Source organism: Kitasatospora sp. NPDC094019 (assembly GCF_044764505.1).
In the GTDB taxonomy this organism is placed as follows: Bacteria; Actinomycetota; Actinomycetes; order Streptomycetales; family Streptomycetaceae; genus Kitasatospora.
This window is the reverse complement of sequence record NZ_JBIWIF010000005.1, coordinates 380750-428682: the sequence shown is the minus strand read 5'-3', so window position 1 is coordinate 428682 and position 47933 is coordinate 380750. Positions and strand designations below refer to the sequence as shown.

The 47933-nt window shown below is 72.4% G+C and carries 44 protein-coding genes, 1 tRNA gene and 1 pseudogene (1 of these 46 cut by a window edge); 9 read left to right on the top strand and 37 right to left on the bottom strand.

Annotated elements, in window-relative coordinates; genetic code table 11:
- Positions 1 to 2309, top strand: a pseudogene (locus ACIQ9P_RS14330) (hypothetical protein); the annotation flags it as partial.
- A 107-nt stretch (positions 2310 to 2416) separates the two neighbouring features.
- A complete protein-coding gene (locus ACIQ9P_RS14325; RefSeq protein ID WP_030302799.1) occupies positions 2417 to 3346 on the top strand; it encodes a cellulose-binding protein in 930 nt (309 codons plus the stop codon).
- 76 nt (positions 3347 to 3422) lie between these two features.
- Here the strand turns inward: ACIQ9P_RS14325 and ACIQ9P_RS14320 are convergent, their stop codons facing one another.
- Together ACIQ9P_RS14320 and ACIQ9P_RS14315 are read right to left on the bottom strand one after the other, a co-directional pair.
- Entirely contained in the window at positions 3423 to 3743 is a 321-nt protein-coding gene (locus ACIQ9P_RS14320) for a hypothetical protein (RefSeq protein ID WP_402354780.1), read from the bottom strand.
- Positions 3740 to 4540, bottom strand: coding sequence for an alpha/beta fold hydrolase (locus ACIQ9P_RS14315; protein WP_402354778.1), 801 nt, complete (start codon positions 4538 to 4540; stop codon positions 3740 to 3742). The genes ACIQ9P_RS14320 and ACIQ9P_RS14315 overlap by 4 nt, the downstream gene beginning before the upstream one ends.
- Positions 4541 to 4632: 92 nt before the next feature.
- Between ACIQ9P_RS14315 and ACIQ9P_RS14310 the strand changes: the two genes are divergently transcribed.
- A complete protein-coding gene (locus tag ACIQ9P_RS14310; protein WP_402354776.1) occupies positions 4633 to 5637 on the top strand; it encodes an ABC transporter ATP-binding protein in 1005 nt (334 codons plus the stop codon).
- Position 5638: 1 nt separating this feature from the next.
- A complete protein-coding gene (locus ACIQ9P_RS14305) occupies positions 5639 to 6403 on the top strand; it encodes an ABC transporter permease subunit (protein WP_402354774.1) in 765 nt (254 codons plus the stop codon).
- A 66-nt stretch (positions 6404 to 6469) separates the two neighbouring features.
- Here the strand turns inward: ACIQ9P_RS14305 and ACIQ9P_RS14300 are convergent, their stop codons facing one another.
- A complete protein-coding gene (locus ACIQ9P_RS14300) occupies positions 6470 to 6793 on the bottom strand; it encodes an ATP/GTP-binding protein (RefSeq protein WP_402354772.1) in 324 nt (107 codons plus the stop codon).
- A 228-nt stretch (positions 6794 to 7021) separates the two neighbouring features.
- Between ACIQ9P_RS14300 and ACIQ9P_RS14295 the strand changes: the two genes are divergently transcribed.
- Positions 7022 to 8329: an LLM class flavin-dependent oxidoreductase gene (locus ACIQ9P_RS14295; RefSeq protein ID WP_402354770.1), complete on the top strand. Its 1308-nt coding sequence runs from the start codon at positions 7022 to 7024 to the stop codon at positions 8327 to 8329.
- A gap of 302 nt (positions 8330 to 8631) precedes the next feature.
- On the opposite strand, the gene ACIQ9P_RS14290 is transcribed toward ACIQ9P_RS14295, so the two are convergent.
- On the bottom strand, positions 8632 to 9024 hold the full coding sequence (locus ACIQ9P_RS14290; RefSeq protein ID WP_030392770.1) for an SCO5389 family protein: 393 nt from the start codon (positions 9022 to 9024) through the stop codon (positions 8632 to 8634).
- 510 nt (positions 9025 to 9534) lie between these two features.
- Between ACIQ9P_RS14290 and nucS the strand changes: the two genes are divergently transcribed.
- Positions 9535 to 10194 (top strand): endonuclease NucS, encoded by a 660-nt coding sequence (gene nucS / locus ACIQ9P_RS14285; RefSeq protein ID WP_402354768.1) that lies wholly within the window; start codon positions 9535 to 9537, stop codon positions 10192 to 10194.
- 16 nt (positions 10195 to 10210) lie between these two features.
- Here nucS and ACIQ9P_RS14280 read toward each other — a convergent pair whose 3' ends face one another.
- The 5 genes from ACIQ9P_RS14280 to ACIQ9P_RS14260 all read right to left on the bottom strand — a co-directional run bounded on the left by ACIQ9P_RS14280 (position 10211) and on the right by ACIQ9P_RS14260 (position 16539).
- Positions 10211 to 12634: an ATP-binding protein gene (locus ACIQ9P_RS14280; protein WP_402354766.1), complete on the bottom strand. Its 2424-nt coding sequence runs from the start codon at positions 12632 to 12634 to the stop codon at positions 10211 to 10213.
- Between the two features lie 199 nt (positions 12635 to 12833).
- Positions 12834 to 13166, bottom strand: a complete 333-nt coding sequence (locus ACIQ9P_RS14275) for an STAS domain-containing protein (RefSeq protein WP_402354764.1) — start codon at positions 13164 to 13166, stop codon at positions 12834 to 12836.
- A 447-nt stretch (positions 13167 to 13613) separates the two neighbouring features.
- The gene (locus tag ACIQ9P_RS14270) at positions 13614 to 14483 is read right to left on the bottom strand and encodes a 3-hydroxyacyl-CoA dehydrogenase family protein (protein WP_402354762.1); all 870 of its coding nucleotides are present in this window, start codon (positions 14481 to 14483) and stop codon (positions 13614 to 13616) included.
- Positions 14484 to 14680: 197 nt separating this feature from the next.
- Positions 14681 to 15331 (bottom strand): response regulator, encoded by a 651-nt coding sequence (locus ACIQ9P_RS14265; RefSeq protein WP_402354760.1) that lies wholly within the window; start codon positions 15329 to 15331, stop codon positions 14681 to 14683.
- Complete coding sequence (locus ACIQ9P_RS14260) at positions 15328 to 16539, bottom strand: sensor histidine kinase (RefSeq protein ID WP_402354758.1); 1212 nt, start codon at positions 16537 to 16539, stop codon at positions 15328 to 15330. Before ACIQ9P_RS14260 ends, ACIQ9P_RS14265 begins: the two co-directional genes overlap by 4 nt.
- A gap of 156 nt (positions 16540 to 16695) precedes the next feature.
- On the opposite strand from ACIQ9P_RS14260, the gene ACIQ9P_RS14255 reads away from it, so the two are divergent.
- Positions 16696 to 17283 carry a hypothetical protein gene (locus tag ACIQ9P_RS14255; RefSeq protein WP_402354756.1) on the top strand — a complete coding sequence of 196 codons (588 nt, stop codon included), beginning with the start codon at positions 16696 to 16698 and terminating at the stop codon, positions 17281 to 17283.
- An 8-nt stretch (positions 17284 to 17291) separates the two neighbouring features.
- On the opposite strand, the gene ACIQ9P_RS14250 is transcribed toward ACIQ9P_RS14255, so the two are convergent.
- The 26 genes from ACIQ9P_RS14250 to ACIQ9P_RS14125 all read right to left on the bottom strand — a co-directional run bounded on the left by ACIQ9P_RS14250 (position 17292) and on the right by ACIQ9P_RS14125 (position 45466).
- Positions 17292 to 17864, bottom strand: coding sequence for a cob(I)yrinic acid a,c-diamide adenosyltransferase (locus tag ACIQ9P_RS14250; protein WP_402354754.1), 573 nt, complete (start codon positions 17862 to 17864; stop codon positions 17292 to 17294).
- Positions 17865 to 18132: 268 nt separating this feature from the next.
- Positions 18133 to 18633, bottom strand: a complete 501-nt coding sequence (locus tag ACIQ9P_RS14245) for a DUF2550 domain-containing protein (RefSeq protein ID WP_030392779.1) — start codon at positions 18631 to 18633, stop codon at positions 18133 to 18135.
- A gap of 147 nt (positions 18634 to 18780) precedes the next feature.
- Positions 18781 to 19164 (bottom strand): F0F1 ATP synthase subunit epsilon, encoded by a 384-nt coding sequence (locus tag ACIQ9P_RS14240; protein WP_030392780.1) that lies wholly within the window; start codon positions 19162 to 19164, stop codon positions 18781 to 18783.
- A 186-nt stretch (positions 19165 to 19350) separates the two neighbouring features.
- On the bottom strand, positions 19351 to 20796 hold the full coding sequence (gene atpD, locus ACIQ9P_RS14235; protein ID WP_402354751.1) for a F0F1 ATP synthase subunit beta: 1446 nt from the start codon (positions 20794 to 20796) through the stop codon (positions 19351 to 19353).
- 2 nt (positions 20797 to 20798) lie between these two features.
- Entirely contained in the window at positions 20799 to 21713 is a 915-nt protein-coding gene (locus ACIQ9P_RS14230; RefSeq protein WP_402354749.1) for a F0F1 ATP synthase subunit gamma, read from the bottom strand.
- Positions 21714 to 21745: 32 nt separating this feature from the next.
- On the bottom strand, positions 21746 to 23320 hold the full coding sequence (gene atpA / locus ACIQ9P_RS14225) for a F0F1 ATP synthase subunit alpha (protein ID WP_402354747.1): 1575 nt from the start codon (positions 23318 to 23320) through the stop codon (positions 21746 to 21748).
- A 170-nt stretch (positions 23321 to 23490) separates the two neighbouring features.
- Complete coding sequence (locus ACIQ9P_RS14220; protein WP_402354745.1) at positions 23491 to 24306, bottom strand: F0F1 ATP synthase subunit delta; 816 nt, start codon at positions 24304 to 24306, stop codon at positions 23491 to 23493.
- Positions 24303 to 24860 carry a F0F1 ATP synthase subunit B gene (locus tag ACIQ9P_RS14215; protein WP_093860510.1) on the bottom strand — a complete coding sequence of 186 codons (558 nt, stop codon included), beginning with the start codon at positions 24858 to 24860 and terminating at the stop codon, positions 24303 to 24305. The genes ACIQ9P_RS14220 and ACIQ9P_RS14215 overlap by 4 nt, the downstream gene beginning before the upstream one ends.
- 34 nt (positions 24861 to 24894) lie before the next feature.
- The gene (gene atpE / locus ACIQ9P_RS14210) at positions 24895 to 25131 is read right to left on the bottom strand and encodes an ATP synthase F0 subunit C (RefSeq protein WP_030392786.1); all 237 of its coding nucleotides are present in this window, start codon (positions 25129 to 25131) and stop codon (positions 24895 to 24897) included.
- A 94-nt stretch (positions 25132 to 25225) separates the two neighbouring features.
- Positions 25226 to 26038 (bottom strand): F0F1 ATP synthase subunit A, encoded by an 813-nt coding sequence (gene atpB / locus ACIQ9P_RS14205; protein ID WP_402354742.1) that lies wholly within the window; start codon positions 26036 to 26038, stop codon positions 25226 to 25228.
- Between the two features lie 285 nt (positions 26039 to 26323).
- Positions 26324 to 26767 (bottom strand): hypothetical protein, encoded by a 444-nt coding sequence (locus ACIQ9P_RS14200; RefSeq protein ID WP_402354740.1) that lies wholly within the window; start codon positions 26765 to 26767, stop codon positions 26324 to 26326.
- 315 nt (positions 26768 to 27082) lie between these two features.
- Positions 27083 to 28432: an MraY family glycosyltransferase gene (locus tag ACIQ9P_RS14195; protein WP_402354738.1), complete on the bottom strand. Its 1350-nt coding sequence runs from the start codon at positions 28430 to 28432 to the stop codon at positions 27083 to 27085.
- A gap of 160 nt (positions 28433 to 28592) precedes the next feature.
- The gene (gene glyA, locus ACIQ9P_RS14190) at positions 28593 to 29867 is read right to left on the bottom strand and encodes a serine hydroxymethyltransferase (protein ID WP_402354736.1); all 1275 of its coding nucleotides are present in this window, start codon (positions 29865 to 29867) and stop codon (positions 28593 to 28595) included.
- A gap of 153 nt (positions 29868 to 30020) precedes the next feature.
- A complete protein-coding gene (locus tag ACIQ9P_RS14185; protein ID WP_402354969.1) occupies positions 30021 to 30662 on the bottom strand; it encodes a protein-tyrosine-phosphatase in 642 nt (213 codons plus the stop codon).
- Positions 30663 to 30691: 29 nt separating this feature from the next.
- Positions 30692 to 31339, bottom strand: coding sequence for an L-threonylcarbamoyladenylate synthase (locus tag ACIQ9P_RS14180; protein WP_402354735.1), 648 nt, complete (start codon positions 31337 to 31339; stop codon positions 30692 to 30694).
- Between the two features lie 91 nt (positions 31340 to 31430).
- Positions 31431 to 32297 (bottom strand): peptide chain release factor N(5)-glutamine methyltransferase, encoded by an 867-nt coding sequence (prmC, locus tag ACIQ9P_RS14175; RefSeq protein WP_402354733.1) that lies wholly within the window; start codon positions 32295 to 32297, stop codon positions 31431 to 31433.
- 58 nt (positions 32298 to 32355) lie between these two features.
- Positions 32356 to 33432: a peptide chain release factor 1 gene (prfA, locus tag ACIQ9P_RS14170; RefSeq protein ID WP_402354731.1), complete on the bottom strand. Its 1077-nt coding sequence runs from the start codon at positions 33430 to 33432 to the stop codon at positions 32356 to 32358.
- A 142-nt stretch (positions 33433 to 33574) separates the two neighbouring features.
- Positions 33575 to 33796: a 50S ribosomal protein L31 gene (rpmE, locus tag ACIQ9P_RS14165; protein WP_402354729.1), complete on the bottom strand. Its 222-nt coding sequence runs from the start codon at positions 33794 to 33796 to the stop codon at positions 33575 to 33577.
- A 197-nt stretch (positions 33797 to 33993) separates the two neighbouring features.
- Entirely contained in the window at positions 33994 to 35109 is a 1116-nt protein-coding gene (locus ACIQ9P_RS14160) for an LCP family protein (RefSeq protein ID WP_402354727.1), read from the bottom strand.
- A gap of 134 nt (positions 35110 to 35243) precedes the next feature.
- Positions 35244 to 37346 (bottom strand): transcription termination factor Rho, encoded by a 2103-nt coding sequence (rho, locus tag ACIQ9P_RS14155; protein ID WP_402354725.1) that lies wholly within the window; start codon positions 37344 to 37346, stop codon positions 35244 to 35246.
- Between the two features lie 602 nt (positions 37347 to 37948).
- Positions 37949 to 38884 carry a homoserine kinase gene (gene thrB, locus ACIQ9P_RS14150; protein WP_402354723.1) on the bottom strand — a complete coding sequence of 312 codons (936 nt, stop codon included), beginning with the start codon at positions 38882 to 38884 and terminating at the stop codon, positions 37949 to 37951.
- A 380-nt stretch (positions 38885 to 39264) separates the two neighbouring features.
- Positions 39265 to 40362, bottom strand: a complete 1098-nt coding sequence (gene thrC, locus ACIQ9P_RS14145; RefSeq protein ID WP_402354721.1) for a threonine synthase — start codon at positions 40360 to 40362, stop codon at positions 39265 to 39267.
- Positions 40363 to 40371: 9 nt separating this feature from the next.
- Positions 40372 to 41664 (bottom strand): homoserine dehydrogenase, encoded by a 1293-nt coding sequence (locus ACIQ9P_RS14140; protein WP_266271486.1) that lies wholly within the window; start codon positions 41662 to 41664, stop codon positions 40372 to 40374.
- A gap of 139 nt (positions 41665 to 41803) precedes the next feature.
- The gene (gene lysA, locus ACIQ9P_RS14135; protein ID WP_402354719.1) at positions 41804 to 43198 is read right to left on the bottom strand and encodes a diaminopimelate decarboxylase; all 1395 of its coding nucleotides are present in this window, start codon (positions 43196 to 43198) and stop codon (positions 41804 to 41806) included.
- An 87-nt stretch (positions 43199 to 43285) separates the two neighbouring features.
- Complete coding sequence (gene argS / locus ACIQ9P_RS14130) at positions 43286 to 44941, bottom strand: arginine--tRNA ligase (RefSeq protein ID WP_402354717.1); 1656 nt, start codon at positions 44939 to 44941, stop codon at positions 43286 to 43288.
- Between the two features lie 87 nt (positions 44942 to 45028).
- A complete protein-coding gene (locus tag ACIQ9P_RS14125) occupies positions 45029 to 45466 on the bottom strand; it encodes a response regulator (RefSeq protein ID WP_402354715.1) in 438 nt (145 codons plus the stop codon).
- A 229-nt stretch (positions 45467 to 45695) separates the two neighbouring features.
- Here ACIQ9P_RS14125 and ACIQ9P_RS14120 point away from each other — a divergent pair.
- Positions 45696 to 45767, top strand: a tRNA-Arg gene (locus ACIQ9P_RS14120).
- Positions 45768 to 45926: 159 nt separating this feature from the next.
- Here ACIQ9P_RS14120 and ACIQ9P_RS14115 read toward each other — a convergent pair.
- On the bottom strand, positions 45927 to 46778 hold the full coding sequence (locus ACIQ9P_RS14115; RefSeq protein WP_402354713.1) for an LppX_LprAFG lipoprotein: 852 nt from the start codon (positions 46776 to 46778) through the stop codon (positions 45927 to 45929).
- Positions 46779 to 46904: 126 nt separating this feature from the next.
- Positions 46905 to 47348, bottom strand: coding sequence for a MarR family winged helix-turn-helix transcriptional regulator (locus ACIQ9P_RS14110; RefSeq protein WP_402354711.1), 444 nt, complete (start codon positions 47346 to 47348; stop codon positions 46905 to 46907).
- An 88-nt stretch (positions 47349 to 47436) separates the two neighbouring features.
- On the opposite strand from ACIQ9P_RS14110, the gene ACIQ9P_RS14105 reads away from it, so the two are divergent.
- Positions 47437 to 47933, top strand: partial view of an FUSC family protein gene (locus ACIQ9P_RS14105; RefSeq protein ID WP_402354709.1) — the start only. The gene runs 1165 nt beyond the window's last position; 497 of the gene's 1662 nt are visible here — the first part of the coding sequence; it begins with the start codon at positions 47437 to 47439; its stop codon lies beyond the right edge, outside the window.

Sequence of the window (47933 nt, the reverse complement as noted above, 5' to 3'; positions counted from 1 at the left end):
AAGCCGCCGACACCCACGCCGAACACGTCCGCACCGAGGCCGAAACCGCCGCCGCCGACCTCACCGAACGCACCACCACCGAAACCACCCGCCTCCAGGCCGAGGCCGAACGGGCCCTGGAGGCCGCCGGGGACGCCGCCGAGCGGCTCCGGGCCGAGGCCGAGGCCGCCGCCGAGCGGCTGCGCACCGGGGCCGAGGCTTCCGCCGAGGAACTCACCGAACGCACCGCCGCCGAAGCCGCCGCCGTCCGCGAAGCCGCCGACACCCACGCCGAACACGTCCGCACCGAGGCCGAAACCGCCGCCGCCGACCTCACCGAACGCACCACCACCGAAACCACCCGCCTCCGGGCCGAGGCCCAGGCGGCCGCGGCGGAGCTGCGCGAGCGGGCCGAGGCCGAGCGGGCGCTCGCCGACGAGCAGGCCGCGACGGTCCGCGCCGAGGCCGGCCGCGAGCTGTCAGAGGCCCGGGCCACCGCCGCGACGATCCGGGCCGAGGCCGGCGAGGAGCTGGAGCAGGCCCGGCGTGACGGCGAGGAACTGGTCGCCGAGGGCCGCGCCGAGGCCGCCGGGCTGGTCGAGGCCGCCGAGGAGGAGGCCGCCGAGGTCCGCCAGTCGGTGGCCGGGCTGCACGAGACCGCCTCCCAGCAGATCGCCGAGCTCCGGGCCACCGCCGAGCGGGAGACCACGGACCTGCGCGAGCGGGCCGAGCGGGCCGCCGCCGAACTGCGCGACACCGCCGACCGGGAGACCACCGAACTCCGGGCGCTGGCCGACCGGGAGACCGCCCGACTGCGCGACACGGTCGAGCACGAGGTGGCGGAGCTGCGCGCGACCGCCGAGCGGGACACCGCCGACCTGCGGGCCCGCACCGACGCCGAGACCACCGCGCTGCGCGAGCAGACCGAGCTGGAGCTGGCCGCCGAGCGCGAGTCCGCCGAGGCCGAACTGGCCCGGCACCGGGCCGAGGCCCTGGCCTGGGACGAGCAGCTGCGCGCCGAGGCGGACGACACCCTGCGCACCGCCCAGGAGGCGGCCGAGCGCCGGCGGGCCGAGGCCGAGGAACTGGCCGCCCGGACGGTCGCCGCCGGTCAGGAGCGGGCCGCCGGCGACATCGCGGAGGCGGAGGAGTTCGCCGCCGCGCTGCGCGCCGAGGCCGAGGAGTACGCGCTCGCCACCCGCACCCTCGCCGACGACTACGACGCGGACACCCACGCCCGCGCCGACGCCTTCGACGCGGACACCCGCGAGGCCGCCGAGCAGTTCGACAGGTCCACCCGCGAGCACGCCAAGTCCGTCCTGGAGAAGGCTTTCGCGGACGCCGAGTCGCTCGGCGAGGACGCCCGCACCACCGCCCTGGCCACCACCGCCGCCGCCGAGGAGCAGGCCGACGCGATGGTCGCCGCCGCCCGCAAGGAGGCCGACCGGCTGGTCGCGGCCGGCGAGGCCACCGGGCAGGAGGCCGTCGAGAAGGGCCGCTCGGACGCCGACACGCTGCTCGCCGAGGCCCGCCGGGACGCGACCGCGATCCGCGAGCGCGCCGAGGAGCTGCGCGAGCGCACCGACGCCGAGGTCGAGGCCCTGCACGAGCGCGCCCGCAAGGAGAACGCGCAGGCCATGAAGTCGGCCGGCGAGCGGGTGGACGCCCTGGTGACGGCGGCCCAGGACCAGCTGACCGAGGCCGAGGAGCAGGCGGTCGCCACCGTCGCCGAGGCCGAGGACCGGGCGGCGGCGCTGGTCGCGGCCGCCGAGGACCGCGCCAACGAGCTGACCTCGGAGGCGTCGGGCGAGGCCAGCAAGGTCCGGCTGTCCGCCGTCCGCAAGGCCGAGGGCCTGCTGAAGGAGGCCGAGACCAAGCTCGCCAGCTCCACCGACCGCGCCGAGGCCCTGATCGTCAAGGCCGAGGCCAAGCTGAAGTCCGCCCAGGACGAGGCGGAGGAGCGGCTGGAGTCGGCCGCCGCCGAGGCCGAGAAGCGGCTGCGGACCGCCGACCGGACCGCGGACGAGCAGATCGAACTCGCCCGGGCGGAGGCCGAGCGGCTGCTCGACGAGGCCAGGGCCGAGGCGCAGCGGGTCACCGACGAGGGCCGGCGCGAGCTGGACGAACTGGTGCGCCGGCGCAAGGACATCAACACCGAGATCTCCAGGGTCCAGGACGTGCTGTCCGCGCTGGAGGCATTCGAGGCACCGTCACCGGTCGCCCAGGCCAACGGGGGAAGTACCAAGAAGGACGGGGGTGCCAAGGCCGGTGCCGGAATTGGTTCTCCCCGATCGGGTGGCAATCGCTCCAAGAGCGCACCACCCGATTGAGCGGACATTGTCCGCAGGACAACGGCGTTTCGCCGCCGACACTCCGGTACCGTGTCAGGATTCCCTCAACCACCTCAGCGGTTTGACGACAGGAAGCCCAGAACCCCATGAGCGACAGTCACTCCCCTCACGGCTTCGACCTGGTGCGCCGTGGGTACGAACGCGCCCAGGTCGACGAGCGGATCACCAAGCTGGTGGCCGACCGTGACAGTGCCCTGACCCGGATCAGCGCCCTCGAGAAGCGCATCGAGGAGCTCCACCTGGAGACCCAGACCGCCCAGGCGGCGGTCGCCGAGGCGGAGCCGTCGTACGCCGGTCTCGGTGCCCGGGTCGAGAAGATCCTGCGCCTCGCCGAGGAGGAGGCCAAGGACCTGCGCGAGGAGGCGCACCGCGCCGCCGAGCAGCACCGCGAGCTCGCCGAGGCCGCCGCCCAGCAGGTCCGCACCGAGGCCGAGAACTACGCCAAGGACCGCAAGGCCAAGGCGGAGGACGAGGGTCTGCGGATCGTCGACAAGGCCAAGAGCGACTCCGCCCAGCTGCGCGCCGAGGCCAACAAGGACGCGCAGAACAAGCGCGAGGAGGCGGACGCCCTCTTCGAGGAGACCCGCACCAAGGCCGCCCAGGCCGCGCTGGAGTTCGAGACCAACCTGGCGAAGCGCCGCGAGCAGTCCGAGCGCGACCTGGCCGCCCGTCAGGCCAAGGCCGAGAAGCGGCTGGCCGAGATCGAGCACCGGGCCGAGCAGCTGCGCCTGGAGGCCGAGAAGCTGCGCACCGACGCCGAGCGCCGCGCCCGCCAGACCGTCGAGACGGCCCAGCGCCAGTCCGAGGACATCGTGGCCGACGCCAACGCCAAGGCCGACCGCATCCGCAGCGAGTCCGAGCGCGAGCTGGCGGCGCTCACCAACCGCCGCGACAGCATCAACGCCCAGCTGACCAACGTCCGCGAGATGCTGGCGACGCTGACCGGCGCGGCCGTGGCCGCCGCCTCGCTGCCGAACGACGACACCATGGGCGTGCCCGCCCAGCAGTCGCGCTGACGCGTCCCGCGAGCCCCGACGGCCCCCGCCCCTCCCGGGCGGGGGCCGTCCGGTTTCCTCGGCACCGGTGGGCGCCTCAGCGCGGGTAGGCGCCGTCCGGCCGCTGGTGGCCGTGGCTGAGCTGGTTGCCCTCGTCGTCCGAGACGGTGCCGAACCACGAGGTGCACCAGACCGAGACCGAGTCCGGCCAGTACTGCACCTCGAACGGGTGCCCCGACCCGAAGTCGCCGTACGAGGTGACGATGAACGTCTCCCCCGGGCGCATCCAGTAGTCCTCCCCCAGCGGCTCCAGGGTCAGTTCGAGCAGCCCCTCGCCCCGGTTCGTCAACGGGATCCGGCCGGTCACCTCCAACGCGGAGAAGTCCCAGCCGTCGGCCTCCGCACGTTCCTCCCTCATCCCGCCGCCACCACCCGCTCCAGCAGCCGGCGCGCGACCGCGTCGAACGCCTCCGGCGCCTCGATCGCGCTCAGGTGCCCCACCCGGGGCAGCACGGTCAGCTCGGCGTCCGGCAGGGCCCGCGCCATCAGCTCGGCCTCGGTGACGGGCATCAGCGCGTCCTCCGCGCCCGCCAGCACGGCGGCCGGCACCCGGACCCCGGCCAGGACGTCCAGCCGCGCCGGACGGGCCGCCATCGCCCGCTGCGCCCACGCGACGGTGGCCGGCGGGGCGGCGGCGATCATCCCCTCCACCCGGTCCACCAGGTGCTGGGAGTCCGGCCCGAGCTGGCCGGCCGCCGTCCGCTCGTCGAGCAGCAGCCGGACGCTGTCCCGGGCCAGCACCGCGGCGGCGATCCGCTCCCGGTTGGTCCTGGCCGGCCCGGGGTCGGCGGTGGCCTTGGTATTGGCCAGCAGCAGGCCCGCCAGCCGGTCGGGGTGGCGCTCGGCGAAGGCCAGTGCCACGTAGCCGCCCATGGAGAGCCCGCCGAGCACCGTCCGGTCGATCCCGGCGGTGTCGAGCAACCGGGCGACGTCGTCGGCGACGGTGTCCAGCGAGGGCTCCTCGGAGCCCAGCCCGGCACCGCCGAAGCCGCGCTGGTCCGGGGTGATCACCCTGGCCCGGTCCCCGGTCGGACCGGGCAGCGTCTCCAGTTGGGCGGACCACATGGCGGCACTGAGCGGAAAGGCGTGCAGCAGCACGAGGGGTGTTCCGGTACCGCTCTCGCGGACCGACACTGCGGAGGGGAGCTGGGTCATGGGGCCACCGTATTCGGGTGCGCCCGGCGGGCCCACTCAGCGGGCCGCCTTGTCCGCTTTGTCATAGCCTGACGGAGAGTAAGGGAGCAGCGATGATCGAGTTGCACGACCTGACCAAACGTTACGGCAGGACCCTGGCCGTCGACCGGCTGAGCTTCAAGGTCCCGCAGGGTGTGGTCACCGGGTTCCTGGGGCCCAACGGTGCCGGGAAGTCCACCACGATGCGCATGATCCTCGACCTCGACCGCCCCACCGGCGGCCGGGTCACGATCGACGGCAGGAGATACGGACAGCTGAGCGAACCGCTCAAGTACATCGGCGCGCTGCTGGAGGCCAAGGCCGTCCACCCCGGCCGCACCGCCCGCGACCACCTGCTCTGGCTCGCCCAGAGCAACCGGATCCCCGAGCGCCGGGTGGACGAGGCGCTCGCGCTGGTCGGTCTCACCCCGGTCGCCCGCAAACGGGCCCGCGGCTTCTCGCTCGGCATGGGCCAGCGTCTCGGCATCGCCTGCGCCCTGCTCGGGGACCCGGAGATCGTGATGTTCGACGAGCCGGTGAACGGGCTCGACCCCGAGGGCATCCTCTGGATCCGCAACCTGATGAAGCGCCTCGCCGCCGAGGGCCGGACCGTCTTCGTCTCCTCCCACCTGATGAGCGAGATGGCCGTCACCGCCGACCACCTGGTGGTCATCGGCCGCGGCCGACTGCTGGCCGACCTGCCGATGGCCGAATTCATCCGGCGCAACTCCCGCTCCGCCGTCCGGCTGCGCAGCCCGCAGCCCGAGCGGTTGCTCGACGCGCTGACCGGCGCCGGGGTGCGGCACGAGGCGGGCCCGACGGGCTCGGTCGAGGTGGTCGACGGCGACCTCGCCGCGCTCGGCGAACTCGCCGCCGCGCACGGCGTGGTGCTGCACGAGCTCAGCCCGCAGCAGGCTTCGCTGGAGGAGGCGTTCATGCAGATGACGGCGGACGCGGTCGAGTACCACGCCGGCGACGGGCCGGGCCGGGACGCGGCCGGCGCGCCCGGCGTCTGGGGCGCCGACTGGAAGGGCGGTGCCGCGGAGCAGCCGGCCGCCCACGGCACGGAGGAGAACTGAGATGGCGTCCTTCCCCGCGGTCCTGCGCTCCGAGTGGACCAAGATCCGCAGCGTCCGCTCGACGATCTGGACCCTCGCGCTGACCTTCGTGGTCACCCTCGGCGTCGGCGCCCTGCTGTCACTGCTGACCAACAACAACTTCGAGGAGTTCCGCAGCGACAACACCCCGTTCGACGCCACCGGCACCGCCTTCTCCGGCATCCTGCTCGGCGAACTGGCCATCATCGTCTTCGGCGTGCTGGCGATCGGGAACGAGTACAGCAGCGGGATGATCCGGGTCACCCTGGCGGCCGTCCCGCAGCGCGGCACCCTGCTCACCGGCAAGGCCGCGGTGCTCGGGGGGCTCGCCCTGGCCGTCTCGCTGGTGACGGCCCTCCTGACCTTCTTCACCGGCCAGGCGCTGCTCGGCGACCACTCCACCTCGCTGGGAGAGCCGAACGTGCTGCGCGCGGTGTTCGGCGCCGCGCTCTACCTCACGATGCTCTGCCTCTTCTCGGCCGGGGTCACCACGATGCTGCACAACCAGACCCTGGCGCTGGGCGTGCTGGTGCCGTTCTTCTTCCTGCTCTCGCCGATCCTCTCGGCGGTACCGGGCGCCAAGACCGTCGCCCACTACTTCCCCGACTACGCGGGGTCCCGGATGCTGCTGGTCTACGAGCAGCACGGCCAGCCGTACGGGCCGTGGGCGGGCTTCCTGATCTGTCTGGCCTGGACGGTCGCCGCCCTGGCCGGCGGCGCGCTGGTGCTGAAGAACCGCGACGCCTGAGCCCGGCGCCGCCCGGTACCCGCCGGCGCCGGGCAGCGGTCGGCGACCGGCAGCCGTCGGCGCCGGTCAGTACCGGGGAGCGCCGCGGCCTCGGAGCAGGTTCGAGGCCCGGCGCTCCCGCGCGCCCCAGCAGGCCCGGTGCCAGTGCCGGCGGTCCTCCACGCCCGCGCCGTGCAGCGGCCACGCCACCACGTGCCCCGTCCCGGACGGGATCTCCTGGTCGCACCCCGGGCAGCGGTAGTGCCGCCCGGCCGTCCCGGCGACCGTCTGCACCACCCAGTCCTCGCCCCGGTAGTTCTCGGTCCGGCGCATCGAGCCGCCCGTCGGGGCGGACGGTTCCGCCCGGTCCGGGTCGGCGCCGCTCTTGATCCGGTTGCGTCGGGGCGACACGGCGAACTACCTCTCTACGGGGTGTCGGGAACCGTTCCAGCGTACGGCCGCGTGCCGCCCGGACGGGCCACTATCACGGCATCGGAGGATGATCGGCTGTTTCCCGTGAGATCCACCCGATTCTCTGGGAAATTGGTGGTTCGGCGTGCCATTGGCACATGACATGGGCTACTCACGAGGGGACAGGCGGGGCCCGCAGACCCTGCGCGCACCCGAGGAGGCCCCAGGATGACCCGAACCAGTGCCCGCGCCGAGACCCGCCGACCCGTCGGGGTCCGCCCCCCGGCCCCCGGCCCGACGCTGACCCCCACCACCGTGACGGCCGCCGCCGGCACCCCGCTGCCGGCCGACCGGCGCTCCGGTACCGCCACCGCGGACACCGCCCCCGTCCAGGTCGGCGCGTTCCTGCTCTCGGCGCAGTTCCCCGGTCAGACCCACGGGGAGGCGCTGGACCGCACCGTCCGCGCCGCCGTCGCGGCCGAGCAGGCGGGGCTCGACAGCGTCTGGCTGGCCGAGCACCACTTCGTCCCGTACGGGGTCTGTCCCAACGCCGCCACCCTGGCCGCGCTGCTGCTCGGCCGGACCAGGCGGATCGGCATCGGCACGGCGGTCAGCGTGCTCTCCACCGCCCACCCGGTGGCCCTCGGCGAACAGGCGGCACTGCTCCACCTCACCTCCGACGGGCGCTTCACGCTCGGAGTGGGGCGCGGCGGCCCATGGATCGACCTGGAGGTGTTCGGCGGCGGTGTCGACGCCTTCGAACGGGGCTTCCCGGAGCGGCTCGACCTGCTGCTGCGCTGGTTGCGCGGCACCCGGGTGGGCGCGGCCGGACCGCAGTTCACCTTCCCCGAGGTCGCGGTGGTGCCCCGGGCCACCGAACCGCCCCGGCCGCCGGACCTCGGCGCCTGGCTGGGCCTCGACGAGCGGACCGGCACGCTGCGCTTCCCGCGGCAGCGCCAGGACGTCGACGGCGCCCTCGACGAGCTGACGGCCGACGGCCGACCGGTGGCCGGTCCGCCGATGGTGGTCGCCTGCACCTCGCCCGGCGGGGTCCGCACAGCCGCCGAGCGGGGCCTGCCGATGCTGCTGGGCATGCACTCCGGCGACGAGGACAAGCTGCACATGCTGGAGCTGTATCGTTCCGCCTGGCTGGCGGCCGGGCGCGGTGAGGAGCAGCTGCGGCGGATCACCCTCCGGCACGTCGCGGCCGGGGTCGTCCAGGTCGACGACCGGGCCTCGGCGGCCCGGGCCACGCTGCTGCGCGCCATGCCCGGCTGGTTCGAGTTCGGGCTCGGCGCCCACCGCACGGTGGACGGCCGGGAGCGGAAGATGCGCGATCCGCACCAGTACACCGAACTGCTCTGCGACCTGCACGCGGTCGGGACCCCCAGGCAGTGCGCGGACCGGCTGCTGGCCACCGCCGAACGGACCGGCATCCGCCGGTTCGCGCTGCTCGCCGAGGGCAGCGGCGACCGGGACGCCACCCTGCACAACATCGCCCGGATCGGCTCCGAGGTCCTGCCGCAGCTGGGATGACACCCCGGCCGCCGGGCACCCCTCGGGGCCCGCCGGCCGGCATCCGCCCCGGCGCCGGCCCCCGAGCCCGGGGGTGCCGGGCAGGATCCGACAGAGGGGACCCAGGGCGCGGGTTCGAAGAGGCGCCCTGGGGCGCGTCTTCAAACCCCCGCCGTCCGCCCGATGGGCGGGCGGAGCGGCGTTGGGGTGCGTGCATCGGCGGTGCCGAGGAGGGAGTCCATGCGGAGCATCGGCGACCGACGAGAAGCCGGCGAGGTGCGCACCCCAACGCCGCTCCGCAGGCGCGGGTTCGAAGACGCGTCCTAGCAGTCCCGGAGTTCGTCGGACTGGTTGAGGAGTTGCTCGCGGACCGAGGTGAAGCGCTCGTACCGCTTCTTGTTGGCGGAGGACGGCCGGAAGACCGCCACCCGGTGACAGTTCTGGAAGGCCAGCCGGACGCCGAAGTGCCGTTCCAGGGCCCCCCGGATGGCGTCGCTGGCCAGGGCCCGCAGGAGCTGGCCGCGGGCCTGCTCGCTGGGCGGCGGTACATGGTTGTCGGCGAAGTCGGTGCCGTCGACCTCGGCCCGGGCGACCAGCGAGCTGATCAGCTCCCAGGCGTACGGCAGGGAGACGCGGACGCAGTCGACGAACTCCCGCTCGTCGACCTCGTCCCGCGCGGCCTTCTCCAGCAGGGCCGGTGAGACGTCGAGCGACATGGATTCTCCTCTCGCGGTCCGCCCGCGCGGCGCGCGGGCGGTGATGCGTAGTCCAAGTCAGAGCTGAGGGTGAGGGTGGCGGCGCGCCCGTGTCCGGAACACCGTCGGACGGGTGTGACGCCGTCGGACGACCGTGTTTCCGGCAACGCGCCGGGGCAGGGGCGCCACTGGTCCGTCGAGGGACGCGGCCCGGGGCGCCGCCCGCTCAGAACAGCGTGGCAGCCAACGAGGGGCCGGACCGGTGGTTCCGGCGGATTGCTCCGGGAATACGCCCCGGTGCACCGGAATGGCCGGAACCTGTCGGATCGTTCATCTGAAGTCTCCATCCCCGTTGACAGCGCTCCCGCAAGCAAGCCGTCACACACCGTAGCTGTCTCCGGTGATGGCCGCCAGGGTGCCGACAGGCTTTGACGGGATCGCAGGGCATCCATCGTGGCGGGGTTCGCGGATTCTTCACCCTGTCGTCGTGGAATCGCATCAACTGGCCCCAGTGGGCTAGCGTGGTCGACCGTGCGTCTCGTAATTGCCCGCTGCTCAGTCGACTATGCCGGTCGGCTCTCCGCCCATCTGCCCTCCGCCACCAGGCTCATCCTGGTCAAGGCCGACGGCAGCGTCAGCATCCACGCCGACGACCGCGCCTACAAGCCCCTCAACTGGATGTCCCCGCCGTGCGTCCTCAAGGAGGCCGACGGGGTCTGGACGGTGGTGAACAAGGCCGGCGAGAAGCTCATCATCACGCTGGAGGAGGTGCTGCACGATTCCTCCCACGAACTCGGGGTGGACCCCGGGCTCATCAAGGACGGCGTCGAGGCGCACCTCCAGGAGCTGCTCGCGGACCGGATGGAGGTGCTCGGCGCCGGCTGGTCGCTGATCCGCCGCGAGTACCCGACCGCGATCGGCCCGGTCGACATCCTGTGCCGGGACTCCGACGGCGTGACGGTCGCCGTGGAGATCAAGCGGCGCGGCGAGATCGACGGCGTCGAACAGCTCACCCGGTACCTCGAACTGCTCAACCGGGACCCGCTGCTGGCCCCGGTGAAGGGCGTCTTCGCCGCGCAGGAGATCAAGCCCCAGGCCCGTGTGCTGGCCACCGATCGCGGCATCGGCTGCGTGGTGCTGGACTACGACGGGCTGCGCGGCATCGACGACGACAAGCTGAAGCTGTTCTGACCCCCTCGCCGGCCGGTCAACCGGCCGGCGGAGGCGCTGGAGTGGGCGTCGTCGGGCTCGGCGAGCCCGGCGACGTCGCCGTCCCGGAAGGGGTCGGGCTCGGGGGCTGGGTCGCCGTCGGAGAGGTCGCGGACGGGGACGGACTGGGGTCCCCGGTCGGCTGGGTGGTGCCGCCACCTGTCGACCCGCCCGTGGACCCACCGGTCGTCCCACCACCACTCGTACCGCCTGCGGCACCGCCCGTGCCGCCCGCGGTGCCGCCCCCGGGGGGCTGCGGCGGGTTGGGGGCCTGGGTCTGCGGCGGCGTGGTGCCGGTGCTCGCCCCCGGGCTCGGCGAACCGCTCGGCTTCTTCGAGGCCGAGGCCGAACCCGAGGCCGACGGCGAGCCGGAGGGCGTCCGGGAGGCCGTGGTGCCCGTGCTCGGCACCGTACCCGCCGACGACTGCTCCACGACCGGCCCGCCCGTCGCTCCGGTGGCCGGCAACGTCACCGGCGAGGAGGCCCCGGAGGCCGACGGCCGGGGCGGGGAGGGACGCGGCGAGGCGTCGGCCTCGGGCAGCGTGGAGCCGTCGTCGCTGCTGCTGTGCGGGTCGTTGCCCCGGTCCTCCCCGGCCACCGTCAGCCCCACCGCCGTCCCGAGCACGCCCAGCGCCAGCACCGCCGCCGAAGCGGCGATGACCGTCCGCCGGCTCCGGCCCGGGCCCGCCGCCGCGGCGCCGATCCGCAGCGGCACCCGCGCGATGGCCCGGATCACGGGCCTGCGGGCCGAGGCCGGGCCCGCGGACGCCGCGGCCGGGAGCTGACGGCCGTCGGCCCGCAGCAGGTCGAGCATCCGGCCCGCCGCGGCCACCCCGCGCACCTCGCCGAGCTCGGACCGCAGCACCAGCACGGCCTCCAACTCGACGACGGCCCGCCCGGGTTCACGGACGCAGAGGGCGTACACACCCAGCTCGTGCCGGAACCACGCCTCGTCGGCCCCGGCGCCGGTCCGCCGGGCCGCCTCCAGGCCGAGCTCCAGCGCCCGTTCCCAGGCCCCCCAGCGCAGCGCCAGGGCCAGTGCGGGGGCCGCCGCCCGGGCCAGCCGCCGCACCGAGTCGTGCCGCCCGGCGGCCCGGTCGGCGAGCAGCACGCCGATCACCACCTCGGCCTCGGCCGCGATCTGCGGCAGCGAGACCGAGGAGTGCCCGACCCACCAGGAGAAGTGCTGGGCGGCGCCGTCCACGGTGTCCCGGGCCGGCCAGTGCGGGGCGAGCAGTTCCAGCGCCCCGGCGGTCAGCCGGTGATGGCCGCCGATCGAGACCACGAGCCCGGCGTCGGCGAGTTCGGCGAGCGCGCTCTCGCCCTGGCCGACGTCGATCAGGGCGGGCAGGTGCGGGGCGGTCGGGCACTCGCCGCCGAGGGCCACCGCGAGCCTCAGGACGGCCTGCGCGGTCTCGCTCAGGCCCTCGGCCAGCCGGACGGCGGGGAGAGTGGACTCGGCGACCGAGGGCAGCGGCACGGTGCCCCGCAGCGCCGCCTCGCGGACCGCCGGGTCGGGGTCGTGGACGGGCTCCCGGACGGCGCCGAAGACGTCCATCCGGTCCTCCTCGGCGGCCACCAGCGCGTCCACCGCGACGTCCCGCTGCCGCAGCAGCGCGGCGGCCTGGACGAAGCGCAGCGGCAGGCCCTCGGACTCGAACCAGAGGTCCACCGCCCACGCCTTCTCGGCCGCGTCCAGGGGCCGTCCGGCCAGCCGGGCGGCGAGGGCCAGGCAGGCGGACCGCGAGAGGCCGGCCACCAGGTGGTCCTGGAGCCGGGAGTCGGCCGGGAGCAGCGGGCCGTCGGCGGCGGAGGAGATCAGGAAGGCGCAGTCGGGGGCGGTGGCGAGCAGTGCCTCCAGCTCGGCGCCGTCGGGTTCGACCTCGTCGATGACGACGATCGCGCCGACCCCGGCGAGATGCTCGGCGAGCTGGCCCGGGTCGGGGCGGAAGCCGGGGGCGTGGTGGGTCGCGGCGAAGAGCTCCTGGAGCAGGTCGGCGGCGGTGCGCCGGTGGCCGCGGAGCTGGACCACGCCGCCGGGGGCGAGGTCTCCGGCGGCCGCGGCGACGGCCGACAGCAGGGCGCTGCGGCCGGAGCCGGCCTGGCCGACCAGGCGTATCGAGCGCCCCTCGGCGAGCAGGCCGAGCAGCTGGGCGATGTCGGCCTCGCGGTCGAGCAGCGGAAGGTCGGCGGGGCCGGCGCCGAGCGCGAGCGGGCCGACCTGGCGGCCGGGGTCGCCGGCCGGGCCGCGGGCGGGTGTTCCCGGCCCGGTCCGGCGGGGGCGGGGGCGCCACTCCTCGGGGCAGGGCCGGACCTCGGACCCCTCGGGGCCGCCGACGCCCACCAGCAGTCCGCCGGAGACGAGTTCACCGCTCCGGGTGCGCACGGACTCCTGCCGGAAGTCCCCGGTTGGCTGTGCCACGTTCTGCTCCGCCCCACGCTCGCGCCGTCGCCCCGGGCCGGCCGGGTCGTCCGCGACCGAGGGCCGGGCCCCGGCGGCCGTTTCCTGACGCCAGACTCTCGCACATCCGCGGCCGCCCGCGCAGCGTCGCGCCGTCACCGGCCGCCCGGCGCAAGGGATCGCGGGGCCCGGGGGCCGGTGGCGGGGACCGCCGGGGAGGTCAGAGGGCGGGCAGGGTGGCGCCGAGGGGTTCGACGGTGACGCCCTCGACGGCGAGGATGCGGTGCAGCCGGGTGGCCACCAGGAGGCGCTGGAGCTGGGCCGGGACGGAGCGGAGCACCAGCCGGCGGCCGATCCGGCCGGCCCGGCGGTGGGTGCCCATGATGACGCCCAGTCCGGTGGCGTCCCAGAACTCCAGCCGGCCGAGGTCGAGCACGAGGTCGCCGAAGCCGCCGTCGACGGCCTGGTGCAGCCGCGCCCGCACGTCGGCGGCGGTACGCACGTCGAGGCGGCCTTCGAGGGCCAGCGCGGCGTGGTTGCCGGTGATGCGCATGCTCTCCTCCTCCGCGGGGCGGGCCCGGCGTGCCGGGGCGGACCGGGTTCGGCGCCGGTCCTGGCGGTCGGTGCCGCCGGGTGTCGGTGGCTGGGTGGGTGTCGGTGGGTACGGGTGCCGCCGGCGGTGCCGGGTCGGGGGCGGTGACGCTCCGGGCGCCGACCGGGCCCTGCGGCCCCCGCGCGCCGGCCCCGGACGGAATGCCGGGTTCCCCGTCATCCATCTGACGGCGAGCCGGGCCCTCGGGTTGCTGGTTCCGGCCGGATCTGAAGCAACTTCACTCGTCCGAGGGAATATACGCAGGAACTCTCCATACTTACGCTCGATTACCGCCCAAATCACCCGTCTGCGGCACCGGCGTGAGGAAACTCACCAGGCCCGGTGGGGCGGGCCGCGCGGTGGTGGGACCGCGCGGCCCGTCCCCTCCCTCGGCTCAGCCGGCGGCGGTCACTTGCCCGGGTACGGGTAGAACCCGCGGCCGCTCTTGCGGCCCAGGTCACCGGCGGTGACCATGCGCGCCATGATCTCCGGGGCGGCGAACTTCTCGTCCTGGGTCTCGCTGTAGATGTTGTGCGCGGCGTGCAGCAGGATGTCCACGCCGGTCAGGTCGGCGGTCTCCAGCGGGCCCATCGGGTGGCCGAAGCCGAGCCGGCAGGCGGTGTCGATGTCCTCGGCGCTGGCGACGCCCGACTCGTAGAGCTTGGCGGCCTCGACGACCAGGGCGGTGATCAGGCGGGTGGTGACGAAACCGGCCACGTCGCGGTTGACCACCACGACGTCCTTGCCGACGCCCTCGGCGAAGGCCCGGACGGTGGCGAGCGTCTCGTCGCTGGTCTTGTAACCGCGGACCAGCTCGACCAGCTTCATCAGCGGCACCGGCGAGAAGAAGTGCACGCCGACGACGGACTCGGGGCGCGAGGTGGCGGCGGCGATCCGGGTGATCGGGATGGCGGAGGTGTTGGAGGCGAGCACCGCGCCCTCCTTGGCGATCTTGTCGAGCTCCTTGAAGACGCCTTCCTTGACCTCCAGCTGCTCGAACACCGCCTCGACCACGATGTCCGCCCCGGCGACGGCGCCGAGGTCGGTGGTGGTGGTGATCCGGCCGAGCGCCGCCTCGGCGTCCTCGGCGGTGAGCCGGCCCTTGGCGACGAACTTGTCGTACGAGGCGCGGATGCCGTCGAGACCGCGGCGCAGCGCCTCCTCGGTCACGTCGCGCAGGACCACCGGGTGCCCGGCCTGCGCGGAGACCTGGGCGATGCCGGCGCCCATCAGGCCGGCCCCGATCACGGCGATCTGCTTGCTGGACGCACTGCTCATGGCTTGGTCTCCCGATGCCGTCGTCGCCCTGGTGGGCGGGCCCTGAAGGCGGCTCAAGGCAGGGGTCACCCACCGAGCCGCATCACTCATGGGCCGGACTTTAATGCCGATCCGGCGCCCGTGGTGGTATCCGGGGGTGTGATCTGCGACAGACCTGAGCAAGCGAGAAGGTCGGTTGATCAGATCGATCCGACCGGTCAGATCATCAGCCCCAGATCCTGGGCCAGGATCGCCGCCTGCACCCGGCTGCGCAGCCGCAGCTTGGCCAGGATCCGGCTGACATGGGTCTTGGTGGTCGCCTCCGCCATCTCCAGCCGCCCGGCGATCTCACCGTTCGACAGCCCGGCGCCGATACAGGCCAGCACCTCGCGCTCGCGCGGCGTCAGGCCGTCCACCGCCGCCCGCACCTCCGGTCCCACCCGCCGCTCCGGACGGGCGAAGGTCCCGATCAGCCGGCGGGTCACCGAGGGCGCCAGCATGCCGTCCCCGCGCGCCACCGTGCGGATGCCGTCGACCAGGGCGTCCGCCTCCAGGTCCTTCAGCAGGAACCCGGCCGCCCCGGCCCGCAGCGCCCCGTAGACGTACTCGTCCAGGTCGAAGGTCGTCAGCACCAGGACCTGCGCCGCGCCGGCCGCCACCACCTGGCGGGTCGCCGAGACCCCGTCCAGCCGCGGCATCTGCACATCCATCAGGACCACGTCGGGCCGCAGCTCCAGCGCCAGCCGGACCGCCTCCTCGCCGTCCGCCGCCTGCCCGACCACCTCCAGGTCCGGCTCGGCCCGCAGGATCATCACCAGCGCCGCCCTGACCGCCGCCTGGTCCTCCGCGACCAGCACCCGGATCGTCATGCCCGTCCCACCCCTTCCTCGGTCGTCTGATCCCTCGGCAGCACCGCGCGCACGCTCCAGCTCCCGTCGGCCGGCCCGGCCTCGAAACTGCCGCCCAGCAGCGAGGCCCGCTCCGCCATGCCGACCAGCCCGGCCCGAGCGCCCGGCAGCGCCTGCCCGGCCCCGCTCCGGAACGGGCTGTCGACCCGGATCCGCAGCTCCTCGGCCCGGAAGTCCAGCAGCACCCGGACCTCTCCGGGGCCGGCGTGCTTGAGCGCGTTGGTCAGCGACTCCTGCACGATCCGGTACGCCGCCAGCCCGACCGGCACCGGCAGCGCCCCGCGCTCGCCCTGCTCGGCCAGCTCGAAGTCCAGCCCGACGTCCCGCCCGGCCGCCCGGGCCTTGGCGAGCAGCGCGTCCACCGCCGACAGGTCCGGCGCGGCGTAGGACTCGTCGGCCTCGCCGCCGCCGCTGTCCCGCAGCAGTCCGACGATGCGGCGCATTTCGGCCAGCCCCTGAACGCTGTTCTCGCGGATGACGCCCAGCACCTCCAGCACCGGATCGTCGACCGCCCGGCCCTGACGGCGCGCCAGCGACTGCGCCCCGGTCGCGTGGATCGCGATCGCGGACAGGTGGTTGGCCACCACGTCGTGCAACTCGCGGGCCATCCTGGACCGTTCGGCGACCACCGCCTCGCGCCGGTCCATCTCCGAGAGCAGCGCGGTCTGCTCCGCCCGCAGCCGTTGGGACTCCGCCTCCTGCCGGTGCTTGCGCACAATGTCGGCGCTCCACAGCGGGCCCAGGAAGACCAGGGTGGTGATCACGACCACCGCGACCGCCGTCCCGGTGTCGCTGTACACGAAGGTCAGGGTGGTCAGCACCAGCACCGAGGCGGTGCCGGTGACGTGCAGGACCGGCGACATCCGCCGGGGCCCGTACACCACCGCCGCGTAGAGCAGGTCGGTGTACATCATGGTGGTCGCCAGCAGGGCGCCGGAGAAGATGCTGCCGGCGAAGACCAGTCCGCCGAGGACGGCGATGGTGATCGGCCTGGTCCGCCGGACCAGCTCCAGGGCCGCCATCGCCAGCAGCGCCGGCAGCACCTGCCAGCGCGGGATGGACGAGGACTGGTCGTACACCTGGAAGGCGATCAGCAGCAGTCCGCCGAGCAGCCCGGCCAGCGCGATCGAGGCATCGACCTGCCGCGGGGTGGGTGTGGGTCTGCGCACGACCCCATCAGATCATCCCCGGCCCCGCGGCCGACTCCGGAGCCGGGAGGAGTCCGGCTACATCGAAAGGTGCAGCCCGGGACCGTCCCCGCCGACGACGCGCGCGCGGAGGTCGCCCGGGGAGGCTGGAAGCGTCGTCGAGAGCTGGAGCACACCATGATCGTCACCCTTGTCCTCGCCGCCGAGGTCGCCTTCTGGGTGGTTCTCGCACTGGGCCTGGCCGCCCGCTACCTGCTGCGGTGGCGGAAGGTGAGCACCGTCCTGCTGGTCGGGCTGCCCGTGATCGACCTGGCGCTGTTCCTGCTCACCTTCCTCGACCTGCGCGGCGGCGCCACCGCCTCCTGGACGCACGCGCTCGCCGCGAGCTACCTGGGCTTCTCGGTCGGCTACGGACCGTCCGTGGTCCGCTGGGCCGACGACCGGTTCCAGCACCGCTTCGGCGGCGGGCCGAAGCCACTGCCCGCGCCCAAGTACGGCACCGAGCGCGCCCGGCACGAGTGGGCGATCTGCCGGCGCACCCTGGTCTCGGTGGCGATCACGATCACCCTGATCACCGCGCTGAAGCTGTTCACCGACGCCACCGGGACCGGCGTGTTCGACCAGTGGTACTGGCGGCTGGGCATCGCCGCGGTGGTGAACACCGTAATCGCCACGAGCTACACCCTCTGGCCGAAGCAGCCGCCGGCCGACGCGATCGTCGAGGACGGCCGGATCGTCGGCCGGCACTACCCGGGGCAGCCCTGAGGCGTGCCTCAGCGGTTCTCGCCCGGCACCCAGAGCACGTCCCCGCGCTCCTTGTTGGCGGCCCGGGCCAGGATGAACAGCAGGTCGGACAGCCGGTTGAGGTACTTGGCGGTCAGCGGGTTGACAGTGTCCCCGTGGGTCTCGATCGCCGCCCAGGTGGCCCGCTCGGCCCGCCGCACCACGGTGCAGGCCAGGTGCAGGTACGCGGCGCCGGGGGTGCCGCCGGGGAGGATGAAGCTGCGCAGCTTCTCCAGCTCCGCCAGGTAGTGGTCGCAGTCAGTCTCCAGCTTGTCGATGTAGGACTGCTCGACCCGGAGCGGCGGGTACTTGGGATCCTCCACCACCGGGGTGGCCAGATCGGCGCCGACGTCGAAGAGGTCGTTCTGCACCCGGGTGAGCACGGCGGCCACGTCGTCCGGCAGCGCCCCGGCGGCGATCGCCACGCCGATCGCGGCATTGGCCTCGTTGGTGTCCGCGTAGGCGACCAGCCGGGGATCGGTCTTGGTCGTGCGGCTCATGTCGCCGAGCGCCGTGGTGCCGTCGTCGCCGGTACGGGTGTAGATGCGCGTCAGATTGACCATGCGGCCACCCTAGCCGGGCCGGTTAGGCGGCGTTAACCCCTGCCCGTCGCCACGCGACGTCGACCTCCCCCACCCCGAGGGTCCGTCGCCACGACGTCGACCTCCCCCAGCCTCCGGCCGGGGGGACCCCCACCCCGAGGGTCCGTCGCCGCGACGTCGACCTCCCCCAGCCTCCGGCCGGGGGGACCCCCACCCCGAGGGTCCGTCGCCGCGACGTTGACCTCCCCCAGCCTTTGGCCGGGGGGACCCCCACCCCGGGGGTCCGTCGCTACGCGACGTTGACCCTCTGCCCGGGCGGGGCGGCTTCGAGCCAGGCGAGGAAGCCGGTGAGCGCGTCCTCGCTCATGGCGAGCTCCAGCGGGGCGCCTTCGTGCAGGCAGCGCAGGACGACCGAGCCGGAGAGCAGGGCGAGCTCCTCCTGCCCCTCCGGGTAGCGCCGGCCCAGCACCTCGATCTCCCGGCGCGGCAGCACCTTGCGGGGGCGCGGGGCGTAGGAGAAGACCCGGAACCACTCGATGGAATCACCGCTGTACCGGCCGATACCAAAAACCCACCCCTTGCCATCGGTCTGGGGGACCGGGGCCGAGGTGGGTTTGCCGTTCTCGTCGAGGTCGGGCTGCGTGGAGGCGTCGACCGGCATTTTGAGCCGGTAACTGCAGTCGAAGGTGCCGCCCACCCGCTGGATCACACGGCGGCGTACCGCGAACGCGACCAACCCGATCACTCCGAGCGCCACGACCGCCGCACACACCACAAGGGCGAGGACCATGCTCACCTACCTCCTCGCTACCCGCGTTCCCCGTTCGGCCGTACCAGGCGACCGCGTTGACCTACCAACTGAGACGACAGTCCCGGGGTCACGCTCACGCGTCCCCGGGACCGTCGGTCGACCCCGCTCAGGCGGGGTCCGGCACGATCAGGCGCGGGCCTTGAGGCCGCGCGCCGCGAAGAGCCGGACCTCGGCACGCCGCTCGGCGTGCTCGTCCAGGTCGGACTTGGCCTTGTCCAGTGCGCGCTCGGCGCGCGCGACGTCGATCTCGTCCGCCAGCTCGGCGATCTCCGCGAGCAGAGACAGCTTGTTGTCGGCGAAGGAGATGAAGCCGCCGTGGACAGCGGCGATCACGGTGCCGCCGTCCGTGGTGCGGATGGTGACCGGACCGGTCTCCAGCACGCTCAGCACCGGGGTGTGACCCGGCATGATGCCGGTGTCACCGGAGGCCGTACGGGCGACGACGATGGTGGCCGCACCGGACCACACCTTGCGGTCGGCTGCGACCAGCTCGACGTGCAGCTCAGCCAACGTGGGCTCCTAGGCTCATGCAACGCCCGATTACTCGGGAGTTTCGGTAAGAATAACGGGCCCGCGCCCCCGGCATGAAACCGGCGGCACGGATTTGACCGGAATCACAGCCGATGCGACGCGAGGGGTGGGTCCCAGGGCTGGGGCCCACCCCTCGCGATCACGCTCGGCTGCTACCGGCCGCGACTACTTCTTCGCGAGCTCGGCGGCGTTGCGCTGGAGGTCCTCGATGCCACCGCACATGAAGAACGCCTGCTCCGGGACGGAGTCGTACTTGCCGTCCGCGATCGAGTTGAACGCCTCGATGGTCTCGGACAGCGGCACGGTCGAACCCTCGACACCGGTGAACTGCTTCGCCACGTAGGTGTTCTGCGAGAGGAAGCGCTCGATGCGACGGGCACGGTGGACCGTGATCTTGTCCTCCTCCGACAGCTCGTCCATACCGAGGATGGCGATGATGTCCTGGAGGTCCTTGTACTTCTGCAGGATCCCCTTGATACGGATGGCCGTCTCGTAGTGGGTCTGCGCGATGTACCGCGGGTCGAGGATGCGGGACGTGGAGTCCAGCGGGTCGACGGCCGGGTAGATGCCCTTCTCCGAGATCGGGCGCGACAGAACGGTCGTCGCGTCCAGGTGGGCGAAGGTGGTGGCCGGGGCCGGGTCGGTCAGGTCGTCCGCGGGGACGTAGATCGCCTGCATCGAGGTGATCGAGTGACCGCGGGTCGAGGTGATGCGCTCCTGGAGGAGGCCCATCTCGTCGGCCAGGTTCGGCTGGTAGCCCACCGCGGAGGGCATACGGCCGAGCAGGGTCGACACCTCGGAACCGGCCTGGGTGAACCGGAAGATGTTGTCGATGAAGAGGAGCACGTCCTGCTTCTCGACGTCACGGAAGTACTCCGCCATGGTCAGCGCGGAGAGCGCGACCCGCAGACGGGTGCCCGGCGGCTCGTCCATCTGGCCGAAGACCAGCGCGGTCTTGTCCAGAACGCCCGAGTCGACCATCTCGTCGATGAGGTCGTTGCCCTCACGGGTACGCTCGCCGACGCCGGCGAAGACCGACACACCACCGAAGTTCTCGGCGACGCGGTAGATCATCTCCTGGATCAGAACGGTCTTACCGACACCGGCACCACCGAACAGACCGATCTTGCCACCGGTCACGTACGGGGTGAGGAGGTCGATGACCTTGATGCCGGTCTCGAACATCTCGGTCTTGGACTCGAGGTCCTTGAAGTCGGGGGCCTTGCGGTGGATCGGCCACCGGACCTTGACCTGCGACTCGAACTCGTCCTTGTCGACGTTCAGCACCTCACCGAGGGCGTTGAACACCTTGCCCTTGGTGATCTGGCCGACCGGCACCGAGATGGCCGCACCGGTGTCGGTGACCTGCGAACCGCGGACCAGGCCGTCGGTCGGCTGCATCGAGATGCCGCGGATCAGGCCGTCGCCGAGGTGCTGGGCGACCTCGAGGGTGAGGATCTTCTTGCCGCTGCCGTCGGGGTTGTCCACCTCGACGTGCAGGGCGTTGAACATGTTCGGGATCGCGTCGACGGGGAACTCCACGTCGACGACCGGGCCGATGACCCGCGCGACGCGGCCCGTCGCCGTGGTCGGCTCAACAGTGGTAGTCATACTCATTCGCTCCCGCGGCTCGCGTCAGCGAGCGCGTTGGCGCCACCGACGATCTCGCTGATTTCCTGGGTGATCTCGGCCTGACGGGCCGAGTTGGCAAGCCGCGTGAGCGACTTGATGAGCTCGCCGGCGTTGTCCGTCGCGCTCTTCATCGCGCGGCGGCGGGCGGCGTGCTCGGAAGCGGCCGACTGCAGCAGCGCGTTGTAGATCCGGCTCTCCACGTACCGCGGCAGCAGCGCGTCGAGGACGCCCTCCGCCGACGGCTCGAAGTCGTAGAGCGGGAAGATCTCCGTCTTCGCCGCCGACTCCTCGCCGACCCGGACCTCGTCGAGCTTCAGCGGCAGCAGGCGCGCCTCGACGGCGGTCTGCGTCAGCATCGACTCGAACTTGGTCGAGATCACGTGGACCTCGTCGACCCCGCCGGTCTCGGCCGTGAACGCCTCGATCAGCGCGGCGGACACCAGCTTGGCGTCGCCGTAGGTCGGCTTGTCGGAGAAGCCCGTCCACGACTCCGCGACCGTGAGGTCACGGAAGCCGTAGTAGGAGACACCCTTGCGGCCGACCGCGTACGTCACCACGTCCTTGCCCTCGGACCGCAGGCGCTCGGCGAGCGCCAGCGAAGCCTTGATGGCGTTGGACGAGTAGCCGCCCGCCAGACCGCGGTCCGCCGTGATCAGCAGGACGGCGGCACGGGTGGCGTTCGGGTTCTCGCTGGTGAGCGAGTGCTTGGCGTTGGACCGGGTGGCCACCGCCGTCACCGCCCGGGTGAGCTCATCGGCGTACGGGGTGGAGGCGGCCACCGCGCGCTGCGCCTTACCGATGCGCGCCGCGGAGATCATCTCCATCGCCTTGGTGATCTTCTTCGTCGCGGTGACAGAGCGGATCCGGCGCTTGTAGACCCGAAGCTGTGCTCCCATGGGTCGTTACGTCCTTTCCCTCGCTACCGGACTCAGGCCTGCTCGGAGAGCAGCTTGCCGTCAGCGGTCTGGTACCCCTGCTTGAACTCGCCGATCGCGGCGGTCAGCGCGTCGACGGTGCCGTCGGCCAGCAGACCGGTCTCGACGATGCCGGCGAGCAGGTCCTTGTGCTGCAGGCGCACGTAGTCCAGGAACTCGCGCTCGAAGCGGCGGATCTCGGCGACCGGGACGTCGTCCAGCTTGCCGGTGGTACCGGCCCAGATGGAGACGACCTGCTCCTCGACCGGGAACGGCTGGTACTGGCCCTGCTTCAGCAGCTCGACCATGCGCGCACCGCGCTCCAGCTGGGCCTTGGAGGCCGCGTCCAGGTCGGAGCCGAAGCCGGCGAAGGCTTCCAGCTCACGGTACTGGGCGAGGTCCAGACGCAGACGGCCGGCGACCGAGCGCATGGCCTTGATCTGGGCGGAGCCACCGACGCGGGAGACCGAGATACCGACGTTCACGGCCGGGCGGATGCCGGCGTTGAACAGGTCGGATTCCAGGAAGCACTGGCCGTCGGTGATCGAGATGACGTTGGTCGGGATGTACGCCGACACGTCGTTGGCCTTGGTCTCGATGATCGGAAGACCGGTCATCGAGCCGCCGCCGAGCTCGTCGTTCAGCTTCGCGCAGCGCTCCAGCAGACGCGAGTGCAGGTAGAAGACGTCGCCCGGGTACGCCTCGCGGCCCGGCGGGCGGCGCAGCAGCAGGGAGACGGAACGGTATGCCTCGGCCTGCTTCGACAGGTCGTCGAAGATGATCAGGACGTGCTTGCCGTCGTACATCCACTCCTGGCCGATGGCGGAGCCGGTGTACGGAGCGAGGTACTTGAAGCCGGCCGGGTCGGAGGCGGGAGCGGCCACGATGGTGGTGTACTCCAGCGCGCCGGCCTCCTCCAGGGCGCCACGGACGGACGCGATGGTGGAGCCCTTCTGGCCCACGGCGACGTAGATGCAGCGGACCTGCTTCTCCGGGTCGCCCGAGCGCCAGTTGTCGCGCTGGTTGATGATCGTGTCGACAGCGACCGCGGTCTTGCCGGTCTGGCGGTCGCCGATGATCAGCTGGCGCTGGCCGCGGCCGATCGGGGTCATCGCGTCGATGGCCTTGATACCGGTCTGCAGCGGCTGCTTGACCGACTTGCGGGCCATGACGCCCGGGGCCTGCAGCTCCAGGGCGCGGCGACCGGTGGCGGCGATGTCGCCCAGACCGTCGATCGCGTTGCCCAGCGGGTCCACGACGCGGCCGAGGTAGCCGTCGCCGACCGGCACGGAGAGGACCTCGCCGGTGCGGCGCACCGTCTGACCCTCCTCGATGCCGCCGAACTCACCGAGGATGACGACACCGATCTCGCGGGTGTCGAGGTTCAGCGCGAGGCCGAGCGTGCCGTCCTCGAACTTCAGCAGCTCGTTCGCCATGACCGAGGGCAGGCCCTCGACATGCGCGATGCCGTCCGCCGCGTCAGTGACCGTGCCGACCTCTTCCACAGAGGCGGCGTCCGGCTGGTACGACTGGACAAAGTCGGCCAGCGCGTCCCGGATCTCCTCCGGACGGATCGTAAGCTCCGCCATCAGGCTTCCCTGCTCTCCTAGTTTGCGATCCTCGGCCCGCCATTGAGGGCCGCAAGTGCTCGACTCTCGGCCGGGTCGTATGAACCGGCCGTACGTTTTGCCGACTCCGATGGGAGCCGGTTCCCCGACCGAGGGTCGGATGTGCTGCTTCGGTGCTCAGCCTTCGAGGCTCAGCCTTCGAGGACCTGGCGAGCGCCTTCGAGGCGGCTCGACACGGTGCCGTCGATGATCTCGTCACCGATCTGCACCCGGACACCGCCGACGACCTCGGGGTCGACATCGATGTTCAGGTGGACCTGGCGGCCGTACAGCCGGCCGAGGGCGCCCGAGAGGCGGTCCTTCTGGCTGTCCGACAGCGGCACCGCGGTGGTGACCTGGGCCACCATGCGATCGCGCCGGGCGGCGGCGAGCTTGGAGTAGGACTCCAGGCCCTGCTCCAGGCTACGTCCACGCGGGTTGTTGACGAGGCTGGTGACCAGCCGCACGGTGCCCGCGTTGGCGCGGCCGCCGAGCAGCTTCTTGATCAGGCCCGCCTTGGCGACGGCGCCCGCCTTGGGCTCGGTCAGCGCGGCGCGCAGCTCGTGCGAGCCGCTCACCACCCGGCCGAACCGGAAGAGCTCGTCCTCGACGTCGTCCAGGGCGCCGGCCCTGTCGGCGGCGATGACCTCGGCGTACGCGGCCAGCTCCTCCACGGCGTCGACCAGGTCACGGCCACCCGACCAGCGGGAGCGGACCAGGCCGGAGACCAGGTCGACCGTCTCGCCGGAGACCTGGCCGGCCAGCAGCGAGGAGACCAGCTGCGCCTTGTCCTGACCCGACCGGGACGGGTCGGTCAGGATCCGGCGCAGCGAGACCTCGCGGTCCAGCAGGCCCGTGACGGCGGTGAACTCCTCGGCGATCCGGGCCGGGTCCACCGCAGTGGAATCGGTCAGGCTCTCCAGGTTCTGCCGCCCGGCGGCGAGGGCCTCACGGCTGGCGCCGATCACTTCGCCGCACCCTGAGCAACGGCGGCCTTGGCCTCCAGCTCGTCCAGGAAGCGGTCGACGACGCCGCTCTGCCGCGCCTGGTCCTCAAGGGACTCGCCCACGATGCGGGACGCCAGCTGGGTGGCCAGCGAGCCCACGTCCTGGCGCAGGGCGGCGGTCGCCTGCTTCTTGTCGGCCTCGATCTGGGCGTGGCCGGCGGCGACGATGGCCTCGCGCTGACGCTGGCCCTCCTCGCGCATCTCGACGAGCTGGGCAGCGCCCTGCTCGCGAGCCTGCTCGACGATGCGAGCAGCCTCGTGGCGCGCCTCGGCGAGCTCGGCGCGGTACTGCTCAAGCAGGGCCTGCGCCTCGTTCTGAGCGGCCTCGGCGCGCTCCATGCCGCCCTCGATGGCATCCCGGCGCTCCGCCAGCACCTTCTCGATGCTGGGGAGGATCTTCTTGCCGAGGAGACCGAAGACGATGAAGAAGCAGAGCAGGCCGATGATGATCTCGGGCCAAGCGGGGAGGAGAGGGTTCATCTTCTCCTCGGCCGCGAGCTGAGCCGCGATGCTCATATCTGGACCTTCCTCGAATGGGTCTGCGGCGGGATTACTTGTTGCCGAAGACGAACGGCATGACGATGCCGATCAGCGCGAGGGCCTCGGTGAGCGCGAAGCCGATGAACATGTTGGAGCGGATGAGGCCGACGGCCTCGGGCTGGCGGGCCATGGCCTGGACGCCGTTGCCGAAGATCAGACCGACGCCGATGCCGGGGCCGATGGCGGCGAGGCCGTAGCCGATCGAGGCGACGGAACCGTAGACAGTGCCCTCAGCGAGGAAGCTCATTGCAGTTGTCCTTTGCAGGGTGGTGAACCGGTGGTGATTGGCCACCGGGCATTCCGGGAGGTGTGGATCGGGGCGGGCCCTGGCGGGCCCGGGCTCAGTGCGCCTCTTCGAGGGCACCGGCGATGTAGCTGCTGGCCAGCATCACGAAGATGTATGCCTGCAGGAACTGGACCAGCAGCTCGAAGGCGGTGAGGCCGACGGCGACGATGAACGAGGCCGAGCCGTACAGCGCGCCCAGGGTCGGGCTGAGCAGGTACCAGGAGGCGATGGAGAACATCACGATCAGCAGGTGGCCGGCGAACATGTTCGCGAAGGCTCGGACCGCGAGCGTGAAGGGGCGCACGAAGATGTTCGAGAAGAACTCGATCGGCACCAGGATGAACATGACCCAGCCCGGGATCCCCGACGGCCAGCAGAGGTTCTTCAGACCACCGACGAAGCCGTGGTTCTTGAAGGTCAGACCCATGTAGGTGACCCACACGACGCCCGCGAGGCCGGCCGGGAAGGCGATCGCCGCGGTCACCGGGAACTGGGCGAAGGGGATGACCGACAGGATGTTCATCAGCCAGATGATGAAGAACATCGAGACGAGCATCGGGACGTACTTCTCGCCCCGCTTGCCGATCGTCTCCAGAACGATGGAGCGCTTGACGAAGTCGTAGCCGATCTCACCGACCAGCTGCAGCTTGCCGGGGACGAGCTTCGGCTTCGCGAAGGCGGCCCAGAAGAAGCCGATGACCAGGACAGCCACGATCATCGACAGCAGCATCGGCTTGTTGAACTCGAAGCTGCCGATGGTGAAAATCGGCTCGAACTGGAACTCGTTCAGACCCGGGGCCGGGAAGCCGCAGCCAGCGTCCCCGAAGTGGCAACTGCCTGAGGCGAGGGACGTGAGTTCAGCACTCACCACGGACTCCTTCGTCGTGACGCATGGTTACGGCAACCTCGGTGTGTCGGCATGGCCTGCGGCCACGGAGCGGCACTGGAACTTGATGGGTTTCTCGCCGACCCCGCGCGGCATCGCTCTGCACCACAGCGGGATCATCGAAGACTGCTCGGATCCGGGGGGCGATCGATCCGCGGTGCGGACGGACCTGGCCTCTTCCCGTACTCCGTTGTTGCGACGGACGATAGCAGTCCGTCAGTGCGGCATAAACACCGCCCCCCTCGTTGGGGGGACAGTGGGCCGTCGTCACTGTTGACGCCCCTTGTCCGAAGGCTTCTCGGCCTTGTTTTCGGAGGTGTCGGTCTCGACGTAGAAGGTCTTGGCCTTGAGGAAGCCGCGGACCTGGAAGCCGGTCCAGATCAGTACGCAGCCCAGCAGGGTGAAGGCGAAAGCCTGCCGGTTGAAGAGCTCGGTGTTCTTGAAGACCGCCAGCACGATGCCGACCAGCAGGATCTGAGTGGTGTACACCAGCAGCCCGACGGCCATCATCATCTGCGGGTTCGACCTGGTCAGCCGGTCGAGGGCGACCTGGCCGGAGGCGAAGAAGACCATCACGAGCAGAGCGCCGAGGAAGGCCCCGAGCAGGCCCTTGCCACCCGCGACGGCGAAGGAGATCGCCATCGCGATGACTCCGGCGACCGCAGTGGGGATCGCGGCGCCTCGGAGGATCCGGGCGTCGTTGGACGGCATGTCGGCAACTCCGGCGGCATGTCGAGTGGCGGGGGACGGGCACAGAACTTCGGCGGGTGACACCGGACCGGAAACCACCGCGGGCCGGCCGCTCGACGGCGAGCCCGTCGAGTGGGACCCGCCAGGGACGGAAGTCATCCACCTGTCAGGTCTTTCGGCGTGTTCTCGGTACTCGTGAACGGTATCACAAACTATTTGATGAGAGCTTTACCATGAATGTGTGGCACCTGTCACACCGATGGCCCAAGGGTGCCGCCGATCGGGTGAACCCACGTGACGTGCCCTCACCTGCCCGAACGGCCCCGGCCGTTGCCCCTAACGACCGCGGCCGTTGCCGTGCGGACGGCCGGTGATCGCGGACGACCCCTTGGGCACTCCGCCGAGCAGGCGCTTGTCCTCGGCCGACAGTTCGGCCATCGGTTCGGAGCTCGCGCGCCCGGCCGATTCGGCGGTGAGCTCGGTGCCCTCCGCCACCGGGGCGGCGGCGCGGGCGACCGGGCGACGGCGGTAGCGCGGCGGCACGAACGCCTGCACCGCGCGCGGGGCGCGGGGCCGGAACCGCGGGGTGAGCAGCACCACCAGCCCGACCAGGCAGAGCCCGGCCAGCGCGAGGACGACGGTCCGGCCGGTGTTGGTGACCGAGAAGGCGACGGTCCCGAAGGCGATCAGCGCGGCCCAGAAGTACATGATCAGTACGGCGCGGCTGTGCGAGTGGCCGACCTGGAGCAGTCGGTGGTGCAGGTGCCGCTTGTCGGCGGCGAACGGGGACTGGCCCGCCCAGGTGCGGCGGACCACCGCGAGCAGCAGGTCCGCCAGCGGCAGCGCGATGACCGTCAGCGGCAGCAGCAGCGGGATGTAGATCGGCACCAGGGCGTGGGTGGCGGCGGTCTGGGAACCGAGCTCGCTGGTGATGAGGTCGGGGTCGACCCGGCCGGTGATGGAGATCGCGGCCACGGCCAGCATCAGGCCCAGCATCATCGAGCCGGAGTCGCCCATGAAGATCCGGGCCGGGTGCATGTTGTGCGCCAGGAAGCCCAGGCACATGCCGATCAGCAGCACACTGAACAGCACCGCGGGGGCGGCGTCGGTGATCGTGTAGCCGTACCAGAGCCGGTACGAGTACAGGAAGAAGGCGATCGCGGCGATGCAGACCATGCCGCCCGCCAGACCGTCCAGGCCGTCGATGAAGTTCACCGCGTTGACCATGACGACGACCAGGACCACCGAGATGACCATGCCCTGGGTCGGACTGACCGCGACCGGGCCGACGCCGGGCACCGGCAGGGTGATCACCGTGACGCCCTGCCAGACCATCACACCGGCGGCGATCATCTGGCCGCCCAGCTTCACCAGGGCGTCCACGCCCCACTTGTCGTCCAGCACGCCGAGCAGCCACATGATGCCGGCGCCGGAGAGCAGCGCGCGGATGTCGGTGCCCTGGGAGAACACCTTGCTCAGGTTGTCGAGCTGGGAGGCGACCAGGATGCCCGCGCAGAGTCCGCCGAACATCGCGATGCCGCCGAGCCGCGGCGTCGGCTCGCGGTGCACGTCACGCGCGCGGACCGGGGGCATCGCCCCCGCCGCGATGGCGAACTTCCGGACCGGGCCGGTCAGCAGATAGGTGACCGCCGCGGTGCAGAACAGGACCAGCAGATACTCACGCACCACTGGCCTCCTGCAGCGCTGTCCGACGGTTGGGTACCGAAGGTACTCCCGTGCCTGTCCGAGGTTCGAGGTGCGTCGCCACGGCACACACCTTATTGACTCCGACGCCGGGGGCACGCATCGCGGTTCGCCCTACCGGGTAGGAGATTCGAAAGCCCGGTCAGCGCCGCCCGGCGAAGGCCCGCGCGAGCTCCCCGACCCGCTCCGCCACCCGGACGTCCGTCCCCCCGGCGAGCAGCCGTCCGACCAGGGCGGCGATCTCCGCGAGCTCGGTCTCCCCCATCCCCTGCGAGGTCACGGTTCCGGTGCCGAGCCGGATCCCGGAGGCTTCGGACGGCGGCGCCGGGTCGAACGGCAGCGCGCACTTGCCGAACAGCAGCCCGGCGGCCGCGCAGCGGCGTTCGGCCTCGGCCCCGCTGACGCCGAGCGCGCCGACGTCGGCGGTCACCAGATGGGTGTCGGTCCCCCCGGTCAACGGGCGCGCTCCCGCCTCCGCGAGCCCTGCCGCGAGCACCCGGGCCCCGGCCACCGTGCGGTGGGCGTACGCCCGGAAGGCGGGCGTGGCGGCCTCGGCCAGCGCGACGGCCTTTCCGGCCACCTCGTTCATCGCGGCGCCGCCCTGGCTGAACGGGAACACCGCCCGGTCGACCCGCTCCGCCAGCTCCGCGGTGCACAGCAGCAGGCCGCCGCGCGGGCCCCGGAGCAGCTTGTGGGTGGCCGCCACGGTGACGTCCGCGTACGGCACCGGGGACGGCGCGACGCCGGCCGCGACCAGGCCGGTGGTCTGCGCGACGGAGGCCACCAGATAGGCGTCCGTCTCGTCGGCGATGGCCCGGAAGGCGGCCCAGTCGGGGTGTCTCGGGTAGGAGATGGAGCCGGCCACGATCGCCTTCGGCCGGTGCCGCAGGGCGAGTTCGCGGACCTGGTCGAGGTCGATCAGACCGTCCTCGCGGCGCACCCCGTAACCGACGAAGTCGAACCAGCGGCCGGAGAAGTTGGCCCGGGATCCGCAGCTGAGGTGGCCGCCGTGCTCCAGCGACATCGCGAGCACCACGTCGCCGGGCCGCAGCAGCGCGGCGTAGGCGGCGAGCATCGCCGCCGTGCCGGAGCGCGGCTGGACGTTGGCGTGCGGGGCGGCGAACAGCTCCCGGGCCCGGTCGATCGCCAGCAGTTCGGCGGCGTCGGCGAGCGAGCAGCCGGCGTGGTGGCGGCGGCCGGGGTAGCCCTCGGCGTACTTGTCGATCAGCGGGCCGGTGAGGGCCGCCAGCACGGCCGGGCCGGTGAGGTTCTCCCCCGCCAGCAGCTGGATCGTCCCGGCCCGCCGTTCGGCCTCGGCGGCGAGCAGGTCGGCCAGTTGGGGATCGGCCCGGAACAGGGCGGCGGAGAGCGCCTCGGGGGTCTCGACGGGGCCGGTCGCGGCATCGGTGACGGTCATGGCGGGGGCTCCCGGGCGCGTCGGGTCGGATCCCTCCAGCGTAGGACCGCCCCCGCGCCCCGGCGCGGCGGCGCGGGCCGGGGTACGCCCGGCCGTACGAAGCGGAGGACCGGGCCGGTGGCGTCACGGCACCCGATCGGCCCCGGTCGGGGCTCAGTGCGGCGCGCGGACCCCGGTGAGGGCGGTGACCACGGGGTCGACCGCGTGGAATATCTCCTCGCCGCAGTTGCGGAACATGCCGATCGGCGCGCCGTACGGGTCGTGCAGCTCGTCCGTCTCGGGGTCGGCGGCCAGCAGCCAGCCGCGGAGCGCCGCGGCGGCCCGGACCAGGGCCCGGGCGCGCTCGGTGACGTCGGCGCCGCGGCGCGGGTCCGGCAGGGTGCCCGGTTCGATCGTCCGGACCAGCCGGGTGAACTCCTTCAGCGTGAAGGTGCGCAGCCCCGCCTCGTGGCCCATGGAGATGACCTGGGCCCGGTGGTCCAGGGTCGCGGTGAGCACCAGGTCGGCCTCGACCACGTGCTCGTCCAGCAGTTCGCGGCCGGTGAAGCCGCCGCTGTCGGCGCCGTACTCGTCCAGCACCGTGGCGGCGTGGTCCTCCATGGGCGCGCCGACATGGCCCCAGGTACCGGCCGACTCGACCAGGATCCGTCCGGCCACCCGGGGGTTGAGCCGGGTGTCCAGCTCACGCCGGGTGAGCCGCTCGGCGATCGGCGAGCGGCAGATGTTGCCGGTGCAGACGTACAGGATCCGGAAGTGGTCGAGCGGCCTGGGGCCCACGCTCAGGTACGGCGATATGCCGGGCCCGGCATGGAGGGAAGCGGCCGTCAACTGCCGGCCTCCAGGTCGGGGACGACCTCCCTCAGCTGCTCGACGGAGATCGCGCCGGCCCTCAGCAGTACCGGCACCTTGCCGGTGACGTCGACGATCGACGAAGCCTGGGCGTGGTCGGCGGTGCCGCCGTCCAGGTACACCGAAATGGAGTCGCCGAGCTGCTGCTGGGCCTCGTCGCAGGTGGCCGGGGACGGGCCGCCGGTCCGGTTGGCGCTGGAGACGGCCATCGGTCCGGTGGCGTTCAGCAGTTCGATGGCGACCGGGTGCAGCGGCATCCGGACGGCGACGGTGCCGCGGGTCTCGCCGAGGTCCCAGCGCAGCGAGGGCTGGTGCTTGGCGACCAGGGTGAGCCCACCCGGCCAGAAGGCGTCGACGAGCTCCCACGCCTGCTCGGAGAAGTCCGTGACCAGGCCATGCAGGGTGGTCGGCGAGCCGACCAGGACGGGCGAGGGCATGTTGCGGCCGCGGCCCTTGGCGGCGAGCAGGGCGGCCACCGCCTCCGGGGAGAAGGCGTCCGCGCCGACCCCGTAGAGGGTGTCGGTGGGCAGCACGACGAGTTCGCCGCGGCGGACGGCCGAGGCGGCCTCACGCAGACCGGTGGCGCGGTCCCCGGCATCGGCACAGTCGTAACGGCGGCTCATCGGTGCGGTCCCCTTCCGGACGGGCTCATGGTGGTGTTCACAGCGCCGCTCCGACGCCCCGACCCTCGGTGCCCGTCGGTCACCTGGTCGGTCACAACGACGCCTTGCGGGCCGTGGTGAAGCGCGGGCGGTTGTTCAGATCGCGGTGGTCGGCGGTGTCGGTCCAGCCGGCCTCCTCGTTGAAGATCCACGGGACCTGCCCGCCCTGGGTGTCGGCGTGCTCGATCACCACGGCGCCGCCCGGGCGCAGCAGGCGGGCGGCGACGCGCTCGATGCCGCGGATGGTGTGCAGGCCGTCCTCGCCGGAGAACAGCGACATCTGCGGGTCGTGGTCGCGGGCCTCCGGTGCCACGTACTCCCACTCGGTGAGCGGGATGTACGGCGGGTTGGAGATGACCAGGTCGAAGCGGCCGTCCCAGGCGCGGTCGTCCTCGAAGGCCCGGGTGGCGTCGCCCTCGTGCAGGGTGACCCGGGCACGGTCGGGCGAAGCCTCGATGTTGCGCCGGGTGTAGGGCAGCGCGCCCTCGTCCAGCTCGAAGGCGTGGACGACGGAGCGGGGCAGTTCCTGGGCGAGGGCCAGCGCGATGGCGCCGGAGCCGGAGCAGAGGTCGACGACCAGCGGCTCGGCGACGTCCATGTCGCGGACGGCGTCTATGGCCCACTCGACCACCGACTCGGTCTCCGGGCGGGGCACGAAGACGCCGGGGCCGACCGCCAGCTCCAGGTAGCGGAAGAACGCCCGGCCGGTGATGTGCTGGAGCGGCTCACGGGCCTCCCGCCGGGAGACGGCCTCCCAGTAGCGGGCGTCGAAGTCCGCGTCCTTGACCGTGTGCAGTTGGCTGCGCCTGACGTTGTGGACGTGTGCGGCGAGCTCCTCCGCGTCGAAGCGCGGCGACGGCACGCCGGCCGCGGCCAACCGCTGGGTGGCCTGGGCCACCTCGGCGAGTAGCAGGTTCATCCGTACGACCTCTTGCTTCCGCTCTCCGGCCCCGGCGTCGGTCCCGCCGCCGCCGGTGTCAGTTCTGTTGGGCCGCGGCGAGCTTGGCCGCGGCGTCCGCGTCGACGCAGGACTGGATGACGGCGTTCAGTTCGCCGTCCAGCACCTGGTCCAGGTTGTACGACTTGAAGCCCGTCCGGTGGTCCGAGATGCGGTTCTCCGGGTAGTTGTAGGTCCGGATCCGCTCGGAGCGGTCCACCGTGCGGACCTGGCTGCGGCGCGCGTCCGAAGCCTCGCGCTCGGCCTCCTCCTGCGCGGCGGCCAGCAGCCGCGAACGCAGGATGCGCATCGCCTGCTCCTTGTTCTGCAGCTGGCTCTTCTCGTTCTGGCAGGACGCCACGATACCGGTCGGCAGGTGGGTGATCCGGACCGCGGAGTCGGTGGTGTTGACCGACTGGCCGCCCGGGCCGGATGAGCGGTACACGTCGATCCGCAGATCGTTGGCGACGATCTCGACCTCGACCTCCTCGGCCTCGGGGGTGACCAGCACGCCCGCCGCGGAGGTGTGGATGCGGCCCTGGGACTCGGTGGCGGGGACACGCTGCACGCGGTGCACGCCGCCCTCGTACTTCAGCCGGGCCCAGACGCCCTGGCCGGGCTCGGCGTTGCCCTTGGTCTTCACGGCCACCGAGACGTCCTTGTACCCGCCGAGGTCGGACTCGTTGGAGTCGATGAGCTCGGTCTTCCAGCCGATCCGCTCGGCGAACCGCAGGTACATCCGGAGCAGGTCGCCGGCGAACAACGCCGACTCCTCGCCGCCCTCACCGGCCTTGATCTCCAGAATGACGTCCTTGTCGTCGTTCGGGTCGCGCGGGACCAGCAGCAGCCGCAGCTCCTCCGTCAGCTCCTCGCGGCGGGCCTCGCCGGACTTCACCTCGGCAAGGAACTCCGGCTCCTCGGCGGCGAGTTCGCGGGCCGCCTCGATGTCCTCACCGGCCTGCCGCCAGGCCCGGAAGACCCGGGTGATCGGGGTCAGCTCGGCGTAGCGCTTGGCCAGCTTGCGGGCGTTCGCCTGGTCGGCGTGGACGGACGGGTCGGCCAGCCTCGCCTCGAGGTCGGCGTGCTCGACGAGGAGCTCTTCGACTGCCTCGAACATGGGGGTGGCCTTCTTCCCGGGGATCGGTGGGTGGGTCTGGGCGGCCGCGCGGCGCGGAGGGTGCGGGGGGACGCGAACGGCGCCGGTCCCCCATGCCCCCGGAACGAGTACGGGGGCACCGGGAACCGGCGCCGAGCGAGCGCTAGGACTTCGAGCTGTGCTGCTTGCCGAAGCGGGCCTCGAAGCGGGCGACGCGGCCACCGGTGTCGAGGATCTTCTGCTTGCCGGTGTAGAACGGGTGGCACTGCGAGCAGACCTCGGCGCGGATCTCGCCGCTCTTCTCGGTCGACCGGGTGACGAACTCGGCGCCGCAGGTGCAGGTCACGTTGGTGACCACGTACTCGGGGTGAGCGTTGGACTTCAAGGGATTCTCCTAGGTTCGGGAGGGCACCGGGTCGGCGGCGGGGACGCCGCTCGTGAACCGGGACCGACGGACCAGTCTGCCAGGACCGGCCGCTTCTTCCCAAACCGGGGGGCGCCCGGGGATATTCCGGGCACCGCCGGAGCCCGCCCGCGTCCCGTCCCGGGCCGTCCCGGGCCGGGCGCGGGCCCGGCCGGAGCTCAGCCGCGCCGGGCGGGGGCGGTCGCCGGTGCCGTCGCGGGCGCCTTCGTCGGGGCCGTGGGGGCGGTCTGGGCGGGGTTCGACGGCTGGGCGGCGGTCACCGCCTCGGGCACCGGCCGGTCGGCCTTCAGGGCCGCCCACAGCTGGTCCGCCTGGGGCTGCAGCTCGACCACCCGGTCCGGGTCGCCGGGGGCGGCCGTCACCGGCAGGGTGACCATGCCGAGCTGGTCCGGCCCGATCCCCTTGAGCTGCTCGGCCAGGCCGACCAGGGAGTTCACCGAGGCGAGCGCGGAGTCGGTGGTGATCGAGCGGGTCAGGGTGTCGCCGACCGACCAGAGCTTCACCGGGTTGGTCAGCAGCCCCACCCCGCCGGCCTGCTTGAGCAGCGAGCGCACCATCTGCTTCTGCAGCTCGATCCGGCCGAGGTCGCTGCCGTCGCCCACGCCGTGCCGGGTGCGGACGAAGGCGAGCGCCTGCTTGCCGTCGAGGTGGTGCTCGCCGGGCTGGAGGTCGAGGCCGCTGTCCTTGTCGTGGATGGCCACGGTGGTGGTCACGGTGGCGCCGCCGACGGCGTCCACGAGCCGGGCGAAGCCGGCGAAGTCCACCTCGACGTAGTGGTCCATCCGCAGCCCGCTGAGCTGCTCGACGGTCTTCACCGCGCAGGCCGCGCCGCCGGCCTCGTAGGCGCTGTTGAACATCGCGCGCTTGGCGGCCGGCACCGCCCGGCCCTGCCGGTCGGTGCACTCGGGGCGCGGGACGAGGGTGTCGCGGGGTATGGAGACCACATCGGCGCGGGAGTGGTCCTGGTTGACGTGCAGCACCATCGCGGTGTCCGAGCGGGCGGTGCCGCCGGTGTCGCCGCCGGCCAGGTCGGCGTTGCCGCCGGCCCGCGAGTCCGAGCCCAGCACCAGCAGGTTGAACGAGCCGTCGGTGGCCGTGGGGGGACGGGAGGTGCCGAGCCGGGCGTTGATGTCGACGCTCTTGATGTTGCCGTCCAGCCGCAGGTAGGCGTACCCGGCGGCCCCGGCGCCGAGGACGACGAGCGCGGCGGACCCGCAGGCGGCCGCGCGCAGGAGCTTGCGGCGGCGGCTCGGGACCCTCTTGTGTTCGGCCATACGGTCCAGAATAAATCGGACAAGCTGCTTGAAAGACCCCAGACTGTCCCAAGTCTGGAACAACCCCGGGCCCGGAACGCGGCGAGCCCCGGGCCGCTCGCGCGGGCCGGGGCTCGTCCGTGGACCGAGGAAGGTCAGTCGCCGGACCCGGGGGTCGTCTTGGCGATCTGCATCAGGAACTCGGCGTTGCTCTTGGTCTGCTTCATCTTGTCCAGCAGCAGCTCGATCGCCTGCTGCGAGTCGAGCGCGTGCAGCACCCGGCGCAGCTTCCAGACGATGGCGAGCTCCTCGCCACCGAGCAGGATCTCCTCCTTGCGGGTGCTGGAGGCGTCCACGTCGACGGCCGGGAAGATGCGCTTGTCCGAGAGCTTCCGGTCGAGCTTGAGCTCCATGTTGCCGGTGCCCTTGAACTCCTCGAAGATCACCTCGTCCATCCGCGAGCCGGTCTCGACCAGCGCGGTGGCCAGGATGGTCAGCGAGCCGCCGTTCTCGATGTTGCGCGCGGCACCGAAGAACTTCTTCGGCGGGTACAGCGCGGTCGAGTCGACACCACCGGACAGGATGCGGCCGGAGGCCGGCGCCGCCAGGTTGTAGGCGCGGCCCAGACGGGTGATCGAGTCCAGCAGGATCACCACGTCGTGACCCAGCTCCACCAGACGCTTGGCGCGCTCGATGGCCAGCTCCGCGACGGTGGTGTGGTCCTCGGCCGGGCGGTCGAAGGTCGAGGAGATGACCTCGCCCTTCACCGACCGCTGCATGTCGGTGACCTCTTCCGGACGCTCGTCGACCAGGACGACCATCAGGTGGCACTCGGGGTTGTTGTGGGTGATCGCGTTGGCGACCGCCTGCAGCACCATGGTCTTGCCGGTCTTCGGCGGCGCGACGATCAGACCGCGCTGGCCCTTGCCGATCGGCGACACCAGGTCGATGATCCGGGTGGTCAGGATGCCCGCCTCGGTCTCCAGGCGCAGCCGGTCCTGCGGGTAGAGCGGGGTCAGCTTGTTGAACTCGGGGCGGCCGCGGCCGCTCTCCGGGTCCATGCCGTTGACGGAGTCCAGCCGCACCATGGCGTTGAACTTCTCGCGGCGCTCGCCGTCCTTGGGCTGGCGCACCGCGCCGGTGATGGCGTCACCCTTGCGCAGGCCGTTCTTGCGGACCTGGGCGAGCGAGACGTAGACGTCGTTCTGGCCCGGCAGGTAGCCGGAGGTGCGGACGAACGCGTAGTTGTCGAGGATGTCGAGGATGCCCGCGACCGGGATCAGGACGTCGTCCTCACCGATCGGCTGCTCGACGACACCGGTCTCGAAGCCCTCGCGGCGGCTGCCCCGGCCCCGGCGGTCGCGGTAGCGGCCGCGGCGACCGCGCCGGCCGTCACCGAACTCGTCGTCGTCGAAACCGCCCTGCTGCGCCTGCGCCTGCGGCTGGGCCTGCTGGGGGGCGGCCTGGCGGCTCTGCTGGCCCTCGCCCTGGGCGCCCTGCTGGCCGCCCTGGCGCTCGGTCCGCTCGGGACGGTCCCGGCGGTTGCGGCGGTCGCGGCGCGACTCGCGCCCGTCGCCGTCCTGGCCGGCCGGTGCCTCGGCGGTCTCCTGGCGGCCCTCGCGCTCGCCGCCCTCGCGGCGGTCCCGGCGGTCCCGGCGGTCGCGGCGGGTCTCGGCGCGACCGTCCTCGCGGCTCTCCGCGGCGCGGGCGCCCTCGGGGCGGGCCTCGGCCTGCTTGGCCTCGGTCACCACGGCGGCGGGCGCCTCGACGGCATCGGCGGTCGGGGCGCCGGCGGCCGAGGTGGCCCGGCGGCGGGTGCGCTCGGCACGGGCCGGCGCGGCGGTCTCGGCGGCGGCCTGGACCGGGATCTCGATCTGGGCCTGCGCCTCGGCGGCGGCGGCCGGGGCCTCGGCCCGGGCGGCGGCGGCCTTGGTGGTGCGGCGGGCGGGCTTCTCGGCCGGCTCGGCGGTCTCGGCCTTGGCCGCGCGCTTGGCGGCCGGAGCGGCGGCGGTGGCGCCGGCGAGCAGCGGGTCCCCGCCGCTCTTCTCCTTGATGGTCTCGATCAGCTGGCTCTTGCGCATCCGCCCGGTACCGGTGATGCCCAGGTCACCGGCGAGCTTCTGCAGCTCCGCCAGGACCATGCCGTCCAGGCCCGCGGCGGCGGTGCGGCGGCGCCGCGCCGGAGCCGCGGGGGCGGCGGCGGCGTCCGACGCCTCGGCGTCCGGGCGCGCGCCCATCAGATCGGTGGTGTCGCTCACTAAGGGTCCTTCCCTGGAGCGGACGTCGGCCTGTCTGGCTCGGCGACCGGTTGTGCTGTCCTGACCAACGCTCGACTGCGTCGGTCCGAGGCGGTGATCCCCCGGATGGCGGTGCCGGTCGGGGGAGAGCTGCGAGGTGCGGTGCTGAAAGCACGGTGGTGCTGAGTGGCGTGGTGGGACGGTCGTGTGCCGACCCTCCCCCCGGCCTCCGGCCGGGAGCTGCCCCCACGCTGCCTGCGAATCCCGGGCCCCCGTCGCGTGACGGTGGCCCGCGCTCCGCCCGTCCTGTGCCTCCAGGGGGGAGGCCGCGGGGGGAGTCAGGTGCCGTCACGGCTTCGGGATGCGGCCGCAAGTCGCGCAGGCAGGCTGCGTACGCGCTGCGGTGGGCTCCCGGAGAATCGTCGCCCCGTGTATCGCCTGGACACCACTGACGCGGAGTGCTGGGATCGGGACGCGGCGCACCGAGCCCCGGAGGGCACCTGGTGCAGCAATGAGGTTAACACTACCGACCCCCTCAGACATTCCCCAGCCTTGCGCTTGCCAATCGTGTCCGGACGGCCCGGCGCCGGGGTACCGGGCCGGACCGCCGCGGACGGGGTGTTTCAGACGTCGAGCGGGAGCACCGAGGCTCCGGTCCGGTCGAGTTCGAGCCGGTGGGCGGCGAACGCCGGGCCGCCGTTGCCGTGGTCGCCCGCGAAGTCCAGGACCTTCTGCACGCCCGCCTCGTCGGTGAGCGCGAGCACGGTCGGACCGGCGCCGGAGATCACGGCGGGCACGTTCTCGGCCCGCAGCGCGGCCACCAGCGCGGCGCTGTCCGGCATCGCGGACGCCCGGTAGTCCTGGTGGATCCGGTCCTCGGTGGCGGCGAGCAGCAGGTCGGGGCGCCGGGTCAGCGCCTCGACCAGCAGCGCGGACCGGCCGGCGTTGGCGGCGGCGTCGGCCAGCGGGACGGTCCGCGGCAGCAGGCCGCGGGCGGTCTCGGTGAGCACCTCGGTGGCCGGCACGAACACCACCGGGACGACCTCGGCGGAGGGCTCCAGGGCGATCGCCCGGGCCCGGTCCTCCTCGGTCCACGCCACGGTGAAGTTGCCGCGCAGGCAGGCCGCGACGTTGTCGGGGTGGCCCTCCAGCTCCGAGGCGAGCGCCAGCAGCTCGTCGTCGTCCAGGGCGGACGGGCCGCCGATGGTGACGGCGCGGGCGGCGACGATGCCGGCGCAGATCGCGGCGGAGGAGGAGCCCAGGCCGCGACCGTGCGGTATGCGGTTGGCGCAGACCACTTCGAGGCCGCGCGGCTGGCCGCCGAGGCGGTCGAAGGCGGCGCGCATCGAGCGGACCAGCAGGTGGCGCTCGTCGCGCGGCAGCGTCTCGGCGCCCTCGCCCGCGATGTCGACGGAGAGCCCGGAGTCGGAGACCCGGACGACCACGTCGTCGTAGAGACCCAGGGCGAGTCCGAAGGCGTCGAACCCCGGACCGAGGTTGGCGCTGGTCGCGGGGACCCGGACCCGGACGGCGGCGGCACGGAACGCAGGACCGGCCATGCGGTGGACTCTCCTGGGGAAATCGGGCGGCGCGAAGCGCGTCGGTGCGAGGGTGGGGGCGGGCCGCGGGGCCCCGGCCGGGGCGGGCGGTCACATTCGGTGGTGCGGCCCGGAATGGGGTCGGACCCGGGGCATGTGCCACACGGCCGCACCCAGAGTATCGAAGACAGGTTCCACAGCGGTACACCCCGTGGGCCTTCGATCTGGTGTGTTGCCGGTTCTGGCCGGAATTCATGCCGGATTCGGATCGGAATCCGGCACGGAATTGACACAAAAGTGTCAGTCGAGAACGAGACCGGGCCGACCCTCGAAAGGGTCGGCCCGGGGTGGGGGGATGTTCATCCGCCCGCCGTCCGTACGGGGTACCGCCGGACGCTCCGTCAGTCGAGCAGGCCCAGCTGCCGGGCGGCGGCCTCGGGGTCGATCGGGACGATCCGGGGCTGCGGCGCGCCCGCCACCGCCCAGTCCGGGTCCTTGAGGCCGTTGCCGGTCACGGTGCAGACGATCCGCTGGCCCGGGTCGACCAGGCCGGCCTCCGCCTTGGCCAGCAGACCGGCCACCGAGGCGGCCGAGGCGGGCTCCACGAAGACGCCCTCCTGGGAGGCCAACAGCCGGTACGCGGACAGAATCTGACGATCGGTCACCTTGTCGATGAGACCGCCCGATTCGTCCCGCGCGGCGAGCGCGAAGTCCCAGGAGGCCGGGTTGCCGATCCGGATCGCGGTGGCGATGGTCTGCGGCTTGAGCACCGGCGCGCCGTCCACGATCGGGGCCGAGCCGGCGGCCTGGAAGCCCCACATCCGCGGCGTGCGGGCGGCCAGGCCGTCCGCCGCGTACTCGCGGTAGCCCTTCCAGTACGCGGTGATGTTGCCCGCGTTGCCGACCGGCAGCACGTGGATGTCCGGCGCGTCGCCGAGCATGTCGACGATCTCGAAGGCGGCGGTCTTCTGGCCCTCGATCCGGACCGGGTTCACCGAGTTGACCAGCGCCACCGGGTACTTCTCGGACAGTTCACGCGCAAGGGTGAGGCAGTCGTCGAAGTTCCCGTCCACCTGGAGGATCTTCGCGCCGTGCACCAGCGCCTGGCCCATCTTGCCGAGGGCGATCTTGCCCTGCGGGACCAGCACCGCCGACACCATCCCGGCCCGCACCGCGTACGCGGCGGCGGAGGCGGAGGTGTTGCCGGTGGAGGCGCAGATGACGGCCTGGGCGCCGTCCTCCTTCGCCTTGGAGATGGCCATCGTCATGCCGCGGTCCTTGAAGGACCCGGTCGGGTTGGCGCCCTCGACCTTGAGGTAGACCTCGCAGCCGGTGCGCTCGGACAGCACCTGGGCGGGGACCAGCGGGGTCCCGCCCTCCAGCAGGGTGACCACGGGGGTCGCCGCGCTGACCGGCAGGCGGTCCCGGTACTCCTCGATCAGACCCCGCCACTGGTGGGTGTGGGTGCCTCGGGCGGCGTTCTCGGCAACGCTGCTCATCATCTGTTCCTATTCCCCTTCGACCCGCATGGTGCTGGCCACGTCGCGCACGCTGTCGAGTGCGCGGAGCTTGTCGACCGTCGCCGACAGCGCGGCGTCGGTCGCACGGTGGGTGACCACGACGAGCGAGGCGTCGCCGTCGCGGCCCTGCTGGCGCACGGTGTCGATGGAGACGCCGTGCTCGGCGAAGACCGAGGCGACCTGCGCGAGCACCCCCGCGCGGTCGTCGACGTCCAGGCTGACGTGGTAGCGGGTGACGACCTCGTCCATCGGCTTGGCCGGCAGCTGGGTGTACACCGAGTCACCGGGGCCGGTGGCGCCGGCGAGCTTGTTGCGGCAGACCGCCACCAGGTCACCGAGGACCGCCGAGGCGGTCGGCGCGCCGCCCGCGCCCGGGCCGTAGAACATCAGCCGGCCGGCCGCCTCGGCCTCCACGAACACCGCGTTGTACGCCTCGCGGACCGAGGCCAGCGGGTGGGACAGCGGGATCATCGCCGGGTGGACCCGCGCGGTCACCGACTCGCCGTCGGCGGCCCGCTCGCAGATCGCCAGCAGTTTGACCACGCAGCCCATCTCCTTGGCGGAGGCGATGTCGGCGGCGGTCACCTCGGTGATGCCCTCGCGGTACACGTCCGCGGCGGTCACCTCGGTGTGGAAGGCGATGCCGGCCAGGATCGCGGCCTTGGCGGCGGCGTCGAAGCCCTCCACGTCGGCCGTCGGGTCGGCCTCGGCGTACCCGAGCGCGGTGGCCTCCTCCAGCGCCTCCGAGTACCCGGCGCCGGTGGTGTCCATCTTGTCCAGGATGAAGTTGGTGGTGCCGTTGACGATGCCCAGCACCCGGTTCACCCGGTCGCCGGCCAGCGACTCGCGCAGCGGGCGCAGCAGCGGGATCGCGCCCGCCACCGCGGCCTCGTAGTAGAGGTCGACACCGGCCGCGGCGGCGGCCGCGTGCAGCTCGGTGCCGTCCTGGGCGAGCAGCGCCTTGTTGGCGCTGACCACCGAGGCGCCCTGCGCGAACGCCGCCAGGATGAGGTTCTTGGACGGCTCGATGCCGCCCACGACCTCGATCACCACGTCGATGTCGCCCCGGGTGACCAGGGCCTCGGCATCGGTGGTGAGCAGGTGCTCGGGCACGCCCGGACGGACCCGCCCCTGTCGCCGGACCGCGATGCCGGCGAGCTCGACCGGCGCGCCGATGCGCGCGGCGAGGTCGGCGGCGTCTGTCGTCATGATGCGCGCCACCTCGGAGCCCACCACACCACAGCCCAGCAACGCCACCTTCAGCGGCCGCGTACGCATCATCCGACTCCGCTCTGCATTCGTCGTTCTTCGGTCGTTCCGGCGGGCATTTCGACATCCCGCCGGACTTTCGGTCTTCACCAGTCTCCGGGACTTTCCGTACGGATCTACGGTCGTTCCATGATCTGAGACAAGGATTTCGTCATCCGATATCGAGACGCAGGAGATCCTCCTCCGTCTCACGCCGGACGATCACCCGGGCCGCACCGTCCTGGACGGCGAGCACCGGAGGCTTGAGGGCGTGGTTGTAGTTGCTCGCCATCGAACGGCAGTAGGCGCCGGTGGCGGGCACCGCGATCAGGTCGCCGGGGGCCAGGTCGGCGGGCAGGAAGGCGTCCCGCACGACGATGTCGCCGGACTCGCAGTGCTTGCCGACCACCCGGACCAGCATCGGTCCGGCGTCACTGACGCGCGACACGAGGGCCACCGTGTACTCGGCGTCGTAGAGCGCGGTACGGATGTTGTCGGACATCCCGCCGTCCACGCTGACGTAGGTGCGCAGACCCTCCAGCGGCTTGACGGTGCCGACCTCGTACAGGGTGAACGCGGTCGGACCGACGATCGCCCGGCCCGGCTCCACGCTCAGCCGGGGGGCGGTGAGGTTCGCGGCGGCGCACTCGCGGCGGACGATGTCGGCCAGCGCGGCCGCGATCTCGGCCGGCTCGCGCGGGTCGTCCTCGCTGGTGTAGGCGATGCCGAGGCCGCCGCCGAGGTCGATCTCGGGCAGCTCGACGCCGTGCTCGTCGCGGATCGACGCCAGCAGGCCGACCACCCGGCGGGCGGCCACCTCGAAGCCGGCGGTGTCGAAGATCTGCGAGCCGATGTGCGAGTGGATGCCGCGCAGCTCCAGGGCGCCGGGGTGCGCCAGCACCCGGCGGACGGCCTCGGCGGCCGCTCCCCCGGTCAGCGAGAGGCCGAACTTCTGGTCCTCGTGCGCGGTGGCGATGAACTCGTGGGTGTGCGCCTCCACGCCGACGGTCACCCGGATCAGCACCGGCTGCCGGACGCCCTGGTGTCCGGCCACGGCCGCCAGGCGCTCGATCTCCTCGTAGGAGTCGACCACGATGTGCCCGACACCGGTCTTCACCGCGTGTTCGAGCTCGTCCACCGACTTGTTGTTGCCGTGCAGCGCGATCCGCTCCGGCGGCATCCCGGCGGCCAGCGCGACGGCGAGCTCGCCGGAGCTGCACACGTCGAGGTTGAGGCCCTCCTCGTGCAGCCAGCGCACGACCGCCTTGGAGAGGAACGCCTTGCCCGCGTAGTAGACGTCGGCGTCCCCGCCGAAGGCGTCCCGCCAGGCGCGCGCCCGGGAGCGGAAGTCGGCCTCGTCCATGACGTAGGCCGGGGTGCCGAACTCGGCGGCGATGCGGTTCACGTCGAGGCCGCCGACGGTGACCGCGCCCTCGGCGTCCCGGACGACGGTCCGCGACCAGACCTTGGGGTCGAGCGCGTTCAGGTCGCTCGGCGGCGCCTGGTAGTGCCCCTCGGGCAGTACGTCACCGTGACGGGGGCCTGCGGGATGTGCGGAGCGAGACATGTCCTCGGTTTCCTCGACCTATGGCGAGGGGCGGCGACGGTCCCCGTTGACCGTCCGCCGCCCCCGCTGTGCACATGGGGGTGGTGCCTACATCCGCTCGGGCGACGAGACGCCCAGCAGCGTCAGACCGTTGGCGATGACCGTGCGTGTCGCGTCGGCCAGCCAGAGCCGGGCGTGCGTGAGGTCGGTGACCTCCTCGTCGCCCTTCGGCAGGATCTGGCAGTTGTCGTAGAAGCGGTGGTACGTGCCCGCCAGCTCCTCCAGGTAGCGCGCGACCCGGTGCGGCTCGCGCAGCTCGCCGGCCGTGGCCAGGACCCGCGGGAACTCACCGAGCTGGCCGAGCAGGTCGGACTCCCACTCGGTCGCGAGCAGCTCGGGTTTGAAGTCGGCGGAGCGCTCGATGCCGAGCTCGCCGGCCTTGCGCCGCACCGAGCACATCCGGGCGTGCGCGTACTGGACGTAGAAGACCGGGTTCTCGTTGGTCTGGCTGGTCAGTACGTTGATGTCGAGCGTGATGGTCGAGTCCGTGGAGGAGCGCGCCAGGGTGTAGCGGGCCGCGTCCACGCCGATCCACTCGACCACGTCGTCGATGGTGATGATGTTTCCGGCCCGCTTGGACATGCGGACCTCCTCGCCGTCGCGAAGCATCTTCACGAACTGGCCGATCTTGACCTCGATGTTGCGGTCCATGTCGTCGCCCGCGCAGGCGGCGATGGCCTTGAGGCGGTTGACGTAGCCGTGGTGGTCCGCGCCCAGCATGTAGACCGATACCTCGGCGCCGCGGTCCCGCTTGGAGAGGTAGTACGCGGCGTCGGCGGCGAAGTAGGTGGTCTCGCCGTCCGCCTTGATCAGGACGCGGTCCTTGTCGTCGCCGAAGTCGGTGGTGCGCAGCCAGATGGCGCCGTCCCGCTCGAAGACGTGGCCCTGCTCGCGCAGCCGCTCCATCGCCTTCTCGACCGCGCCGGAGTCGTGCAGCGACTTCTCCGAGAACCAGACGTCGAAGTGGGTGCCGAACTCGTCCATCGAGCGCTGGATCTCGGCCACCATGAGCTTGAGGCCCTCGGTGCGGAAGACCCGCAGCTGCTCGTCCTCGGTGAGGTCGAGCACGCCCGGGACGCCCTCGGTGATCGCCTTGGCGATGTCGGCGATGTACTCGCCGACGTAGCCGTCCTCCGGGACGGGCCTGCCGTTGGCGGACGCCTGGAGCGACTTGGCGAACTTGGAGATCTGCACGCCGGCGTCGTTGAGGTAGTACTCGGTGGTGACGTCGGCGCCGGAGGCCCGCAGCACACGCGCCAGCGAGTCGCCGACGGCGGCCCAGCGGACACCACCGATGTGGATCGGGCCGGTCGGGTTGGCGGAGACGAACTCAAGGTTGATCTTCAGACCCTTGAGCGCCTCGTTGCGGCCGTAGCCCTCGCCCGCCTCGACGACGGTACGGGCCAGCTCGCCCTGGGTGGCGGCGTCGAAGGTGATGTTCAGGAAGCCGGGCCCGGCGATGTCGACCTCGGCGACCCCGGGCAGCTCTCGCAGGCGGGCGGCCACCAGGTCGGCCACGACTCGCGGCGGCTTGCCGGCCGACTTCGCGAGCTGGAGGGCCACGTTGGTCGCGTAGTCGCCGTGGTCCCTGTTCTTGGGCCGCTCGACCGTCACGTGCTCGGGCACGGCGACGGCCAGCTCGCCCGCCTCGACGGCGGCGCTCACTGCGGCCTGGACTGCCTGGGAAAGCTCTGCGGGGGTCACGACGCCAAGCGTAGGCGAGAGGGGGTGGGCCCCCGCCACCCGGTTTGCCGGTTGAGACACCGGGACGGCCCGCTCGGGCCCGGTCGCTCAGGCCCGATCACTCCAGCCTGTTCGCCCAGGGCGAAACCCGTCCACCGCCCCGGGGTCCTTGCCGAGCTCCATCAGCCGCCGCACCAGGGTGACCAGGTCCGCCGGATCGAAGGGCTTGCCCAGGTAGCCGTCCACCCCGACCGACTCCCCCAGGTCCAGGTCCGCCGGCGTGCACGCGCTCACGATCGCGATCGGCAGCTCCCGCGTCACGGGCGCCGCGCGCAACCGGGCCGCCGTCCGCAGACCGTCCAGCCTCGGCATCATCACGTCCAGCGTCACCACGTCGGGCTTCACCCGGCGGACCACCTCCAGGCACTCGGCACCGTCGGCGGCGGTCACCACCTCGAAGCCCTCGAGCTCCAGGTTGACCCTGATCAGCTGACGGATCACCTCGCTGTCGTCCACCACGAGGACCCGCCCGGACACTCCCGACACCTCACCGAGGGTATCGGCGGGCCCGCCGCCCCGTCCGGCCTTTGGCCACTTCCGCCCGGCCGCCCGTCCGGCCGCCCCGTCCGGCCGCCCCGTCCGGCCGCCCCGTCGGGCCGGGCCGGACCCGGCACCGGACGGCCCGTCGGAGCTCCGGGAAACCCGTGCACGGAGCACGGCCCGGGCCTGGTAGTGTTCTCCACGTCGAAGCGAACGCGACGACAACAATGAGCAGGCCCCCGTAGCTCAGGGGATAGAGCACCGCCCTCCGGAGGCGGGTGCGTAGGTTCGAATCCTACCGGGGGCACTTCGCAAGAAGTGCTGAACAGGCCCAGGCCAGTGGCGAGTTGCCACCGGACTGGGCCTGATTCGTTTTCCGGCCCCAGCGCCCCAGCGCCCCGACGCCCTGAGGTCCTGACGCCCGGTCGACCCGCGGGGCCGGGTCGCGGCCCCACGGGTACGACGGTCAGCTCGCGGCGGCGGAGCCCGCTCCGGCGGGGGCGGAGAAGGTCTCGGCGGGGCCGAAGTCGGTGAAGGTCACCTTGTTGACGAGCTTGGCCCCCTTGCTGAGGACCACCTGCTCGACGTAGCGGGTGCGGCCCTTGCCGTCGACCCACTGGTCGAAGTCGAAGCCGGTCTGCCCCTTGGCCTTCGCCGTACGGTAGCTGCGCGGGTCGATCCGGGCGATCTGCTCCACGTCGATGTGGCCGGACAGGTGCTGCACCGGGACGCCGTCGCGGGTCTCCGCACCCTTGCGGGCGGAGGGGCCCTGGGCCAGCAGCAGCTTGGCGTACTCCGTGTAGTCGAGAACCGGCAGGTCGGCGGACCTCGGCACCTTGGCCCACTCGTCGTCCGGGCCCATCCGCATGTACGAGGCGTCGGTGGTGGTGACCGTCTCGACGGTCAGGCTGCCGTCGACGGCCTTCATCTCGACGCGGCCGCTGTAGGTCGCGTTGAGGTTCTGCCGACCGGCGGTGACCAGGGCGACCTTCCCGTCCGTCTCGGTGGTCATCTTCATGGAGACGGCGTAGGGCTCCTTGCCCGCGTTCTCCACCGCCTTCGCCGGGTCGAAGTCCCCGGCCGGGGCGGCCGGGGACGTCACCGCCGGGGACGTGACGGCCGGGCTCGTGGGGACGGGAGCCGGGGTCTCGGAGACTGCGGGCGAGGGGGCGGCCGCGGTGGTCGCGGGCGCGGCGGCGGCCGAGGTGGTCGCCGGGGCGGGGGCCGCCGCGTTCTTGTCCTCGGTGTCGTTGCAGGCGGTGAGCGCGGCCAGGGCGACGGCGGTCGCGGCGGCGGCGAGGACGGTGGTACGGCGCATCGTGATGAAGCCCCAAAGCGAAAAGTGATGGTCGGTGTGCGGAGAGCGTCCCACAGCGCCCGGCCGTTGATCGAACCGGTATTCGATCCGGTGTCACGCCGGAACTCCGGGCGCTCCGACGGGGCTTCAGGCGCCGGCGGGAGCGTCCGCCAGCCGGTCCATCAGGCGGGCGGCGAGGCGGAGGACTTCGCGCTCGGTCTCGGAGAGGGCTCCCAGTGCCTGCGCCAGCCAGGCGTCCCGCCCGGCCATGTCGCGGGCCAGCGCGGTACGGCCGTCGGCGGTGAGGTGGAGGACGGACTGCCGGCGGTCCCGCTCGCCGGGGACGCGGCGGAGCAGGCCGTCCCGCTCCAGTTCGGCGAACACCCGGGTCAGCGACTGCGGTTGCTGGTGATCGGCGGCGGCCAGCTCCCCCGGGGACATCGGGCCGTGCCGCAGCAGGTGCCCGAGCACGCTCAGCTTGTTGAGGCTGAGGCCCTCCCCCACGCGTTCCGAGCGCAGTCGGCGGGCCAGCCGGACGGTGCCCTGGCGGATCTCCGCCGCCCCCGGAAGCCACGGCTGATCAATCTCCATATTGCTACGCTAACACTTACCATTCGAGTGATGGAAAATCGGCACTTCCTCGGTCAGCGCGAGCAGGCAAGGGAGAAATCCGTACGTGATGAGTAGCTACTTCGCCCGGTTCCCCCGGAGCGTGCGCTTCGACCCCGGGCTCCGGCTGCTCCGCGGGACCGCCGTCACCACGGCCGCCATGCTGGCCGCGTACGGCTCCGCGCTGCTGATCGAGCACTTCGCCCAGCTGCGGGTCGACGTGGTGGTCCAGGCCGTGGTGCTGGCCGCCACCGCCGCCCGGGTCCAGCTCACCTCCGACCGGTACGACCGGCTGCTCGGACTCGCCGTCCTCCCGGCGGCCGCCGCGGGCGCCGCCGAGATCGGGCGGCTGATGACCCTCCACCCGAACGCCGCCGACGCCCTCTTCACCCTCGGGACAGCGCTGGCGGTCGGCGTCCGCCGCTTCGGCCCCCGGGCGGCCCGGGCCGGCGGGATGCTGGTGCTGCCGCTGGTGGCGCTGCTGGTCATGCCGCCCGACACCGGACCGGTCCCAGGCCACGACCACACCCTGTGGGTCGCGCTGATCGCCGTCGTGTCCGGCGCCTG

Excerpts from the sequence above, each read along its gene's own strand:
- ACIQ9P_RS14315 (WP_402354778.1), bottom strand. The coding sequence starts at position 4,540 with ATGACCCAGCTCCCCTCCGCAGTGTCGGTCCGCGAGAGCGGTACCGGA.
- ACIQ9P_RS14250 (WP_402354754.1), bottom strand. The coding sequence starts at position 17,864 with ATGGTCAATCTGACGCGCATCTACACCCGTACCGGCGACGACGGCACC.
- ACIQ9P_RS14275 (WP_402354764.1), bottom strand. The coding sequence starts at position 13,166 with ATGCGCATCACCGGCAACCACGCCGCGCTGGCCCTCGAAGGCCGCCTC.
- ACIQ9P_RS14230 (WP_402354749.1), bottom strand. The coding sequence starts at position 21,713 with ATGGGAGCACAGCTTCGGGTCTACAAGCGCCGGATCCGCTCTGTCACC.
- ACIQ9P_RS14265 (WP_402354760.1), bottom strand. The coding sequence starts at position 15,331 with ATGACGATCCGGGTGCTGGTCGCGGAGGACCAGGCGGCGGTCAGGGCG.
- ACIQ9P_RS14310 (WP_402354776.1), top strand. The coding sequence starts at position 4,633 with ATGATCGAGTTGCACGACCTGACCAAACGTTACGGCAGGACCCTGGCC.
- atpD (WP_402354751.1), bottom strand. The coding sequence starts at position 20,796 with ATGACTACCACTGTTGAGCCGACCACGGCGACGGGCCGCGTCGCGCGG.
- ACIQ9P_RS14270 (WP_402354762.1), bottom strand. The coding sequence starts at position 14,483 with ATGAGCAGTGCGTCCAGCAAGCAGATCGCCGTGATCGGGGCCGGCCTG.
- thrB (WP_402354723.1), bottom strand. The coding sequence starts at position 38,884 with ATGGCCGGTCCTGCGTTCCGTGCCGCCGCCGTCCGGGTCCGGGTCCCC.
- ACIQ9P_RS14245 (WP_030392779.1), bottom strand. The coding sequence starts at position 18,633 with ATGGTCCTCGCCCTTGTGGTGTGTGCGGCGGTCGTGGCGCTCGGAGTG.
- ACIQ9P_RS14140 (WP_266271486.1), bottom strand. The coding sequence starts at position 41,664 with ATGATGCGTACGCGGCCGCTGAAGGTGGCGTTGCTGGGCTGTGGTGTG.
- ACIQ9P_RS14160 (WP_402354727.1), bottom strand. The coding sequence starts at position 35,109 with ATGGCCGAACACAAGAGGGTCCCGAGCCGCCGCCGCAAGCTCCTGCGC.
- prfA (WP_402354731.1), bottom strand. The coding sequence starts at position 33,432 with ATGTTCGAGGCAGTCGAAGAGCTCCTCGTCGAGCACGCCGACCTCGAG.
- atpA (WP_402354747.1), bottom strand. The coding sequence starts at position 23,320 with ATGGCGGAGCTTACGATCCGTCCGGAGGAGATCCGGGACGCGCTGGCC.
- ACIQ9P_RS14255 (WP_402354756.1), top strand. The coding sequence starts at position 16,696 with ATGATCGTCACCCTTGTCCTCGCCGCCGAGGTCGCCTTCTGGGTGGTT.
- ACIQ9P_RS14115 (WP_402354713.1), bottom strand. The coding sequence starts at position 46,778 with ATGCGCCGTACCACCGTCCTCGCCGCCGCCGCGACCGCCGTCGCCCTG.
- glyA (WP_402354736.1), bottom strand. The coding sequence starts at position 29,867 with ATGACCGTCACCGATGCCGCGACCGGCCCCGTCGAGACCCCCGAGGCG.
- ACIQ9P_RS14305 (WP_402354774.1), top strand. The coding sequence starts at position 5,639 with ATGGCGTCCTTCCCCGCGGTCCTGCGCTCCGAGTGGACCAAGATCCGC.
- ACIQ9P_RS14295 (WP_402354770.1), top strand. The coding sequence starts at position 7,022 with ATGACCCGAACCAGTGCCCGCGCCGAGACCCGCCGACCCGTCGGGGTC.
- lysA (WP_402354719.1), bottom strand. The coding sequence starts at position 43,198 with ATGTCTCGCTCCGCACATCCCGCAGGCCCCCGTCACGGTGACGTACTG.
- ACIQ9P_RS14325 (WP_030302799.1), top strand. The coding sequence starts at position 2,417 with ATGAGCGACAGTCACTCCCCTCACGGCTTCGACCTGGTGCGCCGTGGG.
- ACIQ9P_RS14110 (WP_402354711.1), bottom strand. The coding sequence starts at position 47,348 with ATGGAGATTGATCAGCCGTGGCTTCCGGGGGCGGCGGAGATCCGCCAG.
- ACIQ9P_RS14290 (WP_030392770.1), bottom strand. The coding sequence starts at position 9,024 with ATGTCGCTCGACGTCTCACCGGCCCTGCTGGAGAAGGCCGCGCGGGAC.
- thrC (WP_402354721.1), bottom strand. The coding sequence starts at position 40,362 with ATGAGCAGCGTTGCCGAGAACGCCGCCCGAGGCACCCACACCCACCAG.
- ACIQ9P_RS14180 (WP_402354735.1), bottom strand. The coding sequence starts at position 31,339 with ATGAGCCGCCGTTACGACTGTGCCGATGCCGGGGACCGCGCCACCGGT.
- prmC (WP_402354733.1), bottom strand. The coding sequence starts at position 32,297 with ATGAACCTGCTACTCGCCGAGGTGGCCCAGGCCACCCAGCGGTTGGCC.
- ACIQ9P_RS14320 (WP_402354780.1), bottom strand. The coding sequence starts at position 3,743 with ATGAGGGAGGAACGTGCGGAGGCCGACGGCTGGGACTTCTCCGCGTTG.
- ACIQ9P_RS14200 (WP_402354740.1), bottom strand. The coding sequence starts at position 26,767 with ATGCCGTCCAACGACGCCCGGATCCTCCGAGGCGCCGCGATCCCCACT.
- atpE (WP_030392786.1), bottom strand. The coding sequence starts at position 25,131 with ATGAGCTTCCTCGCTGAGGGCACTGTCTACGGTTCCGTCGCCTCGATC.
- ACIQ9P_RS14215 (WP_093860510.1), bottom strand. The coding sequence starts at position 24,860 with ATGAGCATCGCGGCTCAGCTCGCGGCCGAGGAGAAGATGAACCCTCTC.